Annotated in this window: 35 protein-coding genes (1 of these 35 running past the window's edge); 14 read left to right on the plus strand and 21 right to left on the minus strand. The window is 34.5% G+C overall.

Annotated features, from left to right (window positions below; translation table 11 throughout):
* Positions 1 to 105: 105 nt before the first annotated feature.
* The 7 genes from ade to IC221_RS12190 all read right to left on the minus strand — a co-directional run bounded on the left by ade (position 106) and on the right by IC221_RS12190 (position 25432).
* Positions 106 to 1722, minus strand: a complete 1617-nt coding sequence (gene ade / locus IC221_RS12160) for an adenine deaminase (RefSeq protein ID WP_188169231.1) — start codon at positions 1720 to 1722, stop codon at positions 106 to 108.
* 131 nt (positions 1723 to 1853) lie between these two features.
* On the minus strand, positions 1854 to 2456 hold the full coding sequence (locus IC221_RS12165; protein WP_188169232.1) for a porin family protein: 603 nt from the start codon (positions 2454 to 2456) through the stop codon (positions 1854 to 1856).
* Between the two features lie 335 nt (positions 2457 to 2791).
* A complete protein-coding gene (locus IC221_RS12170) occupies positions 2792 to 19423 on the minus strand; it encodes a PKD domain-containing protein (protein ID WP_188169233.1) in 16632 nt (5543 codons plus the stop codon).
* Between the two features lie 209 nt (positions 19424 to 19632).
* Positions 19633 to 20697: a type IX secretion system membrane protein PorP/SprF gene (locus IC221_RS12175; RefSeq protein WP_188169234.1), complete on the minus strand. Its 1065-nt coding sequence runs from the start codon at positions 20695 to 20697 to the stop codon at positions 19633 to 19635.
* 321 nt (positions 20698 to 21018) lie between these two features.
* The gene (locus IC221_RS12180) at positions 21019 to 21957 is read right to left on the minus strand and encodes a lysophospholipid acyltransferase family protein (RefSeq protein WP_052444264.1); all 939 of its coding nucleotides are present in this window, start codon (positions 21955 to 21957) and stop codon (positions 21019 to 21021) included.
* Between the two features lie 130 nt (positions 21958 to 22087).
* Positions 22088 to 24028, minus strand: coding sequence for a DNA topoisomerase (ATP-hydrolyzing) subunit B (gene gyrB, locus IC221_RS12185; protein WP_188169235.1), 1941 nt, complete (start codon positions 24026 to 24028; stop codon positions 22088 to 22090).
* Between the two features lie 84 nt (positions 24029 to 24112).
* Positions 24113 to 25432, minus strand: coding sequence for a tol-pal system YbgF family protein (locus IC221_RS12190; RefSeq protein ID WP_188169236.1), 1320 nt, complete (start codon positions 25430 to 25432; stop codon positions 24113 to 24115).
* A gap of 157 nt (positions 25433 to 25589) precedes the next feature.
* Between IC221_RS12190 and IC221_RS12195 the strand changes: the two genes are divergently transcribed.
* From IC221_RS12195 to IC221_RS12230, 8 genes are all read left to right on the plus strand, one after another.
* The gene (locus IC221_RS12195; RefSeq protein ID WP_044203726.1) at positions 25590 to 25883 is read left to right on the plus strand and encodes a hypothetical protein; all 294 of its coding nucleotides are present in this window, start codon (positions 25590 to 25592) and stop codon (positions 25881 to 25883) included.
* Positions 25884 to 26042: 159 nt separating this feature from the next.
* A complete protein-coding gene (locus tag IC221_RS12200) occupies positions 26043 to 26858 on the plus strand; it encodes an OmpA family protein (RefSeq protein ID WP_188169237.1) in 816 nt (271 codons plus the stop codon).
* 41 nt (positions 26859 to 26899) lie between these two features.
* On the plus strand, positions 26900 to 27718 hold the full coding sequence (locus tag IC221_RS12205; protein WP_188169238.1) for a tetratricopeptide repeat protein: 819 nt from the start codon (positions 26900 to 26902) through the stop codon (positions 27716 to 27718).
* Between the two features lie 229 nt (positions 27719 to 27947).
* Entirely contained in the window at positions 27948 to 28724 is a 777-nt protein-coding gene (locus IC221_RS12210; RefSeq protein WP_188169239.1) for an enoyl-CoA hydratase/isomerase family protein, read from the plus strand.
* A gap of 113 nt (positions 28725 to 28837) precedes the next feature.
* Entirely contained in the window at positions 28838 to 30346 is a 1509-nt protein-coding gene (locus tag IC221_RS12215; protein WP_188169240.1) for a lipopolysaccharide biosynthesis protein, read from the plus strand.
* Positions 30347 to 30351: 5 nt separating this feature from the next.
* Positions 30352 to 30786 carry a dUTP diphosphatase gene (dut, locus tag IC221_RS12220; RefSeq protein ID WP_188169241.1) on the plus strand — a complete coding sequence of 145 codons (435 nt, stop codon included), beginning with the start codon at positions 30352 to 30354 and terminating at the stop codon, positions 30784 to 30786.
* Positions 30787 to 30795: 9 nt separating this feature from the next.
* Positions 30796 to 31800: a sugar nucleotidyltransferase gene (locus IC221_RS12225; protein WP_188169242.1), complete on the plus strand. Its 1005-nt coding sequence runs from the start codon at positions 30796 to 30798 to the stop codon at positions 31798 to 31800.
* Positions 31801 to 31969: 169 nt separating this feature from the next.
* Entirely contained in the window at positions 31970 to 33745 is a 1776-nt protein-coding gene (locus tag IC221_RS12230; protein WP_188169243.1) for a tetratricopeptide repeat protein, read from the plus strand.
* Positions 33746 to 33784: 39 nt separating this feature from the next.
* Here IC221_RS12230 and IC221_RS12235 read toward each other — a convergent pair whose 3' ends face one another.
* Entirely contained in the window at positions 33785 to 34711 is a 927-nt protein-coding gene (locus tag IC221_RS12235; RefSeq protein WP_188169244.1) for a tetratricopeptide repeat protein, read from the minus strand.
* 259 nt (positions 34712 to 34970) lie between these two features.
* Between IC221_RS12235 and ftsH the strand changes: the two genes are divergently transcribed.
* The 3 genes from ftsH to phhA all read left to right on the plus strand — a co-directional run bounded on the left by ftsH (position 34971) and on the right by phhA (position 38018).
* The gene (gene ftsH, locus IC221_RS12240) at positions 34971 to 36923 is read left to right on the plus strand and encodes an ATP-dependent zinc metalloprotease FtsH (RefSeq protein WP_188169245.1); all 1953 of its coding nucleotides are present in this window, start codon (positions 34971 to 34973) and stop codon (positions 36921 to 36923) included.
* A 1-nt stretch (position 36924) separates the two neighbouring features.
* Complete coding sequence (locus IC221_RS12245; protein ID WP_188169246.1) at positions 36925 to 37149, plus strand: hypothetical protein; 225 nt, start codon at positions 36925 to 36927, stop codon at positions 37147 to 37149.
* Positions 37150 to 37268: 119 nt separating this feature from the next.
* Positions 37269 to 38018, plus strand: coding sequence for a phenylalanine 4-monooxygenase (gene phhA / locus IC221_RS12250; RefSeq protein WP_188169247.1), 750 nt, complete (start codon positions 37269 to 37271; stop codon positions 38016 to 38018).
* Between the two features lie 87 nt (positions 38019 to 38105).
* Here the strand turns inward: phhA and IC221_RS12255 are convergent, their stop codons facing one another.
* From IC221_RS12255 to IC221_RS12285, 7 genes are all read right to left on the minus strand, one after another.
* Complete coding sequence (locus IC221_RS12255; protein WP_188169248.1) at positions 38106 to 38525, minus strand: redoxin domain-containing protein; 420 nt, start codon at positions 38523 to 38525, stop codon at positions 38106 to 38108.
* Positions 38526 to 38584: 59 nt separating this feature from the next.
* Entirely contained in the window at positions 38585 to 39802 is a 1218-nt protein-coding gene (locus IC221_RS12260; protein WP_188169249.1) for a bifunctional 3,4-dihydroxy-2-butanone-4-phosphate synthase/GTP cyclohydrolase II, read from the minus strand.
* 254 nt (positions 39803 to 40056) lie between these two features.
* Complete coding sequence (locus IC221_RS12265) at positions 40057 to 40356, minus strand: hypothetical protein (RefSeq protein ID WP_188169250.1); 300 nt, start codon at positions 40354 to 40356, stop codon at positions 40057 to 40059.
* A gap of 33 nt (positions 40357 to 40389) precedes the next feature.
* Positions 40390 to 43164, minus strand: a complete 2775-nt coding sequence (leuS, locus tag IC221_RS12270) for a leucine--tRNA ligase (protein WP_188169251.1) — start codon at positions 43162 to 43164, stop codon at positions 40390 to 40392.
* A gap of 231 nt (positions 43165 to 43395) precedes the next feature.
* Positions 43396 to 43857, minus strand: a complete 462-nt coding sequence (locus IC221_RS12275; protein WP_188169252.1) for a 3-oxoacyl-ACP synthase — start codon at positions 43855 to 43857, stop codon at positions 43396 to 43398.
* A 48-nt stretch (positions 43858 to 43905) separates the two neighbouring features.
* The gene (locus IC221_RS12280; protein WP_188169253.1) at positions 43906 to 44208 is read right to left on the minus strand and encodes a hypothetical protein; all 303 of its coding nucleotides are present in this window, start codon (positions 44206 to 44208) and stop codon (positions 43906 to 43908) included.
* A 215-nt stretch (positions 44209 to 44423) separates the two neighbouring features.
* The gene (locus tag IC221_RS12285; RefSeq protein WP_188169254.1) at positions 44424 to 45527 is read right to left on the minus strand and encodes a hypothetical protein; all 1104 of its coding nucleotides are present in this window, start codon (positions 45525 to 45527) and stop codon (positions 44424 to 44426) included.
* 222 nt (positions 45528 to 45749) lie between these two features.
* On the opposite strand from IC221_RS12285, the gene IC221_RS12290 reads away from it, so the two are divergent.
* The 3 genes from IC221_RS12290 to IC221_RS12300 all read left to right on the plus strand — a co-directional run bounded on the left by IC221_RS12290 (position 45750) and on the right by IC221_RS12300 (position 48522).
* A complete protein-coding gene (locus IC221_RS12290) occupies positions 45750 to 46745 on the plus strand; it encodes a DUF6588 family protein (RefSeq protein WP_188169255.1) in 996 nt (331 codons plus the stop codon).
* 195 nt (positions 46746 to 46940) lie between these two features.
* On the plus strand, positions 46941 to 48185 hold the full coding sequence (locus tag IC221_RS12295; RefSeq protein WP_044203995.1) for a pyridoxal phosphate-dependent aminotransferase family protein: 1245 nt from the start codon (positions 46941 to 46943) through the stop codon (positions 48183 to 48185).
* A gap of 160 nt (positions 48186 to 48345) precedes the next feature.
* Positions 48346 to 48522, plus strand: a complete 177-nt coding sequence (locus IC221_RS12300; protein WP_044203993.1) for a hypothetical protein — start codon at positions 48346 to 48348, stop codon at positions 48520 to 48522.
* A gap of 58 nt (positions 48523 to 48580) precedes the next feature.
* Here IC221_RS12300 and IC221_RS12305 read toward each other — a convergent pair whose 3' ends face one another.
* From IC221_RS12305 to IC221_RS12330, 6 genes are all read right to left on the minus strand, one after another.
* Positions 48581 to 49120 (minus strand): hypothetical protein, encoded by a 540-nt coding sequence (locus tag IC221_RS12305; RefSeq protein ID WP_188169256.1) that lies wholly within the window; start codon positions 49118 to 49120, stop codon positions 48581 to 48583.
* Positions 49113 to 51149, minus strand: coding sequence for an NAD-dependent DNA ligase LigA (ligA, locus tag IC221_RS12310; RefSeq protein WP_188169257.1), 2037 nt, complete (start codon positions 51147 to 51149; stop codon positions 49113 to 49115). The genes IC221_RS12305 and ligA overlap by 8 nt, the downstream gene beginning before the upstream one ends.
* Positions 51150 to 51170: 21 nt before the next feature.
* On the minus strand, positions 51171 to 51560 hold the full coding sequence (locus IC221_RS12315; protein ID WP_044203988.1) for an HIT family protein: 390 nt from the start codon (positions 51558 to 51560) through the stop codon (positions 51171 to 51173).
* 1 nt (position 51561) lies between these two features.
* Positions 51562 to 53229 carry an AarF/ABC1/UbiB kinase family protein gene (locus IC221_RS12320; protein ID WP_188169258.1) on the minus strand — a complete coding sequence of 556 codons (1668 nt, stop codon included), beginning with the start codon at positions 53227 to 53229 and terminating at the stop codon, positions 51562 to 51564.
* Between the two features lie 254 nt (positions 53230 to 53483).
* Positions 53484 to 55802, minus strand: coding sequence for a BamA/TamA family outer membrane protein (locus IC221_RS12325; protein WP_188169259.1), 2319 nt, complete (start codon positions 55800 to 55802; stop codon positions 53484 to 53486).
* Positions 55792 to 57671: the end of a translocation/assembly module TamB domain-containing protein gene (locus IC221_RS12330; RefSeq protein WP_188169260.1), read on the minus strand. It continues 3382 nt past the right edge of the window; only the last 1880 of its 5262 coding nucleotides appear in the window; its start codon lies beyond the right edge, outside the window; the stop codon is at positions 55792 to 55794. Before IC221_RS12330 ends, IC221_RS12325 begins: the two co-directional genes overlap by 11 nt.

The following is a 57671-nucleotide window of genomic DNA, read 5'->3' on the forward strand; positions in this document are numbered from 1 at the left end:
GAGCATAGTAAATAATCATTATGTTATAAGTTAAACATAATGATTATTTATTCAAATCTTAGTTTTGCGACAGCCCCTTCATTTTTATCAAGTAGATAATGTATATTATTTCACCAATAAATCTGTAAACTTAAACGTAGAACCATCGAATAGTCCTTTATCACTCAGTTTGAGTTGAGGTATGACAAGTAATGCCATAAAAGATAAAGTCATGTAAGGGTCATGTAATTGACTACCGTATTCTTTCGCTTTATCGAGTAGCTTTTGGTATTGCTCGGCCACAATTTCTCCATTTTCATTTGTCATTAATCCGGCAATCGGTAATTCAAGACTATTTGTTTCGTCGTGAGAAACTATACAAATGCCTCCTTTCATGTCAATGACTTTATTGACCGCTTTGTAAATCTCATAGTCAGATGTACCGACAGCAACAATATTGTGGGAGTCATGTGCTACTGTAGAAGCGATTGCTCCTTTAAATAACCCAAAACCTTTAATAAAGGCAATTGAAGGATCTGTGTCTTCGTATCGGTTTACTACGGTCATTTTAAGTACATCATTTCTTTTGAAAGATTTGTATTCATGCACTTCGGTTGATGTGATAAGTTGACCATCATGAGCAACAATACATCTTATTTTATCTTCGGGTTGGTAATCTACATCAAAAAAGGAGGTGTGTTTTTTGGTGCAGTTAAACTTATTGACTATTTCTGCTTTTGGTGTTGTGAATAGCTCTTTACCATTTTCAGCGACTTTCTCACCATCTATATAAGTGGCAATAATATTAAAGTCCGTAATGCTGTCAACGATGATAAAGTCGGCGTAGTCTCCAACTCTTAATTGTCCCACATCAAGCTTATAGTGATTAATAGGATTGATGGAAGCAATTTTTATAACATTAAAAATGTCATCCCCATTTTCAATAGAGCGATGTACAAACTTATCCATATGATAATCGATCAACTCGTGAGGGTGGGAGTCGTCTGTACAAAACATTAAGGATTCAGGGTTGGTCTTGATCAAAGGAGCAAGGGCTTCATAGTTTTTAGCGGCACTTCCTTCTCTAATCTGTATTTTCATACCCGCTTCTAACTTATCTCTTGCTTCTTCAAGTTCTACGCATTCATGATCGGTAGATATACCCGCACTGGCATATTTTCTTGCCTGTTCTCCTTTTAGTCCAGGGGCATGTCCATCTATGGGTTTGTTAAGTGTTTTGGCGGCAAGGATTTTCTTTTTTACTTCTGCATCTCCATATAAAACACCCGGCCAATTCATCATTTCAGCTAGGTATTTAATGTCTTTACTTTTTAATAAAGATTCAATTGCTCTTGAATTGATGGTCGCTCCTGCACTTTCAAAGTTTGTAGCAGGAACGCATGAAGGGGCACCGAAGTTAAATTTCAGAGGTGTTTTTTTCCCATCATCAATCATGTATTGAACACCTTCTACGCCTAACACATTGGCAATCTCATGAGGATCAGAAACTGTTGCTACCGTACCATGTCTTACTGCAATTTTTGCAAATTCTGATGGAACAAGCATTGAACTTTCAATGTGGATATGTGCATCCACAAACCCAGGCATTATATATTGGTTGCAACCTTTTGCAGATTCGTCGTATTTGATGGAAGTAATTTTTTTTCCACTAAATTTTAACGTTCCAGGAAAGATTACTCTTCCATGGACATCTACAATATAAGCTTGTATTTCTTTTTCCATTGGTTTTTAATTCAACAAAGCCAAAATACCTCATTAGTGTTTGAAGTATTTTGGCTTAGTCTATATTTAATTTAATTGTTGTTGAAATTTTATGTCGTGGTTTTAAGCAGTCATTTAAAAAGAATGATTACTTAAAATACTAAAGCGTAAGCTACAGTTATATCAAATCTAGAGACAGATAAGTCGTTACCTTCTGCTCTTGAAATATCTGAAAAACCAGTAATGTACCTAAAGTCTATCATTATATTATCTATCAATGCTCCAACTCCAAAAACCATAGAGAAGTTAGAGTCATTTAAATATCTCATGCCATCTCTTTCTCCACTGTTTTCAGCAGGACTCAATGTGCCATCCAAAATATTTACAGACCCCTTTTCTTTTGCTCTGGCCAAAATACTTACCATTGGGCCTGCATTGAAGAAAAAGCGCTCTTTTTTTCCAAATGTAAGTTTTGCTAAAATTGGAAAATCAACATAATTCAAATTGATGGTTGTTCCTTCAGATTTTGAACTAATGATAGAGTACATGCATTCTGCCTGTAATGAAAACATATCGTTTGTAGCGGCCTCGACTGCTATACCAAAATTAATATTTGGCTTGTAGTTGAAATCATTCGCACGATTGGTCTTAATGGTTGAAATACTTGTGCCAACCTTTCCTGCTACCATGATACCTTGTCCAAAGACAGAATAAGAGGCGATTAATAAACTAAGGGCCAAAAATATTTTCTTCATATAAGAATAGGTAATTTCAAAAAATATAGTTTTTAAAAGCACAAAATTATTTTTGTAGACTTAAGGGTCATTGTAATAAATTCTGTCTTGCTTAATATTTAAAGTTACTATTCTTTTTATGTAAGAACCAAGCCAAAGATAATCTATAATTAATTCTTCAATGAATTTAATCATAACACTACCCCAAAATACCTTTATTAGTAATTTTCCTTGATAATTCTGAAGATGAAAATTCAAAACAATGAAATAGAAATTAAAGTAATGAGATGCTCTATGACTTGTTAAAATATAAAAAACGAGATTTCAATTCATTAAAAGAAATCTCGTCTCAATAATTATCTAATGAGTAAAATTTGTCCTGTTTTTTCTGTAACAGATCCATCTTTTTGTGATGTGTAACGAATAGTGTAAGTGTAATTACCTGATATCATATCGGCACCTTTATACTGGCCGTCCCATCCATTACCTGGACTACTTGCCTCTGATGATGTCCTATATTCTTTGTGGAATATTGATTCACCCCAATTATTAAAGATGTGAAGATCTATATCAACAGCATAGGCTGGTTCAAGTAAGAACTCGTCATTGATGCCGTCACCGTTTGGAGTAAAGGCATTTGGTGTATTCATCCTTGCTGGACAAATTTGATTAATAAAAATCGTATCAACGGTTGAGCATCTAGTGGTATGTGTCTCATCCGTTACCACAACGGTGTATGTTCCAGATCGATCTCTTGTAACTACTCTAGAGGTTTCTCCTGTATTCCATTGATAGGTGAAGTTTTCCCCTTCAACGGCTCCCACTTGAAGTAAATCGCCAAATTCAAAACAGAAAGTAGTGTCTTCTAAAACCATCTCAGGATTAGGATGGAAAATAGCTTCAAACTCATGGGTAAACTCACACATAGTCCCTGAAGAATGTTCTACCATTGTTCTTACGGTGTAAACTCCATTTTCTAGGACATCAATTGTAGGAGTGGTTTCGCCGGTACTCCAAATGTAAGTCTGAACTGTTTCATCATAATCAGGGATTCTAGCATCGAATGTGATAGCTTCTGTTTCACATGATTCTTGTTCTCTATCCATGTCAATATCAGGGATGATATGCACTGTGATATCATGTGTGTTCACACACCCTTGTGAATTCGTGACTGTTAAGGTGTATGTCGTTTCCTCCTGAGGTGCTACCTCTATCGCTTGAGTAGTTTCGCCAGTACTCCATAAGTAAGTAACAGGAACATCTACTTCTGGCGTAAAAGTAGTGGCCAATCCTTCACAAATCCAAACATCTGATGGTAACGTGACAACAGGAAGCGGTGTGACAGTTATTGAATCGATATATGTATTTGTACACCCTCCATTATTGGTTACTTCTACTAATACGGTGTAAGTGCCTGCTTCTAGATATTGGAAGGACGCATTAGTCTCGTAGGCGTCAAATAATGCACCATTTCTCTCGTTGTAATCAAAGTCCCATTTTACAGCTCTAATACCATGATCTCCACTTTGAGTCAATTGAGGTGTTGTATTGATAAATTGGGCAATTTCTCCAATACAAATATCATTGAACGTAAATGATGGAGTAGGGATTTCATGAATTGGAACGATGGAGGTAAACTTATCAGAAATACATCCTGCAGGAGTAATAATCCTCATCGAAACGGGGTGATCACCTTCAGTTGTGAACGTATATGTTGTATCACCTGAAGTTTGAATTTCATAATTGCCATCATTATTAAAATCCCATTCAAATACACTTCCAGCATGTGGAACTTCAGCATTTCGAGTAGAGAAATGGATTAATTCATTCTGACAACCAAATCCTTGATCCACTACAAAATTCGCAACAGGCGTTCTATGGAATACAATGTTCATCGTATCGATTGCAACACAATTTGAATTTTCTTTGTTTTTAACTCTTAAAACAATAGTACTGTTTACTTCAAAAGAGTTAGAGTTGAAAATTGGCTCTGAAAGTGAAGCAAGGTAAGAGTTCATATTTGATTGGTTATTAATACTTCCTCCCATAGATTCAATCACTTCCCATTCATAATCCATTCCGGTCCAATTTCTTTCATTTGGATTCAAGAAGAATACTCTTTCTTGACAATCTGCCATATCATCTGGTAAACTCACTGTTGGTGTTCGTAAGAAAGTGACCGCAATTTCATCTGTACTCGTACCACAATTATTCAATTGGTTTTCTGTAGTCAATGAAATATAGGCTTTTACCCAAGAAGCATCACCCGGTATAGTTGTTACTTCAAATGTAGGCTGATAAGTGCTAGCATTATTGATGCTCACACTAGCCCTTGTATCTGATGTTCTTTGATCTGTATCAATTCTGTTGATGGTCCAATTGTAATTGAAATTACCAATGAATTCTTCATTTATTGGATTAATAGTCATAATAGATGAATCACAACCAGCCTGAAGGTCTTCCCCTAAAGCACTAATTGGACTTCTGAAGAAGGTTACTTCGATGGAGTCAGAAACAATAGTACAATAAGGGTTTGATGGGCTGGAAACTGTCAACTTGTACCAAGCAGAGAGTTGAGCTGCTCCGTTAGGGAAAGTTGGGTTTTCGACTGTTACTTGATAGTCAGACATTGAACTGATTTGAATGTCTGCTCCATTGATGGAATCAATATCACTACTCAAACTCAAACGTTCCCAAGTGTATGTGAAGTTCTGTACTTCGCTTTGAAGAGGATTTAAAGTAATAGTATTATTATCACATGCATTTGAGTTTGAACTTACAATACTTAATTCTGGTTGTCTATGGAATCTTAGCGTAATGCTTTCTGTATCCGAACATCCACTGTTTCCATTTAAGACTTCTAGGGTAGCTTCAATTTCAATGTAGGAAGCTCCTGTTGGGAATGTTGGGTTGGACACTATTAATGTATGACCTCGACTTCCATTAGAAGTAGAGTCCACTGATCCTGTATTGTTGCCGATATCATCAGTGATATTAAAACTCCAATTGTAATTAAATTCAGAAACGGATTCTTCACCTGTTGTAATTGTGAATTGATTGTTTTCACACAAATCAGTCGCTGATGAATTTAAACTGACTTGAGGCGTTCTATAGAAAGTCAAACTTCTTGTTTCATTCGCAAAACAAGTATTGTATTGATGCGAGTTGTGGGCCATTAAATCAATAGTGAAGTTGATTTCTCCAGAACCTTGATCAAATTCATTGACGTCAATCAAAAGACTATCCAATACGGATACGGTATCAATAGTACCCCCAGTAAGATTATTGATGGACCAATCAAATACATAATTACTTTCTTGGTTAGTATTGATATCGAATGTTAAACCTTTGAGTTTCGCATTGCTACCGCAATTGATTGGCGTAGTTAATAAATCATTTTCAAGTACAGGAGTTTTGAAGAAAGAAACAGCAACTTCTTCAGTCGTAATACATGGCTGAGATGCGTTGACATTATTATTAATTATTTCTAACTGATAACGCAAATCGATTCTAGTTTCTCCTTGATCAAAAATAGGGTTGTTCACTACTAAATCTCTTGCTTGATCATTGACCATTGAAACAGATCCGTTTGTATTCGTAAGTAGTGTCCATTGATAAGAATAATCACTAACTACTTCGTTGAATGGCTGTATTACAATTTCACTAGCACAACTATCATTACTTACTTTTGTGATCGAGAAGTCAATCATTGGAACTCTAAAGAAGACCAAAGTGTGTTGTTGTGTGTCAGAACATCCGCCTTCATTTGGATTGTTGGCTGTTAATTCAAAAGTGACTTCAATTTGTGATCTTCCGGCACTAAAATCATTATTCCCAAAATAGAGGTCAATGTTCTGATTGTTGTTTTGTGCATTTAAAATAGAAGAGGAATTACCACTATATCCATCAATTGAAACAATAGTCCAATTATAATTAAAGCCATTGATCATTTCATCACCAAAAGGTTTGATAGTGACAGAGTCTAATGCACATCCAGAATGATTATCCGTAAATGAAATCATAGGTTGACGGGCAATTGAGATGGTGTAACTAGTATCGGCGTCACAATCGGCATTCAATTGATTTTCTGCATGTACATTATACTTTGCGGTGATTAATGCACTTCCTGAAGGGAAATCAGAAGGGATTCCATCAATTGTCATACTACCGACTGTTGATGTATTGACATTTGTAAGTGCTGTGATATCGGCATTGTTATCAGTGTAAATACTATCAATTGTCCAAGTGTAAGCATAATTGTCAGTTCTTGGCTCTACGGTTTGTAAAGTGATGTCGTTATTGTCACAAGTACTAAAATTATTTGTACCTAATGCTAAAAGTGCATCTCTATCAAAGATAACCGTCACTTGATCACTCGAAGTACAACCATTATCTGAGTTGGTGACTGTTAATTCATAAACGGATGTAACTCTAACAGCATTTTGAGGGAAATTAGGGTTGTGATTTAAAGTTAAAGTATGATTGTTTAAACTACTTTCTAATGGTTTGATATTAGAAGCTAACAAATCAATACCATTATCTGTAGTAACACTAATCGGTGTCCATTGATAAGTAAAACCTGCGTTTTCATTGTCAATTGGGAATAATGTCACTTCTGAGTCCATACAAGCAGGAGTGAGATTTAAATGGCTTAAACTTGCTTGAGGTGTTCTAAAGAAAGTGAAATTATAAGTTTCGTTTCCGGTACATGCTCCAGAATTATTGGTTACAAAAACTCTGTATGAAACATCAATTCTATGACTTAATGAATCAAATGATATAACTGAGAATTGTGTGTCTTGATTTTGAGAGTCTAAATGAGTAACGTCAATAGATCCACCATTAACAGCAACTTCGGTCCATGTGTAGTTGTAATTTGGAATAGATTCGGTACCAAATGGACGAATGATATTGACTAATTCACAATTGGTACTGTCTAAAGATTGTGTACTACTCAGTATCGGAACTCTATAAAATGTTGCTTCAATTGTATCCTTATCCGTACACCCTGGCGATTGACTATTTTCAACACTTACTTCATATTCGTAAGTAATTTCACTACTTCCAGTTGGGAAGAAGCCTTCCACATCCACTGGTGAATTGAGAGTGTAAGTATTTTCATTTTGCACTACTTGAGGAGCTATTAATGTCTCTGTATTTGGATTATTGTCAACTCTTGTGTCTAATAACGTCCATAAGTAATTAAAGTCAGGGACGTACGACTCTTGTGTAGTGAGCAATATCGATGTTGATGAACATACAGGGACAATAGGTTGTAGTGAAGCGGTAGGGGTTCTGTAAAAAGTAAATGTAACCGTTTCTGTATCGAAGCAGGTAGAAGGGTTTTCAGCGTTTCTAACAACGATTGAATAAGTTACGTCAATTTTATTAGATGATACATCAAAGATTGGATTATCAAACGTTACATTTTGCGTGGTAGTAGAAGATAAATTCACTGTTCCTCCATTGACTGAGACAGGAGTCCACATGTATACAAATCCTGAAATAATTTCAGCACCAAATGTTGTAATTGTATTGGTGTTTCCACAATCTCCTGCCACTAGTGATTGTTGTATAGAGATGGATGGGACTCTTAAAATAGTAAAAGAAGTACTATCAATATCAGAACAAAGAACATTCCCTAAAGTATCTGTATTATGAACCGTTAATTTGTATTCAGTATCAATTTTATGGCTCCCCGCATCAAAAGAAACTTTCTCTATTTCGATGTCTTGAGTCGTCGTTGAGTAACCAGGTGTAAAACCAACTTGACCTCCTGAAAGTTGTGTTTGTTCCCATAAATAGGCGAACCCATTAATAGTTTCACTACCCATTGAGCGTATTAAATTCACGGAGTCACAACCGGTAATCGTTTGAGAGAAATTGATGACCGGTGTTTTGTAGAATACAAACGTGAAAGCGGTGTCAGCTTGGCATGAAGTATTTTCAACGTTTTCTACAGTTAATGCTACATTAATTCTGATGGTATCACTTCCATTGTTAAATACAGGGTTACTAAACGTGATGTTTTGTCCTGTCAAAGAAGTATTTGTAACGGAACCTCCAATAGGGGTTGTGAAACTCCAATTATAATCAAAAGCAGTTGAGGCATTTTCACTTCCAAACGTAGTGATAGTGTTGGTGACATCACACCCTACTAAACTTTGTTGGATATCAAATACAGGTGGTCTGTAAAACACCATAGTATGATTATAAGAATTTGAACAACTGTTTTGATCAGTATTTTCGATGGCAATGGTAACAGGAACCTCAATCTTATTGCTCCCATCAGCAAAGGCTTCAATTGGGAGTGTTAAACTTAGGTTTTGGTTATTTACTTGATTATAAAAACTATTGATTACATCAGAAGGTAATTGATTATTAGCAGCACCTGTTACATTTAAACTGTCATAAGACCAATTATAATCAAAACCTGTATTGTGTGGAATATTTTCTATTAGACCTAATGGTGAAAGTGTCATTTCCAATCCACACATTCCGCCAGCTCTACTTTCATTAAAATTTGTAAAGTCAGCTTGACGGTAAAGTGTTGTAACAATACTCATAGAATCTTCACAAGAAGCAGAATTGGTATTAAATGAGGTCAGTGAATATCTAGTATCAACTCTTGTTGAATTGATTTCAAATGTATCTAAAGAGATCGTTAAGTCTTCATTGGTTAATGATGAGGTTGTGATTGTACCACCAGTTCTTGAAATTTCACTCCAACTGTTTGTGAATCCAGAAATTCCTTCTCCATTATAAGGATGAATAGTTAAGGCATCAGCACAAGAATCCGCTGAAGATCTTGTGTAGCTGAAGTTGATTTCGGGATGACGATATAAAGTGAAATTAAAGGTGGTGTCATCATCGCACATTGATTCTCCCGAGTTTAACAAGGTGATCATGTAAGTAGAATTGATCTCACTTTGTCCAGGGTCATAATCGGTGGCCGTAAAGGTAATTGTTCGATGTCCATCATGATCTGCTGGGTCAGTAAGAACAGTTCCTCCTGATTGACTAATTAGCATCCAATCAAAATCAACATCCATGAGCATCTCGTTGGTTGAAGTGACTTTTACGGCATTTTGACAAGCACCGGTCATACTTGTTAGCATTACCTCAGGCGTTCGATAGAAAGTGAAGGTCACCGTGTCTTCTGCATAACAAATAGGTTGGCTTGAGTTGAGGACTCTTAATTTATAGTAGACCTTCATAATCGAGTGAAGATCAGTGAAACTATCCACTTGTACATTTAATTCTCTTTCTGCTAAGCTACTATTGTCATTGACAACACCTGTAACTACGCCGTTCTTTGTAGAAATAGAATCCAAAGTCCATTGATAGACATATCCATTGATATGAGTATCAAAAGGAGAGATGGTCCCGTTATTATCACATACGGCACCTTTTGAAGCGAAGAAATCATTTTTGATTTGAGGTGTTCTATAGAAATAGAGGGTGTAAGTTGCAGTATTGCTACAACTGTTATCGAGTGGAGCTTCAGTATTGACTGTAGTTAACTCAAGTGTAATGCTAATTACAGATTCATTTGAAATGAAATCGTCATCAGTGATGGTAAACGTAGTGTTTTGAGTAGTATATATGTCATTTACAGTATAATCACTTCCGTTATATCCTGTAATATTTTGAATTTCCCAGTTGTTTGAAAAACCAGGTATAATTTCAGTTCCAAAAGGTTGAAGTGTAGTCGTTAAGTCACATGAATCCGCTTTCAATTCTGTAATATTAATTTCAGGATTTCTGTAATATTGGAACATGATCGTTTTGCTTGAATCTGCACAAGTAATATTAGTATTGGAATGTCTAATATTGAAATCCATATTAAAACGTAAGATATGTGCTCCTTCTTGGTAATCACTGTCCTCAATATTTACATTCAGGTTCTGACTATTTTGGTTTGTATTCAAATAGTTTAAAATACTTGCTGATAGCGTATTTCCGTCAGCTCCGGCCCCGGAAACAGAAGTAGGGTCAAGCGTCCAAGTGTAATCAAAACCATTGTTGTGATTTATCACTTCTGTTAGACCAAGAGGAGCAACTTGGATCAGGCCTCCGCATAGTCCTAAAGGTTGTTGTTCGTTGTAATTATTAAAGTTTGGTGTTCTATAAAAATAGAACTCAACCGTATCTTTGTCAACACAAGTATTTGATACTGAATTGGTGGCTGTTAATTCATACCTTACTGTAATGGTGGTGGAATTTTGATCAAAACTATCTGCTGTAATATCTAAGTCGAGGTCAGTATTTGAGGAATTTTGAGTGATGGCTCCTCCATTGACTGACAATTGTCTCCAATTTCTTGTAAACAAAGGAATGTCTTCTCCATTAAAAGGTTGAATTACATCAGTAAGAGCACAAGAATCAGTTTTTATGGAAGCAAAATTGATTTCTGGCGTTCTAAAGAAAGTTACTTGGAAAGTTGTATCATCATCACAGGTGTGAGTGGATGGATTCGTAATTGTTAATGTATATTCGGCATCAATTCTTACGGCATCGGTATCAAAAGAAGCGACATCAATTGTAAAGACTTCGCTACCACCTGCAGTGCTGTCAATAGTACCTCCTGTAATAGAATTTAGATTCCAATAAAAATCAGCTCCAAAGTGAACGAAAGCTTCATTATTTGATCGGAATGTCATAGAAGAGTCAACCGAAGCACAATAAGAAAGCGGGTTGTCAAAGGCCATTTCAGGAGTTCTATAAAACTCAAAGTCTACAGTCTGTTCATCATAACAACTTGGTGCTTCAATATTAAAAACCCTCAATCTATATTGAGTATCAACCTGAAGGCTGTTGGTTGCAAATGTATCAAGTGAGACCGTAATTTCTCGATTGGTTAAAGTATTATCAGATACTGCTCCATTTGTTTCTGAGACTTTTTCCCAAACATAACCATATCCATTTACATCAGTAGTAAAAGGTGCTGCAGTAGCGGTATGATCACAAGTATTGATTTTTGTAGACAAAAATGGAGTGTCAATTTCAGGAGTTCTATAGAAAACTAAAGTGTCAGTAATAGTATCAATACATGAAGGGTTGGTAGGTAATAATTGATTCTGTACTTCTAATGCCACAATCATTGTGATTTTTGATTCCGTATGCGTAAAATCACTGTCTACGAGATTTACAGTAAGGTCTTGAGCTGTAAAGCTTTGACCTGCTGCATAAGTAGAATTTGCATAGTTGGTAATAGAAACAACTTGCCAGTCATAATTAAAACCATTAATAGTTTCCGTTCCAAATGGCTGAAGCGTAGTGGTGAGTGCACAACTATCTGATTTGACTTCTACCATGTCAATTACCGGTGGACGTTTGAATGATAGTAAAATAGTAGAGTCGGTGCTACAATCCACCCCTGAAGCAGAATGCATTATGTTTAAACCTAATTCGAAAGTGATTTCATTACTGCCTGCGTCAAATGCAGTCAGAGGCATATTCAAACTGAAGTTTTGAGAATTTATTTGATTTGAAATGTCAGTGATTACCGTGGCTGGTAGTGTATTTGACGTTGCACCTGTAACAGTTGATGCGTCTAAAGTCCAAGTGTAATCAAAGCCTTCTGAATGATTAATGACTTCAACACTATCTAGTGGATATAGCACTACTGAAAGACCGCATTCATCATTCGGTTTCGTTTTTCTAAAGTTATTAAGTTGAGGTGTTCTATAGAATTGGAACATTACGGTATCTACATCAATACAGCTTGTTGCATCACTATTTTCTACATATAATTCATACGCAATATCAATGTAAGCTGTATCTTGATCGAAACTTATAACATCAAAGGTTAAATCTTGATCAGTAAGTGAATTGGTCGAGATAGTACCACCGTTTACATATAATTCTCTCCATTGATAATTATATCCTGAAATAGTTGTAGTGCCAAATGGTTGATAAGTATTGGTAAGTGCACAAGAATCTGTTCTAGTATCTACAAATACGATATCAGGAGTTCTGAAGAAAACAATATCAAGTGTTGTGTCATTATCACAAATACTGGCAGTCGTATTGGCAATATTCACAGAGTAGCTACCATCTATTCTATGGGATGTAGGGTCAAAGCTATCCACTTCGATGATGTATTCATTTCCATTATCAGTAGTAGTCAAAGCACCTCCAGAAACTGTATTTTCAATCCATGAGAATGTAGCAGAGTTAAGCGCTTCACTATTAACTGTTACAGTATCTAAAAGTGCACAATTAAGTGCTGTAGGATTATAAGTAATCTCTGGAGTTCTATGGAATTCAAATGTATAACTTTCAACATCCATACAAGTAGGGGAAGCCGAATTGGTTACAGTAAGTTCATAAGTTACTGTAATTACAGTTTCACCTGTATCCCAACTTCCAACTGATAAATTGATATCCTTATTATTTGTGGCATCATGGACAACGGTTCCATTAGAAACTGCCGTTTGAACCCAAGAATAGTCGAAGCCTGGAATAACCTCACTACCTGAAGAAAGTTGTAAATTTCGAGCACAGTTATTCCCGTTTGGCCATATTTCAGAAAAGTTGATATTTGGTGTTCTGTAAAATTGTAAAGTAACATTTTTGCTAACAGTACACCTTGGGTTGGTTTTCCTTCTTACTCTGTTATTCATGACAACAGTAAATTGGGATTCACCTGTCGCAAAATCTGAATCTGAAAAGTTTAAGGAGCGAATTTGATCATTGGTATCAGGAATGGCAGCTCCATTATATTCTGAACTTACAGAAGTAGCTCTCCATCTGTAATTAAAATCTAAAGTTTCAGTGTGGTGGTTAAGAGTCACCGATAAATTACAAGGGTCAACTCTTGTATCTAAAAGAGTGAAATCTCTAGGTCTTCTTTCAATATTAACAATCAAGGATGTATCCTTTAAACAAGTATTGTCAAATGTGTTTTCAACATGTAAATCTATAGCAAAGGATAAATCTGTTGTGTTATCATTAAAGTAGTCTTCTAATATATTGAGCGTTAAATTTTGAGTGGTATCATTGGTAGTGACTTGATTAATAAGGTCATTAAGAAATGAAGGATCTACATTATGATCACTTGGGCTTGAAGATATTGACCATGTGTAATCATAAGCAGCATTATGGGGAAGTATTTCAGATGTGCCAAAAGGATAAAAGTCTACTACATATAAACTTCGATCTGTATCATTACAAAAAGGAGCAGTGTGGCTTAATAAAGAGAAATCAGGTCTCCTGTAAAATTCAAATTCAATGCTATCTCTATCAGTACATCCTATAGCGTTGGTGACATCAATATAATATTTTGCTCTGATAATCGTAGATCCACTGTTGTACGTATTTGGCTTTACAATGAAATCTTGATCTGTTAAACTCGTTTCTGTAACCGTTCCTCCAGAGAGATAGACTTGAGTCCATTGGTAATTGAACCCATTTATCGTTTCCGTTCCAAAAGGTAATGCTTCATAGTATGCAGAAGTGTCACAAGAAATTAAAGTTGTATCTAATGCAATGTTCGGGAAACGGTGGAATTGTACGTCAACCGTGTCAAAAGTAGTACAAGCTGTAGGATGGTTGTTGTCAATGATTTCTAATTGATACCTGACATCAATAATGCTTTCACCTGAATTGAAGTCACTTTCATCAACATCGACTGTAGCGGTATGCGTGCTAAGGTTGTTTTCAGTGACCGATCCTGTAGTTGGACTAATCAGCTGAGACCAAGTATAAGCAAAATTAATACTGTCATTGGCAATAGGTCTTAAAGATACGGTTTGATCATCACAGACAATCAAACTGTCTGATCCAATTTCAGGATCGGGATTCTCTCTAACGTTTACAGTGATTGTATTTGAATCACTACAACCTCTAGCGGTTGTGACTGTTAACCTTACCGTGTAAGTGCCCTCGGTTAAGTAATCATGTGTTGGATTTTGAGAGGTAGAAAAGTTGCCATCGCCAAAATCCCACATCCAAGCATTAATATCATTTACGCCAGTTGGTAAAACACCGCTGCTGATATAGGAAGCGATATTAGTGTTGCTGACATTGGACAAATCATTAAATTGCATGGTTTGCCCAAGACATACTTCATTCACCAAATTATCTGATTGACGTACAGCGGAAAGGTTTGCGATTGGGTCATCAAAAGAGAAAACTAAAAGAGAATCACTAGAAGGCATATAATCAAAAGTACACCCTTTATTGGTAGTGACTCTTAAACGAGGTCTTAGCACTACATTAGTACCAATGATTGCACCTGTATTGTAATTATCTCTTAGTGTATCAAAAGAGACAAGTGGAAACTGATGAATTAAAGTGTCAGTGCCCCCAATATCAAAAGTCCCATTATTGTTAAAATCCCAATCCCATCTTACAATTTCATCATCTGTAACAGGAGAAATAGAGGATTGGTCATTGAGTTGGATGCCAAAACTTTGACAGATATTTTGATAAGAATAATCTCCAACCGGAATAGAATTTACAATCACTGAGTCTACTGTTGTCTGATGGACACAACCATCAGAAGATGTCACTCGAAGTGTAACAGGATAAACACCCTGTCCTGGGAACGTATAATTTGTACTTGAAGATGCAGTACTAATATCATAAGTACCATCATTGTCGATATCCCATTCATAATTTGAAATGCTACCTCTACTATAGAGGCCAAAACCTGTTGTAGATGCATCCAATGTTGTAGGGTCGCCACCGCAAGCCTCAGTGTTGGTGAAAGCGGCTACAGGAGTAGGGTTGAAGATGACTCTAATATTGTCTGTTGTTACACATTCAGAAATATTCAGTGCATTATTGCTGGCATCAATTTTATCGACATAAGATGCAATTATAGTGGTTTGAATAGTATATAATTTGCCATCAGCATCATCAGGATTGATGACAAAAGGATTGGTATCAACTGAAGCAAAACTGAAAGTCACTTCCGTGTCGTGTCCGCCATTTATTTCTGAAATAGGATTACCATCAACAAACCATCTGTATTGTAATTCCCAAGAATAGATATATTGATCGGTTTCAATGGTATCTGATTGACTAAATTGACTGTTCCAAGCCATGTCTTCCACATTTAGGGTGTAAGGCCCATTGTCAGTACATAAAGTAATATCAGGGTTAGAGATGTCAGGGCAGCTTAGAATTGTCATATCACCTGAATAGTCTGCAGGATAACTACAACCATTTTCGTCTAAGAAGGTAAGGTTGGGTGTGACAGTACTTAAATTTGCTCCTCCAATAGTTGTATTATAAGTAAATACTTGAACACTATCAGATCCTGATAATCCATGACCGGAAGACCATTGGTAAATCGTATTCGATATATCTGTATTGGGGTCCATGACAGGGATAGCGACCATTGTAGTAGTAGCGGGTTCAAATCCAATTTTTTTCAAAATTTCATATCCTCCTGCAGTACCTCCAACTTCAATAGTTACTGAGTCGGATTCATCCTGACAACCTTGAGCATCTGTTACAGTTACAATAGCTTTGTATTCTCCAGGGCGATCATAATAATGTGTGACATTTCCTGTAGTGGTAGTTACATCTACGGTTCCATCTGCGTCAAAATCCCATGCCCATGACATTATTTCAACATCGTATAATGTATTTGTGGAATCCAAAGATTGACGTCTTGTGGTATGACCAGGAGTTTCAAATAATGAATCGGCAAAACTTACAAATCCAGGACAGACAAGGTTAGTGGTGTTAGGATTTAAATCTGCTTCTAATTCTCTCATGGTCGGTACAGTAAATAGAAGGTTGTCATTAGAAGAACATCCGAATTCATCTTCAATTGTTACTGTCATGGTATAAGTACCTGCGGCAATTGCTAATCTCGCTTCGTCATTGGTTTGTGATACTGGTGTTAGGGCTGTTCCACCTATAGAATAGGTGATTGTGGCTGTAGTTAGATTATAGACTTCGTTGTCATCTAAATCTAGATCAACTACTGTAATAATTTCATCACATTGATAATCAAAAGAGATATAATCACTATGTGGGGCTGGGAAATTAAAATCAGGTTGCGTTACGATTATATCATGGGAGTATTCAGCCGAACACCCATCTACTTCTAATTCTAATGAAATAGTGTGGGGAGTGCTTTGAGGTGTATTAGGAGCAGTAAATGTTACTCCTGTTAAATCGGGAATAATACCTCCAGTGGCAATACCGGAAGATTGAGTTACTCCATCTACTTTCCAAATGTAATTAGGAGCATTAGGGCTATACATAAGGTTGGTTCCACTAAAGGTGAAATTATCTCCAACACAACCATTACTTGGACCGTTGATGGCAATTGATCCACCTGTAATTTGAATAGGCCCAACGGAATCATTAAAAGTACAACCTCCACTAGTCGTGACTAATACATTTCCATTATATTCTCCTGGAATAGAAAAAAATGTATTGACACTCGATGTATTTGATGAAAATGTAAATTGAATGGTAGTGTCTATAGTATGGGTAAAAGTCCAAGAATAATTATCACCCATATTCCCATCACCAGCATTAAATACCAAAGTATCATTTATACAAGTACCCGTTGAGGTTTGTGGTGAAGCGGCTAATTGAGGGAGTGGTCCTGGCATAAAAAACGTAGTGTCTTCTGTGTCTGAGCATCCATTACCTGGCTCAATTGCTTCAATTGTTACATCAACTTGAGAGTTTTCTGGGATTTCACCTTGAGCGTATCCTGAAAAGCTTGGGAAATCGGGTTGGGCTAAAAAATTATAGCTTTCATCCTTCGTAAGCCCTGAAGTCCAAGTTACAGAGGGTTGACTTGGTGGTGTAATTGTTAAAGTCCAACGATAGTCTGTATCATTAGTGCCAAGTGAATTATTAACAAAACCTAGTACAGTAGGGTTACATTCATCGGTAGTGATTTCATGTTCAGCTTCTGAAGGTTCAATTGTAATTTCCATCATTGTAGGCTCACCAGCACACCCGTTAATGACAGCTCTAAGCTCTACTTGAAATACTCCAGGTAATGCGATCCGATTATCATCAATAATATCACCATAATAGTATGTTCCGATACCTGAAGTTCCAACATCGACCCAACTCAAATTACTTGCATAACGATACTCATAAATAATAGGGTATTCGCCCGATAGACCAAGCCCAGCAGTGTCAGCATCAGTAGTTGTAGAAAAATTCACAATCGTGCCGATACAAATGGTGCCGTTATCTAAATTTAATGTAGGACTATCAAAAACTTCACCTACTTCATAAAGGTATTCAATAGAAGAATATTCACACTGGGGGTTGTTGCCTATGGAGTCTAAAGTCAAGTTATAACGAATTCGGTAACTACCATATTCTAAATTGACAAAATCAAGGGGATTGGTGTAATAATAAGTAGTGTCATCATTAATTGAATTGACAACTTCCCATTCCTCAATACTAACAGGGAAAGGGTTTGCTACTGTATTTCCGTCTTGATCAGTCCATGTACTTGATCCGAAAAAGGAATCATTTGCGGGTTCGCAGGCTTGAGAAGCCCCTGCTACAGAAAGACTTAAAGGAGCAGAGTAAACATCAATACTATTTAAAGCACAATTGTCATTGAGATCACCGGTTCCAGCATCGAAAAATAATTCTATGGTGTGACTGCCAAACCCGGAAATCGCAATAGTGTCAACCATTGCATTATTCCCAATGGGAGTAGAGGTATTGCCATCAAGTATCCAATAAAAGTTTGTGACATTCTGCAGGTTGTTGGCTCCTACAATGACATTGAAGTTTTCATTACAATATTCTAATTCATTAGAAGAAATAGTGATTCCACCTTCAGGCAAAATAGGTATTACTTGTGCATCAGTATAGCTACAACTATTGTCAGCTACGTTATTCAAAGTTGCTGAAACGGTCACATTTACTGGGTTTGAGCTTGGGTTTGAATAAGCATGGCTAACTATATCTCCTATAGCATGTACTGTTGGGGTGGACCCATCACCAAAATCCCAAGTGACATTCATACCTACTAATTGTGGATCAATTGCTCCAGGTGTATAGGTGAGAATATGATCGTTGCAATCTCCTGATACAGTTGGAGTGCTGTAAAGACTGCTGATACTTCTAAAGTAGATATCGATCGAATTGTTAATTGTTCCTGCACAATTGTTGCTTTCTGTGTTTACTGTCACATTAAAATCAGTTCCAAAAGCTCTGTCAAATGTATGAGTGACAGTATTAATGGAGGTTGTATCTAATGTGCCGTCTCCAAAATCCCAAAAATAAGTTGGAGACACAGAACCGCCATCAATATCAGTTGATATAGCAGTAAATGTAACATTTTGGGTTGTATTACAGCTTAGTGTTTGTGAAGCAATAAAAGAAGTGGAGTAGGGCTTTTCGACATGTAAATAATCATTCATTCTGCGTATAAACTGACATCCATCTGTTGTTGTACCACTTAATACGACATCATAGTCGCCGGGATTGTTCAATGTTACGGTCGTGGAATCTCCGGTAAGAGTGTAAAGCTGATTGTCAACCAAAAACGATAAACTTGAAAAGGTGCCTGGAGTAGTTTGAGTTAACGTAATTGTTCCTCCAACACAAACACTCTGAACATCGGCGAAAAATGAACCTTCAGGTTGGTCAAATACTTCAATAATGTTAGCTGCAGTGGTAAGCGTACGTGTAGTAGTACTTAAACTTGTGGAATCATAATCATCAAATGTTACAGAGATCCCATAAACTCCTGTTGTATTAAATTGTTCAAAGGGATCAGCAAGCATAGAAAATGAAGGCTGTATAATTCCATTCTCTATCCTTGACCATTGATAATTCGAGTAAGAATGATCGGGTAGAGGCGATACAGAAAAATCAATCGCAACACCACCACATCCATTTATTACCACATTAGGATCTGTATAAGTTGTTCCGTTGAATTCTCTGATGATTGTTTGAGCATGTAATTTATTGACTAAAAGACTTAGGGTACAGATAATCAAAAAGAGTAATGTTTTTAATACCGACTTGTTCATAATATTGATGTTCAGCACTTATAAGGAAGGTCAGCCCTTTTTTCTATAGCTAGTGAAAAATTGGTTCTTAATAATTAGCATTGGATAAATTTTGAACTACTGTTTTTGGGGTAATAAAAATTATCCACTTAGAATTTAAGAAAATCTAAGGGGATAATTAAACTTATGTAAGTATATTCTAAAATGTTTTTAATTAAATTGTATTATTCTTATAATAAAGGGGATGGGCAAGATAATTCTAAAGGTTTTCTTTTGGGTTTCTTTCTGTAATCTTTGTATAAATTGAAGGTGTATTGCAAACTAATTTCATGAGAGTTTGCATTTTGTTGTGGGAGGTCTGAAGTAGTAATGTCATAACTATAGCCAAAGTTGATGTTGCCTAATTTTATACCTGTCAATAACACTATAGCATCGTGGTTAATTGCACTGTCTTTTTCAGCACTTTTAATAAGTGGTAGACCTCTATACCAAACACCAAAAAGTAGGGGGGCGTAATGTAGGTAAGCTCCGATGCTTAATTGATCATTTTTCCCTTGAGATTGATAATGGGTAGCAATAGTAATTGATCTTCTTCTATATTCAGGAATGTGTGTTCTATGTCCTTTGAATTCTAATGGGATCATATAGCCAGCTTCCACAGAGATTTTGACAGGCAGATAAGATTGTTCCCCTAAAAAAGAAATATTTGGTCTTGTGATATGGCTAAAACCAACTCCAATCCAATACTTTTCTCCATAAAGCATAGCACCTGTGCTCACATCGGCATACCCCACTTGATCATTGATGAAAGGTTCATTCGTTGCACCTCCTGTAAACCCAAAACTATCCAGTTGATCGTTGAATACAAGTGCAGAACGGTCTAATTTGTTCTGTCCATATCCCACTTGCAGCCCTAGGTTAAGTCCCATGTACCTGTTAATTCCAATAGTATAAGAGCCTGAAGCGACTGCTTCTAAATGAGAGAGCGGAGTACCTTCATTCACTCCGAATTGATCTTGTTTGATATATCCTCCGAGAGAGAAGTTTTTGTACTTAAAATTATGGTCAAATGCTGCCATAAAGGATACAATACTTGATGGCAATCCTGCCCATTGCTTTCTGTAATTTACTATAGCTCTTGTTTTTCCTCCGGAGCCCGTTAAGGCCGGGTTGAGATACATAGGAGTGGAGTAATATTGAGAAAATTGTGTGTCTTGAGCTTGAATTTTATAAGATGAAAGACAAACTAAAGTGGTCGTGATTAAAAATAGAAAATAGAAATAATTAGGCTTCATAGCAAGTTAATTTGGGTGAGTGTTATATTAAGAACGTTTTTTAAGGATTTTGTGTTTCTTAAATCACCTGAAACAACTTACATTGTAAGGGTTAGATGTCTTTTGATCTTGTTAAAAGAAAAAATATTTTTTCTGTGAAATTGTCTTTTAAACTTACATATCTAAAACAATGTTAATATTGTATTATTTGAATATTTAAAGGTTAATTCGATGATAATTGATAAATGAATGATCCGTTATTACGTATACGGAACAAAAAAGAGGAAACCAATTATTATTGATTTCCTCTTACTATTTTATGGAAAACTAGAAAATATTATTTTAGCTTACATCTGCAGTAGGTTTAGACTTCCATCTTTCATGGAACCATACCCATTGATCAGGTGCTTCTCGAATAAATTTCTCTAAGGCAAGTGACATATTTTGTGTGTTTACATTAATGTCTTTTTCTCTGTCTCCTGTCTTTACAAGAGGGACTTCAGGTCTAAATTCAAGTAAGTGTTTTCCATTTTCTTGCATTTTGATTGAAGCAGGAATAATTGCTGAATCTGCTTTTAACGCTAACATCGCAGCGCCGATTGGTGTTGCTGCTTGTTTACCGAAAAAGTCTACAAATGTATTTTGAACTTTGGTTGTGTCTTGGTCAATCAATAAAAAGGCTAAGCCACCATCTTTTAGCTTTTTAAACATCTTAATACTTCCACGTGGATCAGATCTTTCTACAAAATCCGCTTGCTCATTTTTATTATGACGACGTGTTTTCACGACTAAGTCATTCAATTTGTCATCGTGTAATTTTGCTCCAATGGCAATACAAGGATAGTCATTCATACTTAAGTAAAAACCAACCATATCAAAAGCACCTCTATGGCATGTTAGAAGAATAACACCTTTACCTTTTTTATGGGCATCTATTAAATATTGTTCACCTTCTACATCAATTACAGAGTTTAACTCTTCAACTGTTTTGATAGATGGGTATCTGACAATATCTGTAAAGTTTCGACCTAAATTTTTGAAAACATTTTTGGCGATTTTTTCGATTTCTTTGTCAGAAAGTTCATTTTCATAAGCATATTTTAAATGCTTTAAAGTGAGGTTTTTAGTTTGTGGCATTACATAGTAAACTAATCCACCTAGTTTACCGAACCACCACATCAAAACTTTTCTTGGAATCCAGTTCGCTACTTTGATTAATACAACAATGACTCTGTACAAAAGTTCATACTTTACTTTTTTCCAACCTTTATGTTGACTCATCTTTGAAGTTTATTTTGAAAAATGAATGATCTTATTTGTAAACGCTTTATTGAAAGAAAGGTTCGTTTAATTATTACTAAAAAAAGGCAACAGGTATGCTGTTGCCTTCTAATATGAATATCAAACTTGATTAAACATCAACGTTTGCATAACGTGCGTTTCTTTCGATGAAGTCTCTACGAGGAGCCACTTCATCACCCATCAACATTGAGAATAGGTGATCTGCTTCCGCTGCAGATTCAATATCCACTCTACTCATCGATCTGAATTCAGGATCCATAGTAGTATGCCATAATTGTTCTGGGTTCATTTCACCAAGACCCTTATAACGTTGGATACCTACTTTACCTTCATCACCACCAAATTCTTGGATAGCTCTTACGCGGTCATCTTCACTCCAGCAGTATTTCTCTTGCTTACCTTTCTTCACTAAGTAAAGAGGAGGTTGAGCGATGTATAAATAACCTTGTTCGATCAATGGCTTCATATATCTGAAGAACAATGTTAGGATCAGTGTTCTAATGTGAGAACCATCGACATCGGCATCGGTCATGATAATGATTTTGTGGTAACGTAACTTTTCTAAGTTAAGTTCTTTCTCATCATTTTCAGTACCAAAACGAACACCTAAAGCCGTGATGATATTTTTGATTTCTTCGTTGTCGTAGATTTTGTGCTCTTGCGCTTTTTCTACGTTAAGGATTTTACCCTTAAGAGGAAGGATAGCTTGGAAATTTCTATCTCTACCTTGCTTAGCAGAACCACCTGCTGAGTCACCCTCCACTAGGTATAATTCACAAAGTGCAGGATCCTTTTCAGAACAGTCAGAAAGTTTACCAGGTAAACCTGTTCCAGTAAGAACGTTTTTACGCTGTACCATTTCACGAGCTTTACGAGCTGCATGACGAGCTTGAGCGGCAGTGATCACTTTCTGTACAATATTTTTAGCTTCTTTAGGATGCTCTTCTAAGAATGTCTTCAATGTTTCAGTCACTGCAGAATCTACAGCACCAGAAACTTCAGAGTTACCTAATTTTGTTTTAGTCTGACCTTCAAATTGTGGTTCAGGAACTTTTACAGAGATAATAGCAGTTAAACCTTCTCTAAAGTCATCACCAGCAATATCAATTTTTACTTTGTCTAAAAGTCCAGTAGAATCCGCATAAGATTTTAAAGTTCTTGTTAAAGAACGTCTAAAACCTGCAACGTGAGTACCTCCTTCGTAAGTGTTGATGTTGTTCACATAAGAGAACACATGCTCAGAGAAAGAAGTATTATAGGTCATCGCTACTTGCACTTGAATATTGGCTTTTTCTCCTTCCATAAAGATAGGAGTACCCAATAGTGCTTGACGAGTATTGTCTAGGTAAGAAACATATTCACTCAAACCACCTTCAGAGTAGAAAGTTTCTTTGATGTTTTCACCATCCTCGTCTTGTTCTCTTTTATCTTCTAAGTGAATAGTGATACCCGCATTCAAGTAAGATAACTCTCTTAATCTTGAAGCAACTGTATCATAATTATATACACCTGAAGTGAAGATGCTTAAGTCAGGCCAGAATTGAACTGTAGTTCCAGTGATATCAGTTTCCCCGATAGTTTTAACATCATATTGAGGAATACCTGTTTTATATTCTTGTTGGAAAATTTTACCAGCTCTATGAACAGTAACTTTTAAGTCTGTAGATAATGCGTTCACACAAGATACACCTACACCGTGCAAACCACCTGATACTTTGTAAGTATCTTTATCGAATTTACCACCAGCGTGAAGTACTGTCATTACAACTTCTAAAGCAGACTTCTTTTCCTTAGGGTGAATATCAGTAGGAATACCTCTACCGTTATCACGAACAGTAATAGAGTTGTCCTCATTGATAGTCACAAATATATCTGTACAAAAACCAGCCATTGCCTCATCAATGGAGTTGTCTACAACTTCCCAAATTAAATGATGCAAACCTTTGATGCCAATGTCACCGATGTACATTGCTGGTCTCTTACGAACGGCTTCTAATCCTTCAAGGACTTGAATATTACCGGCTGAATAATTGTCTTTTTTTTCTTCCATATCTTTGTTCAAAATATCTGCGAATCTACCTTTTTTTAAGCTCAATTACAACCCTTTTTTTCTAATGGAATTGTACTCAATTGCTTACAAAGTGTTTAACCTTCTTTTCGCTTCAGCATCTATGCTGTTTTTATAGGAATGTTTAGGATAGGAGTACGCTTTTTTATAATAAAAAGTAGCTTTTTCAATATCATTTAACCCTTCATATAAAATACCTAAGTGAAGTGCGGCATTGGCCGTAAAGTATCTTTTAGGCTTACTTCCTCCATAATCAATCACATTAAGATAATACTTTATTGCCAAAGTTGTATCATTTAAAGCTTCTTTTACTCTGGCATATCTATAATTGTATTCTAATTTATCTTTTCTTGAGAATTCTTCAGGATTCATATGATATAGTGTAGAATCTGAAGCATTATATTTCTTTCCATCATAGAGCACTCTTGCATACATTAAATCCTTCTCCGGTAAATCAGCAGAAAGTGCAAAGGATTGAGCATATTTATCAAGGTAGAGTCGATCTTCACCTGATTTTGAAATATCTCTTAGTTTATAAATGATCTGTTCTTCAGAAAGATCTGTTGTGAGCCAGTCAATGAGAAAAAGTCTGTATTTGGTTGTTTTTATATAATCTGATTCTGTGGTGTTTAGATAGGTGTTGAAATGACTTTTTGCCTTCTCATATTCATTAAGATAAAAATGGGTAGTTCCCAATAAGTAGTAAAAATACTCATAGTTATTTATTTCAACACTTGTGAAAGATTGTAAGATATTGATATTAGATTCATATTCTTTAATTCTGTCATAAACCCAGCTCAAAACGATTTTTCCTTCATACAGCTGCCCATATTTTTTTTGATATAATTCTATTTTCTGCTTTTTGTAATCCTTTCTTATGTAAACATCAAGAAACAAATCAGAGGTGTAAGCTTCAAACTCAATAAAAGGGTTTGTAGAATGCTTCGCGTTTTCAATTAATCTTTCCGGGTTTTGGTGGGAGAGGTTAGGAAAACCAACAAATCTCATAAGCCATTTATATTCTTGGGGAATAATATTAATTGTAGTTGAAATGATACCTATCAACAAACCATTTAAAGTATCACTTTGATTGAGACTGTAATTTTGTTGAGCATGACTGTACACTTTTTTTAAATCCCAATACCCAGACCAATAAGATCCACTTTTGAATTCGCACAAACTTTTGACAAATAAAGTGTTATAATAGTATTTGTTGTCTTTTGAGACATTAGGAATAACGTGAACTTTTTTAGTACTAGTTAAGTTTTCCTGATAAATTGAAATCGTTTTGAGGTCTTTTACAAGTAAAGAGTCGATTGCTTGACTGTAAACAGCGATATCACAAACGAAAACGAATAAAACAGTAAAAAAAGGTCTAAAATTCAAAAAAATGGATATTGACTGTTAAAAGATAATTTTTTTGGCAATATTATGAGATAGACTTCAATTAAATAATTAACAACATTTAGTTAAAGCAACCTTATAAAATAGGAAACGTAAATTTTTTTAGATAATCTTGTCTTCTAGAACAAATATATAACATATGAAATTTATTGTAGAAATAAAGTTACCTGAAATTTTAGATCAGCATTTAATAGACATTCTTCCTTCACAATATACAGAAATAGGAAATATGATGAACGATGGCATTATTTCATCATTCATGTTGTCTGACAATGCACAGAAGGCTTGGTTAACTTTAGATGCGGAATCAAAAAGTGAGGTGGATAATATCTTATGTGCGTTCAAACTTTATGATTTTGTAGAAATCACTATTTCAGAGTTAAGTATTGCCGAGGTAACCAGTCCGGCTGTTCCTTCGTTTTCACTAAACTAAAAAAATATCAAAATATTTATAAGGGTTGCTGTCTATGTATGAAGTAGATAGCAACCCTTATTTTTTGGTTTAAAGTTCGTGTATACAATATATCGAGTATTTTGCACGTATTTTGTAGTAGAGGATAATTGTAAAAATAACATGATAATTTGATTAATAATGAGTAGTACTAAGTTTACCTTAATTTCATACCTATTAATATTTTTTTCAATACAAATCAATGCTCAAAATGTACTTGATAACCCACTTGTTGTAAAATTGAGTGGTTATGAATTGATTTATAGTGAATCAAAATTTGATGAAATAGAGTTTCCAATGAGTGAAGTAGACATCTTCCCAATATCAGGAAATAAGACTTTTGCTACCTTCAAATATGATAAAAGTGGTGCTTACAAACATCCAAACGCTAATCAGATTATTCAAACCTATTTCGATAAGGTTAAAAGCTTGAGAGGTAAACCTTTATTCAAAGGGTCTAATTATGGCTCTTTCCAAGTAAGGTCAAACACAAAGAAGTTTTGGTGTATTTTGGAAACTCATGAAGATGGAGCAACTTACACAATCACCATTATTGAGCAAGAAAAAATACAAGAGGCTGAAACTGCACAAGAGATGCTTGAAATGTTGAAATCGAAAGGAGAGGTAAACCTTTACTTCCAATTCTCAACAGGTAGTGCAAATCTTTCTCAAGCCTCTTTTGAAAATATCAAAGAAGTAGCAAAATTAATGAATCAGTTTGCCCCTCGTTTAAATTTAAGTATTGAAGGACATACCGATAACGTAGGTAACACTGAAAGTAACAAGAAATTGTCTCTACAAAGAGCTGTAGCAGTAAAGAATGAATTAATAAAAAATGGTGTAAAAAGTGAAAGACTCGAACCAATAGGATGGGGTTCTGAAAAGCCAATTGCACCAAATAGTACAGAAGTGGGACGACTCAAAAACAGAAGAGTTTCCATTAAAGCATTGAACTAATTACATTTGCAACCGACTCATCAAATTGAGTCGGTTTTTTTATGAAAAAGATTTTTTACATTTTAATTACCGCATGCATTTTATTTGCTTGTGATGAGAACGCAGACCGTAACCAAGCTTTTATCAAAGGAAGAGATGCTTTGAAACAGAAAGACTATACTGTTGCGAAAACACAATTACAACTGTCCGTGAAATATGATAGTAATTTTGCAGAGGCATGGAATAATTTAGGGATTGCTTATGCTGAATTAGAAGAGTATAAGCAAGCGTTAGAAGCTTACGATAAGGCGATTCTATTGGATTCATGTTTACAAGATGCTTATCAAAACAAAGCCAATTTACTTTATCTCAAAGGTGAGAAAAAACAGGCCATCACTACACTTACACAAGGACTTGATTGTAACGTCGAAAATACCTCACTTCTGTTAAATAGGGCAACGTTGTATCAGGATCAAAAAGAATATAATAAAGCATTAGAAGATTTGAGAGTTTTAAAAAAGTTCGTAGCTGAAGATGACGTGTTATACACCAACCTTGGCTATTGTTTTTTTGAATTAAATCAATTGGATTCAGCGTTTCATTATTCTGTAGTTGCATTAGAGATCAATCCTAAAAGGGATGAAGCAGCTAATAATCTTGGGATGATTTCGATGAAGAAAGAAGAATTTGAAGATGCTTATAAATTTTTCAAAAAAGCAGTAGATATCAAACCTCAGAATAGTTTGTACCGATCAAACGTATCAAAAGTGGCAATAGAACTGGGTAATCTTTCAGAAGCTTGTAAACACGCAAAAATGGCTGAATATTATAACTCAACGGGGGATTATGAGTCGTTGATCTCATTAAGTTGTGGACAATAGAAGTAGATTTTGTTTGTTTTTACACTAAAATATTTGCTACTTTTATCACAAATGGTTTAGTTTTAGATAGCTATTTCAATATTTTTAGAGAATCATAACCGATGATTCAGTATTTTCAAGAAAAGTGAATAGGATTTTTACATTGGTGATTTATAATTTTCTTTTGAATAAAGTTGATTTATAAACTACAAAATTTATTTGCTAACAGAACAGAAAAGAAATTGTCAAAATGGATTATAAAAATCTACTTTTAGAAAAAAATGAAAACTTACTTCTTATTACAATTAATAGAGAAAGTAAGTTAAACGCTCTAAATTCTAAAACTTTAGAAGAAATTAAAGATGCTTTTCAAAATGCTTATGATGATGAATCTATTCGAGCAATAATCATTACTGGAAAAGGTGAAAAAGCTTTTGTTGCTGGGGCAGATATTTCAGAAATTAAAGACCTTAATGAGTTAAATGCTAGAAAATTTTCGGAGGAAGGACAGGAGATCATGCAAAGTATTGAGGCTTGTCCGAAACCTGTAATAGCCGCTGTTAATGGATTCGCTTTGGGTGGTGGATGTGAATTAGCTTTAGCTTGTCATATTCGAATTGCTTCTGAAAATGCAAAATTTGGTTTACCTGAAGTGTCTCTTGGAATTATTCCAGGTTATGGAGGTACTCAAAGGTTGCCACATTTAGTAGGAAAGGGAATTGCTAATGAATTGATTTTGACCGGAGATATGATTTCAGCTCAAAGAGCCTATGAAATTGGTTTGGTGAATCACGTTGTTCCTCAAGAGGAATTAATGGAAAAAGCAAAAAAAGTAGTCAATAAAATCCTTAAGAAAGCACCACTTGCAGTATCTCACGCTATTGATTGTATTAATGCATCATTCCAGATGAATACTGGTTATCAAACAGAGGCAAATGCCTTTTCAAGTGCAATTAAGACAGATGACTTCGTTGAAGGTACAAGTGCATTCCTAGAAAAAAGAAAGGCTTCTTTTAAAGGAAAATAATTAAATACATTAAACGTACGCTATTCGGTTGTTAGTTAATTGATTAACCGTTAGTGTTATAACCTCTTTATTCAGCTCAGTATGACTAAAGAGGTTTTTCATTTATCAAACAAATGCTTAAAAAATTACTTTCAGATACTGTTATTTATGGGTTAACTACAGTGTTGATGAAACTGATCAACTATGCTTTAACTCCTTTGCATACTGCAGTATTTGGTCCTACAAGTTTTGGAATTGTCTCCCTATTTTATACTTATGCCGTTTTATTTAATGTCCTTTATACTTACGGTATGGAAACGGCTTTTTTTAGGTTTGCTACCAAAAAGGATAAAAAAGAAGTCTACTCCAATATTCAATCTTCATTATTTATTACCTCATTTATACTATCCTCAGCATTGTGGTTTTCAGCACCCTATGTTGAGACATTATTTGGGTATGAAGATAGTGAAATGTATGTGAAATTATTTTCGATTTTATTTGCTGTAGATACCATTATTGCTATTCCTTTTGCGAGCTTAAGAATTGATGGTAAAGCCAAACGATTTGCCTTTTTAAAAATGAGTGAAGTAGTTTTGACATTTGGTTTAAATTACTTTTTCCTTGTGACTTGTATGGAAGTTGTGGAAGGGAAATCAACTTCAATATTCTCAAACCTTATTTTAGAATACTTTGATCCTAGTTTTGGAAGAGGATACGTTTTCTTAGCAAATCTAATTTCAAAAGCATTTGTCATGTTCTTGTTATTGGATAAGTTTCTAGAAATCAAGTTTTCTTGGTCTTGGGAGAAAATGAAGCCTTATTATAAATACGGTTTTCCTTTAATATTTTCTGGAGTAGCCTTTTTTATCAATGAGGCATCAGATAGAACGCTTTTAACAATACTAATACCTGATGATTTTTATTCATTTGGAGATGCAGAAGCCGCTATGGGTATTTATTCTGCTAACTATAGATTGTCAATCTTCATCACATTAGCAGTTACCGCTTATAAATATGCGGCTGAACCTTTTTTCTTTTCAACTGCTGAATCAAAAAACTCTCCGCAAATATTTGCCAAGGTAATGCATTATTTTGTAATCACTCTGATGATTATGGTTGTTGGAGTAGTAAGTAACTTATCTTGGATTGCACCAATTGTGTTAAAACAAGATGTGTATTTTGTGGGATTACCCGTCGTACCGATACTTTTAATGGCAAATGTATTTTTAGGAATGTACTATAACTTATCAGTTTGGTTTAAGGTAACTGACAAAACTTCTTACGGGGCAAGGATAAGTGCGATTGGTGCAGTGGTGACATTGAGTATGAACTTTTTATTGATACCCTACATAGGCTTTTATGGTAGTGCAATAGCAACTTTTTGTTGTTATTTTACAATGATGGCTTATTCCTATTATTTAGGTCAGAAATATTATCCAATACCATATAATGTAAAGATGGTTTTTGTCTACTTTTTTGTGGGTGGTATGTTTATTGTAATTAACACATTCGTAAAAATAAATGGATTTTGGCTAAATATTTTCGTTCAAAATACTATGTTTGTACTCTTCTTATTATTCATTGTCTATAAGGAGAAAGAATTGGTGAATTCACTATTACATAAACTTTCAAACAGAATTTAATTTCAATGCAAATTAAAGTTATAAATAAGAGTCATCATCCTTTACCTCAATACCAAACACCATTATCAGCGGGTTTGGATTTAAGAGCTGTTTTAGAGGAGCCTATAGCACTTCAACCCTTAGAAAGAAAACTAATCCCTACAGGGTTATTTATTGAATTACCAGAAGGTTATGAAGCTCAGGTAAGACCTAGAAGTGGTCTTGCATTTAAGCATGGGTTGACTGTGTTGAACTCACCTGGTACCATTGATGCTGATTACAGAGGTGAGGTAAAAGTCCTATTAGTAAACCTATCGAATGACGTTTTCAATATTGAAGATGGTGAAAGAGTTGCTCAATTGATTGTAGCAAAACATGAGACGGTAGAATGGGAACCTGTAGAAGAACTTTCATCAACTGAAAGAGGTGCAGGTGGGTATGGTAGTACTGGAAAAAAATAAAATATACATATGAAAATTATTGTACCAATGGCTGGTCGTGGTTCTCGTTTGAGACCACATACTCTTACAACTCCAAAGCCTCTTGTTAAAATTGCAGGTAAGCCAATTGTTCATCGTTTAGTAGAAGATTTAGCAGCAATGTCTGATGAAACATTAGAAGAGATTGCTTTCGTAATAGGTGATTTTGGTGAAGTTGTTGAAAGAGAACTTGTTCAAATTGCAGAGTCATTAGGCGCTAAGGGAACGATTTATTATCAAGACGAACCACTTGGAACTGCACATGCTATTAATTGTGCTGCGGATTCAATGGATGGTAATATTATTGTTGCATTTGCAGATACATTATTTAAAGCTGATTTTACAATTGATAAATTTGAAGATGGAATCATTTACACACAAAGGGTAGAGGATCCATCAGCATTTGGTGTTGTGAAATTGAATTCTGAAGGTATTATTACTGATTTCGTTGAAAAGCCAACGGAATTTATTTCAGATCAAGCTATTATTGGTATTTATTACTTCAAAGAAGGTGAGAAATTAAGAACTGAATTACAGTACTTAATTGACAATAATATTATGAATGATGGTGAGTATCAATTAACAGGTGCTCTTGAAAACATGAAAGCCAAAGGTGCTCGTTTAAAGCCGGGAACTGTTATTGAATGGTTGGATTGTGGTAATAAAGATGCAATTGTAAATACAAACCAGAGATATTTAACTTACATCCAAGAACAAGAGTTAGTGCATGATTCAGCGGTTCTTGATAATGTGGTTTTAGTAAGTCCTGTTTACGTTGGTGAGAATGCAAAAATCTCTAATGCAGTAGTTGGACCGTTTGTATCTATCGGTGAGAACACTATTATAGAAAATTCTGTCGTTCAAAATTCTATTGTACAAGAAGATAGTGATATTCGTAGAGTAAATATTGAGAATTCAGTAGTTGGTAACCATGTTGTTTATAGAGGTCGATCAAAAGATCTTAGTATTGGAGACTTTACTTCTGTAAAAGAATAAAAAAATCATTATTTATTTTCATTAAATATCAAAAACAGCGAAATATTTTAAATTTCGCTGTTTTTTTCATTTAGTATTTTCGTAGATTTATATAAATATAGACAGGTGTAGACTTTATACTAAATGCTCACTTGCTTCAAAATAGATTTAGAGGGGTTTATCATATACAATGAATAGAAACTTATTGAACATTCGTACTTTTTTAGTTATACTTATCATTAGTTTTATTGCTTTTGATAATGCAGCATTTGCCCAAAAGAAAAAGAAAAAAAGGAAGTCAAAGAAAGAAAAAGACACACCTGTTGTAAGTATTGAGGAACCTTCTAAAAAAGATTTAAGAAAATCGGAAGAACTCTTTATCTATGCAGTGAATGACTACTTATTGGAAGAGTATAATCAGGCACTGGAACTACTTCTGAAATGTAACGAGCTCAACGGGAAAAATGATGGTATTAAATACCAAACGGCTTTATGTTACCAAAAGTTAGAGAATTATCAGAGATCTCAACAGTTTGCTAAAAGAGCTTTAGAACTCGACCCAAATAATAAATATTATTATAAACTTGTCGCTCAAAATTTTGAAATTCTTGGTTTGTATAAAGATGCATTACAAGTTTTAGAAGATCAAATCACTAAAACAGGTGATGATGAAGAAGCATTTTTCCAAATTGCAATGCTTTATCTACAAATGGGAGCACCAAGAAAAGCAATCGAATATTTTGATATTGGTGAAGAGAAATATGGAATTAATGATATTATTGTTCGTCAAAAACAAAGAATTTATATACGTCTTGGGGATTTAGACTCCGCACTATCTGAAGGCGAAAAACTAATCAAAGCTTACCCTGAAGACCTTAACTTTAAATACTCTCAAGTCAGATTATTACTAGGGAATAATAAAACAGATGATGCGAGAGAAATGCTTGAACCGATTTTAAAAGATTATCCTAATGAAGGAGAAGGACATTTCCTTTTGGCTAGTATTTACAGAAATCAAGGAGAATCTGAAAAGTATTACGAAGAACTCAAAATAGCATTTGGAAGTGATGATGCACTTTCTGATGAATCATTCAATATATTAACAGGATACCTACAATTCACTTATAACGAGAAGAAGAGAAAAGAAGGGGAGGAATTGATTAAAATTGCTTTAGAGGCACACCCAAATGATCATAGAGTTTTTGCAATTTATGGAGATTTTCAAGTTTCCATCAAAAAGTATGCTGAGGCAAGAAACTATTATAGAAGGTCATTAGATCTTAATCCTAATAATTTTAAGTTATGGCAACAGGTCTTATCAATTGATTGGGAATTACAGGAAACTGACTCAGTGGAAGTTCATTCAGATTTAGCAATTGAGTATTTCCCTAATCAAGCGATTTTATATTTCTATAGTGGTTCATCGAAGTTGTTTTTAGAAGAATACGAAGAAGCTGAAGCAATGCTTAATCAAGGTCTTCAGATTGTGGTAGATCCTTCACTTAAAATTCAATTTAATGCTCAATTAGGTGATACTTATTATAAATTAGATGATTTTGAAAAGTCATTTAAGAAATATGAAGAAGTACTTGAGGTTGACCCTATCAATCTTTATGTATTAAATAACTACAGTTATTACTTATCTCTCCGTAAGGAAAATCTTGAGAAAGCTGAGGAAATGTCTCAAGAACTGATTTTAGCAGAACCTGAAAATGATACTTACTTAGATACTTATGGTTGGGTATTATTTGTGAGAGAGAAATATACTGAAGCAGAAAAAGTACTTGAAAAAGCTGCTGGAATTACTAAAAATGGAACCGTCCTTGAACATTATGGGGATGTCCTGTTTAAAGTGGGGAAAGTTGAAAAGGCAATCGAGTATTGGAAAAAAGCTAAAGAAACGGGTGATGAAGTCACGGAAGTTTTAGAACAGAAAATCGACCAGAAAAAATATATATCACAATAACTAAAAAGGCATTGAAAAATTAATTTCAATGCCTTTTTACTAACCTTCTTTTTCTGATAGATATTTCAATACTTTCAGAGTTGGCTCATAATTAGAACAGCCTTCTAGTGACTTTTGGAAATATCGCCTAGCCAATTCTTCGTTATTGGATTGTAGGTAGGCGATTGCCAAATTGTAATGTAATGCAGGGAAGTAAGGTAACCTCATCTGCATTTTGGTATATAGGTCAGCCGCTTCTTTTAATTCACCACATCTACTAGCAAAATTAGCTTCTGCTAATTCCGTAAAATCGGGATGATGTCCTTGGTTCGCTTTATAATACTCTATCAGTGTGCCTGGGACACCAATCAGAAACATTAAGTTTTTCAAAATATTTTTGTGGAAAAACTCAATCCCTAAATTATCGCCTCCGTAGTATTTGGTTGTTTTCCAATAAAATTTCTTTTCAAAAAAGTAATATTCGTATTTTTTTCTATATCCTAATCGGTCATAATATCCCGTTTCAGGACATATATCAAATAATTCTCCATTTGAAAACAATAGACCGTGTTTGTCAGAGATCGAATGACATTCATTACAATAATGATATTGAGTATCTAATTGATGATCCCAATTGATGGGGTTGTCACAATGTCCGCATCGGCGTGTTTTCTCTGCATTTTGAGAGATAAAAATATCAAAGGATCTTTTAATATCTTTGATCATACCAGATCGAATAACTAAGGCATTATTCTTAGCAATTCTCCAATGTACAGTCCTTTTTCCTAGTAGCGGATAGTTCTTAAAAGTGATAATTAAGTAACCACCAAAGTAAGTCATCCGTAAAATATCATAGAAAGAGATTAATTCTCCTGTTAAATAGATGCCATTTTCATTGATATTTCCTAATTTAGGTAAGAGGAAATAACTTTTCTTCTTTTCTGAGTAAGCTTTAAAAGAAAATGCAAATGAAGGAATTTCAAGCATAAAAAGGTTTATATATTGAATTTTATCAAATGTATAAGCACTAATCCATTGGTTTCACGTAAACTTTTGATATTTTTACAAATCAGAAGCAATGCTTCTTATAAAAGAATAATACAACGTATTTAATGCGTTTTAAAGATAATTAATTTGACACTAGTAGAAAACCTGTCGCTAATAGCGCCAGGCTTTTTTTTATTTCAAATTTTCTCATTAACTTTTATTTTGTGTTGATTGAATAAAACTTCAAACAGATAATTTCATGAAAAATAGAACTAAATTTTCAATTTGGTACTTCTTAAGCATTCTTGGAGGAATGCTATTTTTAGAAGCTTTATTTTTCTCAGGACCCAATGTAAAAGAGCTCTCATACAATGCTTTCAGAGATAGTATTGCAAATGGTAAAATTGAACATGTGGTAATTGCAGATGATAAGGTATATGGTAAGATAATTAAATCTACTACTTCGATAATTAATGACACTACCGAAGTAGATTCTACTGATGCCAGTAAAAGAAATGGGCTATGGAAAATTGATGCTACAGGAAAGGCGGCTCCTTGGAGAATTGATTACGAAAGGAGAAAAGAGGATTTAAGCAGACAGTTTTATGTGATCAAATTGAATGATCCTGATCTAATTCAAGATTTACAAAAAGCAAAGATTGATTATAAAGGCATTATTGAAAATGATTGGCTAGGGAATTTCTTCTCTAATTGGTTATTGCCATTTGGTTTACTCTTCTTGATTTGGGCTTTTGTCATGAGAAGAATGGGTAAAGGTGGAGGCCTCGGTGGAGGCGGAGGTAATAATTATCTCAATGTCGGAAAAAGTAAAGCCAAGATCTACGCTGCAGATGCTGAACACCTTGTTAATTTTGATGACGTGGCTGGTTGTGATGAAGCGAAACAAGAATTGGCAGAAGTAGTAGATTTTCTAAAGAACTCTACAAAATACACGGAACTAGGAGCAAAAATTCCAAAAGGTATTTTATTAGTAGGCCCTCCAGGTACAGGTAAAACATTATTGGCAAAAGCAGTTGCAGGTGAAGCAGGTGTTCAATTTTATAGCTTGTCAGGTTCTGATTTTGTTGAAATGTTTGTGGGTGTTGGAGCAGCTAGAGTGAGAGACCTTTTCACTCAAGCAAAATCAAAAGCACCTTGTATCATCTTTATTGATGAATTAGATGCAATTGGTAAAAGTAGATCTTCTAATGGGATGTCAGGAAATGACGAAAGAGAAAATACTTTGAACCAATTGTTGGTTGAAATGGATGGTTTTGCTGCTGATCAAACCGTTATCGTATTAGGAGCAACAAACCGACCGGAGATATTAGATAAAGCATTGCTCAGACCAGGTCGTTTTGACCGTCAAGTACAGGTTGATAGACCTGATTTGAATGGTCGTTTGATGATTTTGAAAGTACATTCAAGTAAAATTAAGCTAGGGAGTTCAGTTGATTTAGAAGAGATCGCTGCACAAACGGCTGGTTTTGTAGGCGCCGATTTAGCCAATTTATGTAACGAAGCGGCATTATTGGCTGCAAGAGAAGGTAAAACGGAAGTAGAGCAAATTAACTTTACGGATGCATTTGAAAGGGTTGTAGCAGGTTTAGAAAAGAAAAATGCTGTAATCAGTGAGTCTGAAAAGAAAACAGTTGCTTACCATGAAGCTGGACATGCTATCGTAGGGCACTTTACAAAAGGTGCCGATCCTGTAAGAAAGGTTTCCATTGTACCAAGAGGTTCTGGTGCTTTAGGATATGTATTACAAGCACCTACAGAAGATCGTTTCTTAATGAGTAAAGATGAATTGTTAGGTAAAATCAAAGGTCTACTTGGCGGTAGAGCTGCAGAGCAAATCGTCTTTGGTGATATTAGTACTGGAGCTTCTAATGATTTAGAAAAAGTAGCCTCTATCGTTCGTTCAATGTTGACAGTATATGGTATGAGTGAAAAATTACCTAACTTGTCGTTACAAAAAGAAGGACAAAATAATTTCTTAGGTAACGGAGGAGCTTCTCATAAAAGATCTGAAAGTTTAGAAAAAGAGATTGACAAAGAATCCCTAGAGATTATTGCAACTTGTTATGAGGAAACAATCGCTTTCTTAAATAGTAAAAGAGATGATTTAGAAAAATTAGCTCAGATATTATTACAGAAAGAAATTCTTGATGAGCAAGATGTCCTTGAAATTCTTGGACCAAGAGCAGTTTAAAATGATAAGAGAGGAAAAGAAAATCGATCAATTTATCTTAAGAGAAGCAAAGGGCATTAAGGATATGCTGAAAAGTGGAAGTATATCGAAAGACTTAGTAACTTTTGAAATTTTTGTAGATAATATAATGTCAGATTTTCAAATTGATCAGAGTCAAAAAGAGTATACCGAAAACCGTTCAAAAGAAATTTTGACTGAAAAAGGTATAAATATTTCAGGATTGTAATTATATTGAAAGCCATACGTTTTATAAATTTAAAATGTATGGCTTTTTAACTTCACTAACTATTTTTTCGTTTTAAATAATTAAACACATAAAATTCACATATTTAACCAATCACTAGCATGTATTTTATTGAAAAACAGGAGTACGATAAGTACACTGATGAAGACCATCAAGTATGGCAAACACTCTACAAAAGGCAAATGAAAATCTTACCATCATTAGCTGAAAATGATTTTTTAGAGGGGATCAAAGCCATCGGATTTGAGGAAGACAAAATACCATCTTTCCAAAATTTGGACGAGAAGCTACTCTCTATTACTGGGTGGAGTATTGCTCCAGTAACCGGACTGATTCCGAATAAAGAGTTTTTTGAGCTTCTGAAGGCTAAAAAATTCCCTTCATCGACATGGTTTAGAAAGTTGTCTGAATTGGATTATTTAGAAGAGCCTGATATGTTTCATGACATTTATGGGCATGTACCTCTTTTAACCAATGCATTTTTCTGCCAATACTTAGAGAAAATGAGTGTCATTGCGTTGGATTATATTGATAACGAACATGTTATTGAATTGATTTCACGCTTGTATTGGTATACCGTTGAGTTCGGCTTAATTCAGAAAGAAGAAGGGTTAAGGATTTATGGAGCAGGAATACTTTCTTCTAAAGGGGAAAGTGAATACAGCCTGTTTTCTGATATTCCAAAGCGTCATAAGTTCAATGTTCTGGAGATTATTCAAACTCCTTATATCAAGGATAAATTCCAAGAACAATATTGGGTGATTAGTTCTTATAAAGAGTTGTATGACAGTTTGGATGAATTGGATCGTTTATTAGGTAAAGTTGTGAAAAATGATATTATAATTCAGTAGATAAATAAGTACTAAGACTAAAGTATTTAATACTAATCCCAATTATTATTTTTGCGATTACTCCTTATAAAAAGAAGAATAGAACCATTATTTATTCATTTTTGGCGTAGTACTTAAAAATTCAAAATGCTCTTCTATATTAGACATAAAAGTTTTTCTGAAAAGTAGAGTACCATTGATGCCATATAAAAAGGAACTTCTCTGAACAATACCTATCGGTAATAGATAACATTGTAATTGCTTTGCAATTCTTGCTTTCGAATCAGCCAAAATAGGGAAGGGGAAGTTCTTTTTCTTTAATACTTTTGAAATATCTTCTTCGTTTTGATGAACAATAACAAATAAATTTTTAACATGTTTTGTGATAGCCTTCATCTGCTTTTTTAGTAAAAGAAGGTGTTCTTTGTCCAATTTTGAAGAGACGGTAGGTAAAAAGACAATCAGAACGTTCTCTAATTGAAAACGATAGACTTGTCCTTTATAATTTCTTAGTTCAAATGTTTCCATAAAAAAGAAGAGCGTATAATACTGAAATTATACGCTCTTATAATATAATTTAGAAAGAATTACTTTAGGATATTATGTCCCATTTTATCTCTCTTAGTCTCTAAATATTTTTTGTTGTATTGATTAGGAGAAATCTCAATAGCAATACTATCTACAATCTCAAGACCGTAACCAATCAAACCAGCTCTTTTCTTAGGATTGTTAGAGATCAATTTCATTTTACTAACGCCTAATTTTCTTAAGATTTGAGCACCAACACCATAATCTCTCTGGTCAGACTTAAAACCTAAAGCTTTGTTCGCTTCTACAGTATCTAAACCTTCCTCTTGAAGTTTATAAGCTTTTAGTTTATTGACTAAGCCAATACCTCTACCTTCTTGATTCATATAAAGAATGACACCTCTGCCTTCTTTTTCGATCATTTCCATAGCTCCATGAAGCTGAGGGCCACAGTCACACCTACATGAACCAAAGATATCACCTGTTACACATGAAGAGTGTACTCGGACCATTACAGGTTCATCTGTAGTAATGTCACCTTTAATCAGTGCAAGGTGTTGTTCACCTGTTTGTGTATGACGGAATGCCTTTAAGCTAAAGTGTCCGAATTCAGTGGGCATATCCACACCAATTTCTTCTTCTACTAACGACTCTTCCAACTTCAAACGGTATTGAATCAAGTCCTCAATACTGATCAATTTTAAATTGTGTTTCTTCGCTACGTGAACCAAATCTGGAAGACGTGCCATTGTTCCATCATCGTTCATGATTTCAACAAGTACACCACAAGGTTCCAAACCTGCTAAACGAGCAAGGTCAATTGTAGCTTCAGTATGACCAGTTCTTCTTAATACACCGTTTCTTTTCGCTTTAAGAGGGAAGATGTGTCCTGGCTTACCTAAAACTGCTGGATCAATATTAGGATCAGCTAAAGCTTGAACTGTTTTAGCACGATCACTTGCCGAAATACCTGTAGTACATCCATGACCAATTAAATCAACAGATACAGTGAAAGGTGTTTCAAACGCAGCTGTATTTTTACCCACCATTAACTCAAGTCCAAGATCTTCGCAACGATCTTCAATCAAAGCACAGCAGATAAGACCTCTACCTTCTTTTGACATGAAATTAATGATTTCTGGAGTTACTTTTTCAGCAGCACAGATAAAGTCACCTTCGTTTTCTCTATCTTCATCATCAACTACAATAACTATTTCACCATTTTTGATTGCTTCAATTGCATCTTCAATGGTATCTAATTTGAATTGTTCTGACATTTTATATATGGATGTGAATTGTTCTCAACATGTTTATAACACAAAGGTAAAATATTATTGATATATAAACTATTTGAGCCTGTTTGAATCCTTTGATTTAGTAAAATTCCACTATTTAAGAGCAAAGTTTGATAATTTAAAGACAATTGATTCAAAATATCTCTTAAATATTAACTTTTAATTTTAACTAAAAACAAAAACTTTTGTTTCCAAAAATTAGGTTTCAACAATGCTTTGTAAGAACACTTATTCATTTATTTTAAAAAGCTTGTTAGGACTAAACTCATAACGAGTATTAACCCACCCATCATATAGAGTATAATCATACTCGATTGTAGCCACTTTTCATCTTTATCTTTACTAAATTGATAGAGCTGAGTACCAATGAAAATAAAGATGACACAACTAATAAAAATAGTTGTCTTATGATTGATATTACTTCTGGGAATATCTTGAATATTCTTATAAATAAGATCACCAATTCCCAAACCTAGAAGGGCACCAAGCCCCATAAACCTTTTTAGCATATCGTATAAAAAAACGGAAATAAGCATAATTGCCTATTTCCGTTTTGTATTTATAAAGTGTTATACAACAACATTTACAATTCTCTTAGGAACAAAGATAAACTTCTTGATTGGTTTATCTTCTACCCATTTTTTAACTACTTCGTTGGCAAAAACAGCTTCTTTTGCTTCCTCTTGAGAAATATCCATTGGAAGATCAATTTTTACTCTCATTTTACCATTAATAGAAACTGGGTAAGTATGTGAAGCTTCAACTAGTAAAGAAGCATCAAACTCAGGGAATGAAGCTAAAATTACAGAATCTTCATGACCTAAAGCTTCGTGCCATAATTCTTCAGCAATGTGAGGAGCGAAAGGAGATAAGATTACTAATAATTGCTCTAATACCTCTTTCTTATGACATTTTGCAGCAGCTAATTCATTTACACATACCATGAATGCAGGAACAGTAGTATTCAAACTTAAAGACTCCATGTCTTCACCTGCTTTCTTGATTGTTTTATGAAGAATTTTTAACTCTTCAGGAGTAGCTTTACCGTCTGTTACAACTAATTGTCCTTGATCGTTGTAGAATAATCTCCACATTTTTCTTAAGAACTTCCAAACACCATCAATACCTTGCATTGACCAAGGTTTTGATTGTTCGATAGGACCTAAGAACATTTCATAAAGACGAAGTGTATCTGCTCCGTATTTCTCGATTACTACATCTGGGTTTACTACATTGTATTTAGATTTTGACATCTTTTCTACAACATGACCACACATGTATTTGCCATCTTCTAAGATAAACTCAGCGTCAGCATAATCTTTACGCCACTCTTTGAATTTTTCTGTATCTAATTCATCGTTATTTACGATGTTTACATCTACATAAAGAGGCTGTACATCATAGTCTTTTCTTAAACCATAAGAAACGAACTGATTTGTACCTTTTACTCTGTAAACAAAGTTAGAACGACCTTGGATCATACCTTGGTTTACGATTCTTTGGAATGGCTCTTCGTGTCCGATGAAGCCCATGTCAAATAAGAACATGTTCCAGAATCGTGAGTACAATAAGTGACCTGTAGCATGCTCAGTACCACCTACATATAAATCTACTTGGTTCCAGTATTCTACAGCTTCTTTGCTTACAAATGCCTCTTTATTTTGAGGATCCATATAACGTAAGAAGTACCATGAAGAACCTGCCCAACCTGGCATTGTCGTTAATTCGTAACCGAATTTATCATCAAACTTCCAATCCTTCGCGTTTCCTAATGGAGGATCACCTTCAGGAGTAGGTAAGTAGTTTTCAACTTCTGGTAAGTTCAACGGAAGTTGTTCATTTGGAACTAACAGAGGAGAATCGTTTTCATCAAAGTATACTGGAACGGGTTCACCCCAATAACGTTGACGAGAGAATACTGCGTCTCTGATTCTGAAGTTTACTTTCGCTTTACCTTGACCTGATGCAACTAGCTTATCGATAGCTATTTTGATTGCTTCGTCAGAATCTAAGCCATTCAAGAAACCAGAGTTAATCATTTTACCCTTTTTCACTTGAGTAGGGTCTTCCATATCTTCAGTTCCTTCAATTACGCGGATGATAGGAAGGTCGAAATGATTTGCAAAACGGAAGTCACGATCATCAGAAGAAGGCACTGCCATTACAACACCTGTACCATATCCTGATAGAACGTAATCTGCAATCCATAATTGTACTTTTTCACCAGTCAATGGATTGATTACATAAGAACCAGTAAATACACCTGATACCGTTTTTACGTCTGATTGACGATCTCTTTCTGATCTATTTTTTGCCTCTTCAACATAAGTTTCAACTGCCTCTTTTTGTGCATCTGTAGTTAAAGTAGGGATTAATTCATGCTCTGGAGCTAATACTACATAAGTTACACCATAAACAGTGTCAACACGAGTAGTGAAAGCTGTTAATGTAATATCACTATCTGCTACTTTAAAGTCTAATTCACAACCAATAGATTTACCAATCCAGTTACGTTGCATTTCTTTTAAAGCGTCAGACCAATCTAAACGATCTAAATTACCCAATAAACGATCCGCATACGCTGTGATACGCATCATCCATTGCTTCATTTTCTTTCTTTCTACAGGGTGTCCACCTCTTTCAGAAACACCATCTTTTACTTCGTCATTGGCTAAAACAGTTCCTAATGCAGGGCACCAGTTTACCATTGCTTCAGACAAGAAAGTCAATCTATATTGTAATAGGATAGTCGCTTTTTCGCTGTCTGAGTATCCTTTCCAATCCTCAGCAGTGAAAACAGTAGCATCGTCATCACATTCTGCATTGATTCCTTCAGAACCATTTGCTTCAAAATGTTTCACTAACTCTGCAATATCCTTTGCTTTGTTGGCATCCTTGTCGTAGTAAACATTGAATAATTGTTCAAAGATCCATTGTGTCCAACGATAGTACTCAGGTGAAGAAGTCTGAACTTCACGACTCCAGTCAAAGCTGAAACCGATCTTATTCATTTGAGACTTGAATGTACTGATATTTTGCTCTGTAGTGATTGCAGGGTGTTGACCTGTTTCAATCGCATATTGCTCAGCAGGAAGACCAAAAGAATCAAAACCCATTGGGTGAAGTACATTGAATCCTTTTAATCTTTTGTATCTTGAAACAATATCAGAAGCAATATATCCCATTGGGTGACCTACGTGAAGACCAGCTCCAGAAGGGTATGGGAACATATCAAGTGTATAATATTTTGGCTTACTTTTATCAATATCTACTTTATAAATATTGTTGTCTTGCCAATATTTCTGCCATTTAGGCTCAAATGAATTATGGTTATATTCAGACATACTGTAAATGTATCCTAAAAATTAATTGCGTTTTTTGTTTTAGTACTAAAGCCTAGCACTCTAATTTTTGACCTGAAATCAATAAATCAAGCAAAGATATAAATAAATCTATTTTATAATACTTCTGAGAGTAGGATAAACTAAGATTTTTAGATCAAACAATAATAATTGTCAATTTTAAAGCTTCAAGTTCTTTTGCTTAAGAAATCTTATTTTTATAAATCAAGAAGATTAGATGTATTCAAGAATTGTCATTTCATTACCGTTGAATTTAACCTTTTCATTGGTTGATTTCCCGATAAATATTTTTCCAATAGGGGATTGTGCACTGATGACAAACACATTATCCTTTTCAAATTTCACCTGACCGATACTTATCAATAAATAATATAATCCCTTATCTGTTTTGATAAAGCTACCAGGCTTAATTGTATCAGATTTTGTATCATTAATTTCCTCAATCACTTTTAATAATTGAAGGTTTTGAGATAACTGAGTGCCCATTTTTTCTTTTTCTAAATGCATCATCGCACGAGCAGTGTCATGTTTATCACCAGCTGTACTTCTTGTTTCAGCATTAGCAGATTGCTGGGCACTTTCCATGGCTTCCTCTAATGATTTTACCTTACCAACTATTAGAGATTTACAATGTGCCTTTAAAGCTTTTTTATATTCAGTATTTAATTTTTCCATCTATCCTAAAAAGAAAAAGAGGAAGACAATTCTTCCTCATTGATTCAATCACTTAATAAATTCGGCTTTCAAAATAGTGATTTCATTTCCTACTTTCAAATCGTAAGAGTTGTATTTTTCATTATACATTTCTTTAATGTATTTGACATGATGCCAAGTCATTTCATTTTCAGGAAGATGTAGAGCTTTGAATAATCGTCTTGTTATTTGAAAATAACCATCTCCATATTGAACGGTTAAAGTAACAGATATGATTGTGTAGTTTTTTACTTTCTCATTGTCTTCTGTTGCTAAGGTTTTTGTAGCAAGAAGGAGAGAGGTTGTTAGGAATAAGATCAAAAGATGTTTCATAATATGAAGTAGTTGTTTGATGAATTATGTATTACAAATATATATACATTGAATCATTCTAACAACTAAAATGAGGATAAAAATCTACATTAAAACATTGGTAATGAATTATATAAAATCAATAATTGAAACTTTAAAAGCATCTATTTAACATAATGTTTATTATATTTATTTGATGTATTTTATTTAAACGGTAAATACTGAAGGCTTTAGTTTTAATTCCAACCTAATAATCTTTCCATTACTTTCTGCATCATAATGTATTCATAATTCTGATCAGGTTCTTTCAATGTACTTAACGAATGAATTTTACAGATGTGTTTTGTGTCATTTGCTAAATGATCGCCAATACATATTATTCCAAGGTTTGAATCTTTACAGAATTGTTCAGCTTTTTGAATGTATTCATCATTCATAGGAATTGCCAAATAGAAATAATCACAAAATAATGACTTCGTGAAGATTTTTTGTTTTTGTGATTTAAATGAAGACAAATCTGTAATAATCTCTGAACCAATGATAACGGGCCTTTTCTTATAGTTTTTTTCGGGTTTAGTCAGTGTGATAACATCGACGACTTTTGATGGCTGTTGAATTACAAAAGCTACAAGATGTTCATGGTTGGAAGAAAAATCAACTTTAAGTGTTCTAGCGATCCATTGTTCAGATCTTAATGCATTTAGAATATTTGCTCTAGCGAGGTTTTCTGATGAAAGTTGGTATTTTTCCATCTTTTTTAAATCCTGCCAATAAGTGTCTACAGTATTTTTCTGTACGTTTTCATTCCTCACCGTATCTTTTAATTGATAAGGCACTACAAATTGAGATTTACTCTTTTTATCTGTAATTACAACAGGCTCCTCTTTTTTACGTCCTCTTTCTGTCTTTCCTCCTTTTAAAGGTCTATAGATTTGCCATAATTCTCTTAATTCATGACGCATATTCTCACCCTTCAACATTTTTTCTTTTACATCTTCTACAATTTTAGTTGGAGCTATTGTTCTTACCTTACTAAACGTTTCTAATTGTTCCGGTGTAGTTTTAACGATAGATTCATCTAATTCATCAAGATGATTCATTTCTAGTATTTCTAAATAAAGCTTTGCTCCTGACCTAGCTCTCCATAAAGTTGAAATATTGATTCTGTTTTTTTGAGCTAAACCTTTTACATATTCGGTAAAAGATCTTGACCTTAATTTATATAGTTGTTGCGATTCGATTTGGTCTAAAAGTTTTGCCACTCTAAGCCAGTTTCTTCTATCCTTTTGAATAAGGATCTCGAATTCTAATTCAATTTGTTCTAATTTATTTAAACTCATAGTTGCAAATTGCAACTAAAAATCAATAAAAACAATATTATAGAATGTGTTTAAAAGTATAATAGTATATTTGAATTACATAAGTATCAGAACTAATGATTTTGAGGTACAAAAGGATACATAACATATGAAATAGACTTAAACATTTATTTTAAAGCATCATTTTTCAATACCATTTTCTTAGTTTTTTACTTGATATAAGTTCTTAAAGACCTATTACCTTTGAAACGTTTATACCTATATATAGGATTACTTTTTTTAAGTCCCCTCTCTTACGCTCAAGATGTTCTTTCTTTATTTTCAACTGAAGGAGAAAATGCACAAAAAAGTAGCTTGGAGTTGTTCAACCGTTATACAGACCCTTTAGTAGAAAGCTATAAATGGGCAATTGGTATGGGCTGGAATCATACAGCAAGACCACACCGTCCTATTGGTTTTGATCTCAGTTTTGGTTCTGCAATTGTTTTTATTCCCTCTTCAGAATTTCATTATACGGTGGATGATATCCAAAATGTAAGAATTATAAAGGGGAATGAGAAAATACCTACTTTTTTCGGGACTAATACTACGGAGTCTGTAATAGGTGTTAAAAATGATGATGGTACAGAGGCAATCATGCCTGCCACCAAAGGTGTGGACATCCCTATAGCTGCTCTCCCCTATTTGAAGTTTGGATTAGGTATTTATAAGAATACAGAAATAATGGGTAGAGTTTTTCCAAAGGTGGAATACAATGGAATTATACTACAAATGTGGGGTGCTGGATTAAAACACAATTTGATTCAATGGTTTTTTAAGGAGAAATCACCCTTCGATTTAAGTATTTTTGGAGGCTATACACAAACTGAAGGGAATTATCCATTAGAACAAAGCTCCGTTTCACCAGTGAATGACCCTGGAAATTTAACTTTCCTCACAAGAGGTGGTGATTTTGAATTGATTATGTCAAAAACACTACCATTACTTACCATATATGTAAACTCAGGGTTCATCTACAGTAAAAATACAACTAAGCTTAACGGTGATTATAGATTACTACAAGATGAGACTAAGACATTGAACCTACCTGAGGATAGAATTGTGGAAGAATCTGAGCTTAGGAGTTGGAAATTTGGAGGAGGTGTAATGCTCAAATTTGGTTTAGTTTTTCTTAATGGGGACTATACATTCTCAAATTATCATCAAATTAACGTTGGAATGGGGCTTACATTAAAATAAACCTCAAAAATATGTTAAAAATACTTAAATGCTGAACTATAATAGTACGTTTTAGGACTATAAAACCGATTTTTGTCAATGTCTCAAAAAGAGGTGTGCTTATTTTATATGAAATAGAGTACTAAATATTCACTCCTGAGACATATTTAGATTGTAATTAGAATAATGTTTCAAGCATTAAAATAAGACTATATCGTGGATTTATTTGAAAAACTTCTTCAAGACAGAGGACCATTAGGGAATCATTCCAAAATGGCTCACGGATATTATGCATTCCCAAAACTTGAAGGAGAAATTGCTCCTCGTATGACCTTCAGAGGTAAGGAAGTATTAACATGGAGTTTAAACAATTACCTAGGATTAGCAAACCATCCAGAAATTAGAAAAGTAGATGCTGATGCAGCTGCTGAGTACGGATTAGCTTATCCAATGGGTGCACGTATGATGTCTGGTAACTCAAACTTGATCGAAGAGTTTGAATCAGAACTTAGTTCATTCGTAGGTAAAGAAGATACAATGGTGTTAAACTTCGGTTACCAAGGTATCATGTCTGTTATCGACGCGTTATTAGATAGAAAAGATGTTGTAGTATACGATTCAGAGTGTCATGCATGTATCATCGATGGTTTGAGAATGCATGTTGGTAAGCGTTTCGTTTTCCCTCACAATGACATCGAGAACTGTGAAAAGCAGTTACAAAGAGCTACAAAATTAGTTGAAGAAACAGGTGGTGCTATCCTATTAATTACTGAAGGTGTATTCGGTATGTTAGGTGACCAAGGTAAGTTGAAAGAAATCGCTGACCTTAAAGATAAATATCAATTCCGTATGTTGGTTGACGACGCTCACGGATTTGGTACTTTAGGTAAAACGGGTGCTGGTGCTGGTGAAGAGCAAGGATGTCAAGATAAAATTGATATCTACTTCTCTACTTTCGCTAAGTCTATGGCTTCTGTTGGTGCATTTATCTCTTCAGACGAGCAAGTAATTGAGTATTTAAGATACAATACAAGATCACAAATCTTTGCGAAAACATTACCAATGCCTTTAGTAAAAGGTAACTTAAAACGTTTGGAAATGCTTCGTAACATGCCAGAGTTAAAAGACAAACTTTGGGAAGTTGCTACAGCATTACAAGACGGTTTAACTTCAAATGGTTTCGACATTGGTTTAACTGATACTCCTGTAACACCAGTATTCTTACAAGGTGGTCAAAACGAAGCAGTAAATATGATCATGGACTTAAGAGAGAACTATAGTATCTTCTGTTCAGTAGTTGTATATCCTGTTGTACCTAAAGGAGTAATCATGTTGAGATTAATCCCTACTGCATCTCACTCTTTAGAGGATGTGGAAGAGACAATTTCAGCATTTAAAGCTGTAAAACATAAATTAGAATCTGGTGAGTATGCTAACGCTGAACCACAAATAATGAAGTAATTTATTATTGATTTTAATTTCAATATAAAAAGGATAAGGTTTCAATAAAAAATTGAGATTTTATCCTTTTTTTTCGTCTTAAATATTATAATTTTTCAAAGTTATTATATAAATTGCTATACACTTAATTAATTCATCGATAGAAATTAATAATAAAAAAATGGACAAATTCACAGAATTAAAAGAGCTTATTCAGCAAACTGAAGAAGATGCACAGAAGTTCTACAACAGTAAAGTAGCTGCAGCTGGTACTCGTGTACGTAAGAACATGCAAGACATCAAGAAGCTTGCTCAAGATATTCGTTTAGAGATCCAAGAGATCAAAAACAACGGATAGTGCTAGAATAAGTCATAAAAAAAGAGAGGTTAGATTTTAAAATCTAACCTCTCTTTTTTTACATTCTGTTTAAAACTTCAACTGCTGCTTTAACCCTATCATCAAATGCGAATTGACTTGATAATAATTTCATTTCGCAATAGCCTTCGTCTTGATGTTCACTCAATGTGACTCTACAAGTGGCATGCGATTTTCGAGTTAATTGATCTAATATTTTTGAAATTGAAAACGAATATGTGAATAAATAATCGAAAGATTTTTCAACAAATATTTGAAGATCATTCTTTACATTATCGTTACTCCAATTAATTTTTGATACAGGTATAAATTTACAATTAAAAGGAATTTCAAAATCTGTTTTACTGAATTCAGAAACAAATATTATTTCTAAATTTTTAACAGATTTGGGTAGAATATTCTTCAAAATTTTTATTTCATTCAATAATGATTCAAACGTCAATTTATCTTTTATGTAAAATAAAAAACCAATCGAAGTTGCCTTTCTTAAAGGTACATCATTATTGTGAATGATATCATTTGATGGAGACTCCTTCTCTAATTTGTAATTTAAAAGCTTGTTCTTCAGTAAGTTAATCATTATTCCCTTTCAGTAATTGACCAAATTCTTCTTCCGTCAAAACAGTAATTCCTAAGCTTTCTGCCTTTTTTAATTTGGAACCTGCTTTTTCTCCGGCAACAAGATAATCAATTTTTGCTGAAATTGAAGTACGTACTTTCCCACCGTTTTGCTTAATGAGGTCATGTAATTCATTCCTAGAATACACTGAGAAGGTACCTGTACATACAAATAGCTTTTCATTTAATGTTCCAGTGTTCTCTTTCTCAACTAACTCAAACTGAAGTTCATGAGACTTTAATTGCTCAATGAGTGCCATGTTGTCGGCATCATTTCTAAATTCTACGATACTTTCAGCGATTCTCCCTCCTACTTCATAAACATCAGCAATTTGTTCTTCTGTAGCAGAAAATAATGCATCTATATTTTTAAAAACTTCAGTCAATTTTTCAGCAATTGTGCTACCTACATGACGTATTCCTAAAGCAAATAAAACCTTTTCATAAGGGATGTTTTTAGAAGCTTCAACTCCCGATAATAGATTATCAATGGACTTTTGTTTAAAACGCTCCATTGCCTCCAGCTTTGTAGCGGTTAGCGTATATAAGTCTGCATAATTACTGATCAGTCCTTTATCGATAAGCTGTTCAATCGTTTCTCCACCTAAAGAGTCGATATTCATGGCTTTACGGCTCACAAAGTGCTGTATTCTACCTTTAACTTGAGGTGGACATGATTTATCATTAGGACAATAATGTTGAGCTTCTCCTTCAATTCTGATAAGGTCAGTTCCACAATCAGGACATTTATCAATGAATTCAACAGCAGTTGCATCCGTTTCTCTCATGGTTTTATCAATCCCCGTGATTTTTGGAATGATTTCTCCACCTTTTTCTACGAATACATAATCCCCTTCAAAAAGCTCTAACCTTTCAATTTCATTGGCATTATGAAGAGAAGCACGTCTTACGGTAGTTCCCGCAAGTTGTACAGGTTCCAAGTTGGCTACTGGCGTAATTGCCCCTGTTCGTCCAACTTGATAAGTGATACTTTTTAATTTTGTTTTCGCGGCTTCTGCTTTGTATTTATAAGCAATAGCCCAACGTGGGCTTTTAGCAGTATTACCTAATTTTCTTCTAAGGTCCTCTTGATCAATTTTAACGACCACACCATCTGTTTCTAATGGTAGGTTAAAACGCTCTTTATCCCATTTTGTAATGAAGTTCCAAACCTCATCAATATCTTTTGCTTTTTCGAATGAATTTGGAATATTAAAACCCCAAGATTGTAACGTTTTTAAGGCGTCAAAATGGTTTTTAATAGTATCGTAATCCCCAACAATACCATAGATGTAAACATCAAGGTTTCTTTCTGCGACCTTTTTAGGATCTTGTTGTTTTAAAGCACCTGCACAAGCGTTTCTAGGGTTGGCTAAAAGTGGCTGTTCTTTCTTCCCTTCACTCTTACGGATTTCATTCTCTGCAATAATTTTTTCATTATTCTTTTCAAAAGAATCCTTGCTCATAAACACTTCTCCACGGACTTCTAATTTTGCAGGGAAATCACCTCTTAGTTTTAATGGAAGCGTTTTGATGGTTTTGGCGTTATTTGTGATCTCATCACCTTCCTCTCCATTTCCTCTTGTGACCGCTTTAGCCAATACACCGTTTTCATAGATAAGACTAATCGCTACTCCATCATATTTAAGCTCACAAACCATTTCTGGCTGAATACCTAAGTCTTTCTGAATTCTAGTATCGAATTCTATTAAATCTTCCTTGTTGTAGGTGTTAGACAATGAAAGCATAGGTACTTCATGTCTTACTGTAGGAAAGTTCTTTGTTGGTGCTCCTCCTACTCTTTGTGTAGGTGAATCAGGGGTAAGAAATTCTGGATGTGCTTCTTCAAGTTGTTGTAATTGCTGTAACATTTGATCAAATTCTTGATCTGAAACTTCAGAAACACCATCTATATAATATTTAGTGTTTAAATCATGCAACTTTTCAGACAGTTGCTCAATTTGTTTTTTAACTTCTTCTTTTGACGACATGAGATAATACTGAACGTTGACTTATAAATGAATGCGAATTCTTTGTGCAATTTCTGCTAACTCCTCTTGACTTAAATTTAATTTATTCGCAAAATTCATATCATGCATAGAACTAATTGGAATTAAATGCATATGTGCATGAGGAACCTCTAGTCCTATAACAGCGTGCCCAACACGATTACAAGGGAATTCTTTCTTGATCGCTTTAGAGATTTTTTTGGCTACGACATATAAACCAGCAAGTAATTCATCTTCCAAATCAAACATATCATCTACTTCCACTTTTGGAATCAATAAAGTATGTCCTTTTTGTACAGGTGAAATATCAAGAAATGCATAATAATTGTCATCCTCATACACTTTATGTGATGGAATCTCTCCATTGACAATTTTAGTAAAGATACTTGCCATTTTATTTTTTACTTTTTGGTTTGATTAAAAGATAAAACATTAATATTAATGATAATGAATAACCTATTGTACTTATCATAGGCATACCCATTGAATTTCTTTGTAAGTAAGTGAGCGGTGAAGTCATGACTATTGATGAAGAAATCAATAACCCAATTATTAATAAAACGATATTAAGGTTTGAAGCCGATTCTGCAACTTGTTTGATGAGGGGGTCTAATCCCTTGTGCTCAATATTGATGGAAAGTTTTCCCGTTCGCGTTTTCTTCAATATGGACTTTACCTCCATTGGGAGGTTATAGAGTAAAGAAGAAATCTGATAGAAGGAATAATAAAAATCAGAACTTAGGTTTTTAATTGAAAACTGCTCTTGTGCTAATTTTTTGCCATACGGCTCTATTTCTGGTAAACTTTCTAATGAAGGCCATAACACATTACAAATACCTTCGAGTATTGCCAAAGCCCTTAAGATCATAAAAATGGATCCTGGCACCGCAAGGTGATGCTTGTAGATGATCTCTTGAAGAGTCCCTGTAATATCGGCTAATGTGGAGTCTGAAGCATGAATAATATAGCGATCTACCAGCTCACTAAGGTCTTGCTCTAGCATTCTTAAATCTTCTGCATCAGACTCTTTAGAAATCCGTCTCAGATGCATTGCCATTCCTCTAGCATCTCCATGCCCCATAGAGGTTAAAAAATTGGCAAAACTATACCTTTGATATTTGGTTAAACGACCAATCATCCCAAAGTCAATTAGGATGATTTTTCCGTCGGGTCTTACTAATACGTTTCCAGGATGAGGATCCGCATGAAAATATCCTTGATTAAAAATCTGATCTAAATACAGATGTAGACCATTGAGAGCTACTTGCTTTACATCAAGACCCCAAGATTCAATGGTTCTCTTATCAGTAATTTTACATCCACTTACATACTCCATTACCAGGAGTTTCTTGGTGGTGTATTCTAAGTAAGCATAGGGAATATGAAGCTTCTCATTGTTCTTATGAGCGTTTCTAAATTGAACAATGTTTTTCGCTTCAATAGTATAATCTAACTCATTGATGATCGACTCTTCAAATGTTTCGATGATTTCATCTGGATTGAGAATGCCGTATCGTGCAAAGAAATGCTTGGTATGTTTTACAAACTCACGTAATAACCTCAGATCAGTATGAATTTGTTCTCGTGCTCCAGGTCTTTGAATTTTAAGAACGACATCTTGCCCTGTTTTAAGGCGTGCTCTATGTACTTGACCAATACTTGCGGCTCCTAATGGTTTGTTATCAAAAAATGAAACAAAGTCATTGAGATTCATTCCTGTTTCTTTCTCAACAATTGCCATTGCTTCTTCTTCCGAAAAAGGAGCCACATTGTCCTGTAACTTTTGTAATTCTTCAATGAGATCTTGAGGGAGAATATCAGGGCGATTACTTAGTGTTTGAGCAAACTTAACAAAGGTGGGTCCTAAGTCTTCAATCACCATTCGTATACGTTCTGATCGACTAAACTTTAGTACAGGTCTATTATCTCTCTTCCAATCATCAATAGGAACAAACCTGCTCAGTGAAGTGGTAGAGACAACATCTTCAAACCCATACTTAAGTAAGATTTTTATGATTTCTTGAAGTCGTTGAAAATTTTTTACTTTGGTTGAAAAAAACATTCATTAAAAAGTATACAAATCTTAAGTATTAAAATAATTAGGATCTGAAGTTAAAAATATATTTTACCCTTGTTTAGGTGCACTAAGTCAAAATTGATCGTATCTTATTTTTGTCTGAGTACTTATCAAAAATAAGGCATAAGAACAACTACTACAATTATAATTCATTGTTTTAACCAAAGAAATGAATAAAAAACAAATTATTAATTATAGATAAAGTGAATGAATACTTCTTTAATTTAAGCTTTTGATGTTTAGAAAGGATAACCTATGGCAAGGTTGAAAACAATATCGTTGAATTTTGTATTTTTAATAACCCATTGATCACCATCTTCAGGTACGTAAGGAACTTTAACAGGGACTGCAAAATCAAATCGCAATACAAAAAATTGAACATCAACTCTTAATCCTATCCCTGCTCCAATGGCCATTTCATTGAACATATTTTCTAATTTGAATTCACCACCGGGTAAGTCATCATTTTTATTAGATAACCAGACATTACCATAATCAACAAATGCGGCTAACTTAAGGTATTGATGTAAATCATAACGATACTCTACGCTACCTTCCAGCTTTAAATCACCAGCTTGTTCTCCAAACCCAATATCTTGACTGTCCTCACCTGGGTTTGTATTCTGACTTGGGTCATAACTACCTGGTCCGAGGGTTCTAGTTTTGAATGCTCTAATACTGTTTGGTCCACCTACAAAATACTGTTGAACGAATGGTAAAGCAGTAGAATTTCCCCAAGGTTTACTGTAACCAATGACTAAACGGTTGGCCAAAGAGCCTTTTTTAGACGTTCTAAAAAAGAACCTGAAATCATTTGTAAAACGAACATACTGAGAAAACGGACTTCCGAAGATCTCATACTGACCTGTTGTTGGATTTTTTTCTCCACCAAATGCCTGCATAGCGGCGTACCATAAGTTACCTGAGATCGCAATGTCTCCTTTGTAATAGAAACTACCCCAACTTTTTTTCTTGTCCCAAGTTGGAGCATATTCAAATGTGTAGTTTGAACCTAAGATAAATTGATCTCTAAACGTTTCTTCCAACGAAGGAAAAGCTTGCCCGATCGTAGTACTATCAGTAGATCCTGTCGCTTGAAAACTAATAGCAACAGGGTTTAAAGTATGTTTAATATTTTCATTGGTTCTCCATTCAAAACCGTAGGAAGTATTAAAGTAGTTCAGGGTATATTTAGGTAAAAAATGATACCTCTTGAAGCCTACACCAAAGTTGGTATAAGGAATATAAAAATCACTACCAGGGTGTACTTCGATTGGAGCTATAACTCTTGGAATGGATAATTTTGCATCAATACCGTACCAAGCAATTGCATCAATACCATTTCCTTTACCGCCAAATTGTTTCTGAATACCTGTAAAGCCTGTTATTGATAATCGTTCTGCCCCACCAAAAGTATTTCTATTCTTCCAAGTGATATCAAGTTCTGGACCTGAGTAACCTGTAGACCATGTTGACATTGCCAATTCAGTTGAAATGGCGTGAAGTGTCACCTGAGACATTTTTGCATTGACGTCCAATTTACCATAATTAGGATCATCAGTAGGTTTAGGAGTGAACTCCATATTTACATATTTGAAAACCCCAAGCCCAGAAAATTGTCTTAAAGAAGCTTGGTGTTTGTGTCTTGAGTAAATATCACCGGTTCTTGTTTGAAGCGTTTGTTCTAAAATTTTAGGTTTCAAATTGACGGGATCGCCTTTGTAAATGATTCCTGAGTCAATCTCAATTATTTTTTGCTTTCTTTTTGATGCATTCAAGCCATCAAGGTCAAAGTCAGGCTGAAGTAATACAGAATCTATTGTATATAACCTCTTTGTTTTTTGAGGCATTTCTTTGAAATATGCTTTGACGTCAATTGTATTATCACCGTTTGCACTATCAAGATCAAACATTAAATAGTTTGAACTGAAAAAATAAAAACCAGAATCCTTTAAAGCATTATTGATTCTTATTCTTTCCTCTCTAAAATTATCTAAGCTGTACCTTTCTCCTCCAACTAATTCAGATTGATCTTTTATTGCCAGTACTTTTTGATTAAGCGGTATATCACTTTCCAATTCCCATGAAATACTGTCTAATCGGTAAGGCGTCTTCTTTACATATACTTCGTATTTGACACTAGCCGATTTTGTAGCTTTATCACTTTTCTTTTTGTGGTATACTTTTGCATCAAAATAACCATTATTATTTAAATTATTTTGAATGAGATCAGCTGTTTTCTGCATTACGTTTTCATCGTAATACACGGGTTTACTACCAAAAGTCTTAGCCATCCATTTTTTCATTCCTTTAGGATGCTTTGCTTTCTCACCTCTGTAATAATACCACGCCCCTGATTTAGAATTAGGAGCAGTGGTTTCCGCAACTTCAAGAAGAGCATATTTTAAATCTCCATCAACTCCAACCGTATCGGTATGGTATTCTATAGTTGCACCAGTATAAAAAGCTTTATCTTCTTCAATGTACTTTGTAATTCTACAGCTATTTAGTGCGAGAAGTAAGATAAGTGAAATATTAAAAAATAATTTATTCATCATTTTGAGCCAATGATATTATCGTCGTTTCGTTTTTTTGATTAGGAAGAAATAAATGAAGAATGTTTGATTCATCTATCGGAGTTTTTTGTTGCCCCATAGGATTAGATGGTGTAGGTTTTGAGCCTTCATTTATAGTACTATCCATTTGGATATGTGTGGCAGAAGAATCTGTATCAATTGTAACAGAATCACTCACTGCTGGCCTCATACCACTTCCTTTTGAAGTACTATCAGAGTCAGCTGCTTTCATCATGCCACCGCCTGAGTTTGATCTCTTGATCATACCCATTCTTTTTCTAATGTCTTTTTTCTTATCAAGGTTTTTAATAAATAGCTCTTTGCTATTATTATACTCTTTCGTGAAAACAACAGAAACACCTGTTTTAAACACGTCTGGAGTGAAATATTGAGCATCAATAGACCTGAATAATCGGTTTTTCAGCGTTCCATCATTGAGTAGCTTATACTCCAATAAGAAATCCGTGTTGAAGCTGTTGGAGTTATTGCTAGCTTGGTTGCCATTGACAGCCATTTTACCACCCACTGACACACTCAATCGATCATTGAATAAAGTCTTTTTGAGTGTCACACCAACGTCTGTTCTATTACTTTGGTGTCCTTTGTCGGATTGTGAATAGGAATCTAAGTCGAAATCAACATCCACAAAACCATTGGTAAGATTATCCGTGACATTGTTTAATTGTTGACTGATGATGGAACTTACAGAACCAGTAACCATATCAGAAGTACTTGCACCTTCTCCACCGGCATCATTTAAGAATGTACCTAAAATAAGTAAAGCAAAGACCTGTTTGTTTACTTGAGATTCATCTTGATTTAGATTTTCTACAGCCGATGCAATTTTATCTCCACCTTGGCTACCTTCTGGATAGTCTAGTTTAAATGAAAGTTCTGGTTTGATCACATCTCCATTCATATTCATATAAACCACAAACTTTCTTTTTGCTTTATATTGATTGGCTTCTGCCTGTTCAATTTGATTGGCGACTAAAGGATAAGGTGATGTAGAAGCTTCATAGATGGCGGTCATATTGGCTTGAGGATTATAAGGATCTCCAGTCCAAAGGACACTACTACCTTTGGCCAATTTTAATTTCTTATTCATCAACTGATAAAAAGTCATTGAGTAATCTCCTTCTGTTATGATGTACTGCCCCGACATGACCATATCATCACCAGCATCCATTCTTACGTTTAATGTACCACCTCCCACAAGGGTTAAAGCGTCACCAGCTCTTGGGTCAATCACTACTCTGAAAATCGATTGTTCATCAATACGTATGGTTGCTGATATTTCATAGTTGTCGCCTTTTTTTCGGACAACTGTTGTGTCCCCTTTTTCGACAAAATTGACAATATCATCTCCCGTATCGATGTCACCAACTCCTCCATCCATATATACATAGGTCAGGTCAGTACCTCTACTAATTCTCACATCGGAATCGATTAAAAGATGATCCAACGGTCCTTTGATTTTAGTAAGGTTTCCAATGATCAACTTTCCAAAGTATTCAGGATTATCTTTGGATGTAGAATTAATTAAGGTAATATCATCGGCAGAGAACCTTAAGTTGAAATTATAGTCCTCATAATTTTCAGTTTCAATGTCACCTTTAAGTAATGCTAAATGCCCTTCATCATCTTTAAAACCAAATTGTTTGAAATGTATACCAGAATTATCAAAAAGCATACTTCCATCAATTCCTGTAAGGCTGATATTTAAAAAGTCGATTTTAAATGATGGTTTGTTCATTAAGATTTCTCCATCAACATTTAAAGGAGCTTTCCCTAATCCTTTGACTTCAATACCACCGTGAAAACCACCACTAAAATTAGAGGCATATCCTT

It is taken from the genome of Flammeovirga sp. EKP202 (assembly GCF_014534745.1).
In the GTDB taxonomy this organism is placed as follows: Bacteria; Bacteroidota; Bacteroidia; order Cytophagales; family Flammeovirgaceae; genus Flammeovirga.

Bases quoted from the DNA above. Each gene is read 5' to 3' on its own strand.
- ade (WP_188169231.1), bottom strand. From the start codon at position 1,722: ATGGAAAAAGAAATACAAGCTTATATTGTAGATGTCCATGGAAGAGTA.
- IC221_RS12165 (WP_188169232.1), bottom strand. From the start codon at position 2,456: ATGAAGAAAATATTTTTGGCCCTTAGTTTATTAATCGCCTCTTATTCT.
- IC221_RS12170 (WP_188169233.1), bottom strand. From the start codon at position 19,423: ATGAACAAGTCGGTATTAAAAACATTACTCTTTTTGATTATCTGTACC.
- IC221_RS12175 (WP_188169234.1), bottom strand. From the start codon at position 20,697: ATGAAGCCTAATTATTTCTATTTTCTATTTTTAATCACGACCACTTTA.
- IC221_RS12180 (WP_052444264.1), bottom strand. From the start codon at position 21,957: ATGAGTCAACATAAAGGTTGGAAAAAAGTAAAGTATGAACTTTTGTAC.
- gyrB (WP_188169235.1), bottom strand. From the start codon at position 24,028: ATGGAAGAAAAAAAAGACAATTATTCAGCCGGTAATATTCAAGTCCTT.
- IC221_RS12195 (WP_044203726.1), top strand. From the start codon at position 25,590: ATGAAATTTATTGTAGAAATAAAGTTACCTGAAATTTTAGATCAGCAT.
- IC221_RS12200 (WP_188169237.1), top strand. From the start codon at position 26,043: ATGAGTAGTACTAAGTTTACCTTAATTTCATACCTATTAATATTTTTT.
- IC221_RS12205 (WP_188169238.1), top strand. From the start codon at position 26,900: ATGAAAAAGATTTTTTACATTTTAATTACCGCATGCATTTTATTTGCT.
- IC221_RS12210 (WP_188169239.1), top strand. From the start codon at position 27,948: ATGGATTATAAAAATCTACTTTTAGAAAAAAATGAAAACTTACTTCTT.
- IC221_RS12215 (WP_188169240.1), top strand. From the start codon at position 28,838: ATGCTTAAAAAATTACTTTCAGATACTGTTATTTATGGGTTAACTACA.
- dut (WP_188169241.1), top strand. From the start codon at position 30,352: ATGCAAATTAAAGTTATAAATAAGAGTCATCATCCTTTACCTCAATAC.
- IC221_RS12225 (WP_188169242.1), top strand. From the start codon at position 30,796: ATGAAAATTATTGTACCAATGGCTGGTCGTGGTTCTCGTTTGAGACCA.
- IC221_RS12230 (WP_188169243.1), top strand. From the start codon at position 31,970: ATGAATAGAAACTTATTGAACATTCGTACTTTTTTAGTTATACTTATC.
- IC221_RS12235 (WP_188169244.1), bottom strand. From the start codon at position 34,711: ATGCTTGAAATTCCTTCATTTGCATTTTCTTTTAAAGCTTACTCAGAA.
- ftsH (WP_188169245.1), top strand. From the start codon at position 34,971: ATGAAAAATAGAACTAAATTTTCAATTTGGTACTTCTTAAGCATTCTT.
- IC221_RS12245 (WP_188169246.1), top strand. From the start codon at position 36,925: ATGATAAGAGAGGAAAAGAAAATCGATCAATTTATCTTAAGAGAAGCA.
- phhA (WP_188169247.1), top strand. From the start codon at position 37,269: ATGTATTTTATTGAAAAACAGGAGTACGATAAGTACACTGATGAAGAC.
- IC221_RS12255 (WP_188169248.1), bottom strand. From the start codon at position 38,525: ATGGAAACATTTGAACTAAGAAATTATAAAGGACAAGTCTATCGTTTT.
- IC221_RS12260 (WP_188169249.1), bottom strand. From the start codon at position 39,802: ATGTCAGAACAATTCAAATTAGATACCATTGAAGATGCAATTGAAGCA.
- IC221_RS12265 (WP_188169250.1), bottom strand. From the start codon at position 40,356: ATGCTTATTTCCGTTTTTTTATACGATATGCTAAAAAGGTTTATGGGG.
- leuS (WP_188169251.1), bottom strand. From the start codon at position 43,164: ATGTCTGAATATAACCATAATTCATTTGAGCCTAAATGGCAGAAATAT.
- IC221_RS12275 (WP_188169252.1), bottom strand. From the start codon at position 43,857: ATGGAAAAATTAAATACTGAATATAAAAAAGCTTTAAAGGCACATTGT.
- IC221_RS12280 (WP_188169253.1), bottom strand. From the start codon at position 44,208: ATGAAACATCTTTTGATCTTATTCCTAACAACCTCTCTCCTTCTTGCT.
- IC221_RS12285 (WP_188169254.1), bottom strand. From the start codon at position 45,527: ATGAGTTTAAATAAATTAGAACAAATTGAATTAGAATTCGAGATCCTT.
- IC221_RS12300 (WP_044203993.1), top strand. From the start codon at position 48,346: ATGGACAAATTCACAGAATTAAAAGAGCTTATTCAGCAAACTGAAGAA.
- IC221_RS12305 (WP_188169256.1), bottom strand. From the start codon at position 49,120: ATGATTAACTTACTGAAGAACAAGCTTTTAAATTACAAATTAGAGAAG.
- ligA (WP_188169257.1), bottom strand. From the start codon at position 51,149: ATGTCGTCAAAAGAAGAAGTTAAAAAACAAATTGAGCAACTGTCTGAA.
- IC221_RS12315 (WP_044203988.1), bottom strand. From the start codon at position 51,560: ATGGCAAGTATCTTTACTAAAATTGTCAATGGAGAGATTCCATCACAT.
- IC221_RS12320 (WP_188169258.1), bottom strand. From the start codon at position 53,229: ATGTTTTTTTCAACCAAAGTAAAAAATTTTCAACGACTTCAAGAAATC.
- IC221_RS12325 (WP_188169259.1), bottom strand. From the start codon at position 55,802: ATGATGAATAAATTATTTTTTAATATTTCACTTATCTTACTTCTCGCA.